The sequence below is a fragment of the Pseudomonas sp. SBB6 genome (assembly GCF_024213215.1).
In the GTDB taxonomy this organism is placed as follows: Bacteria; Pseudomonadota; Gammaproteobacteria; order Pseudomonadales; family Pseudomonadaceae; genus Aquipseudomonas; species Aquipseudomonas donghuensis.
Window position 1 is genome coordinate 53,700 of record NZ_JANAVH010000002.1, and the last position, 53,601, is coordinate 107,300.

The following is a 53,601-nucleotide window of genomic DNA, read 5'->3' on the forward strand; positions in this document are numbered from 1 at the left end:
GGCCGCCGAACTGCTCGCGCTGGACCTTGAACACCGCCGCAACCTGCGCCGCATCGCCAACATCGGCGCGGGTGGCGACGCTGCCCGGGTAGCGATCACGAAACGCCGCCAGGGCCGCTTCGCTGACGTCGCAGACATGCACCCGGGCGCCCGCTTCGAGATAGGCCGCCGCCAGCACTTCACCGATACCGGCAGCGCCACCGGAGACCAACACGCGCAGGCCCGGATACGGCAGCAGACGCTTGAGAACGCTCATGCTTTTTTCACTCCTGAAACAGACCGCGCACGGTCGTTGTTGAGCAGCAAACGCGCCAGGGAATCGGCGGCCTGCATGATGTCGTCGGTCACCGCTGCCCGCGCAGCCGCCGCATCGCGGCCGGCCAGGGCGGCGACGATGCGGTCGTGAGCTTGCATCGAGCGTTGCAGGTGGGCTTTGTCCGGGGCGACCAGGGCAAAGCACGGGCCCATGTGCAGCCAGAAATTCTCCACGGCGGCGACGGTCAGCTCGGCCTGGGCCACGGCATAGATGCGCCGGTGAAAGGCGAAGTTGCCCCACAGGTAAGCCGGCACGTCGACTTTGTCGGCAGCGGCCTGCATCTGCCTGCACAGCTCGGTGATTTCGGCCAGATCAGCATCGGTGAGATGGGCCACAGCCTTCTCGGCCAACAAGCCTTCGAGGGCGACCCGGGCGTCGCGGATTTCGCGCAGGCGTTCGGTGGTCATCACCCGCACCCGCAAGCGCGAGGTTTCGGTGACTTCAAAAGCGTTTTCGGCGCTCAAGCGCTGCAGGGCTTCGCGTACTGGCATGGGGCTGGAGCCCAGCGCTTCGGCCAGGCCACGGATGGTCAGCTTCTGCCCGGGCTGAAAGCGCCCGCTCATCAGCGCTTCGCGGATTTGCCGGTAGACCTGGTCTTGCAGGGTATCGCGGGACACCTGACGCAGGGCCGGCAACAGGACGGGACGATCGGTCATGGGGGAAAGCCTGTGTTGTCGTTCTTGTCATCCGAATATGTGATCACAAATCAAATATGTCAAATTATATTCGATGCGCACGACGAAGCGCCTCTGCCTGGTTACGGACAAGGCAATGTGCAGGGTCATCGGTTCGTTCCGTGCAGCGGCAGGGGTTGGTCATTGTGCAGCGTATCGCCGCCAGCGCACGAGGTTCGGCTCACGTTGCCTTTTGCCTTGTACCGGGCCTATAGTCGCAGCCGGCGTCATCCACGCCACCCGTCCGCGGAAAGGGCTGCGCCCAGGCTGTACACCCCACATTCTTGTCTACGACTCCCGGCCTGACAGCGGACAAGGCTCGCACAAGGAGTTCGTATGTCCGCTCGACTGTCGTCGCCGTCCCATGACGGGCGCATCAACCTCGAACAACAACGCAAACGCGCCAAGGAGCTGCTCCAGCGCCTACGCTCGGGTGCCGCACCCGCACAGCTGGCACTGCTCAGCCCTGCCCCGGCCTCACCCCGCCTGGCCGATGCCCAGTGGCTGATCGCCCGCGACCTGGGCTTTGCCAGCTGGCCCAAGCTCAAGGCGCATATCGACGCCATCGACTTTGCCGCCCGCCACCCACAATTCATCGCCGATGACGAAGCCGCTACCCAGCATTGGCGCTGCGGCAACGACATCAGCCACAGCTTGCGCCTGGCCGGGTTCACCGGCGCCTTTCACATGCTCAGCGACCCCCTGGTCATGGGCCCGGTGCGTGACGTGCCGGCAGCGCCTTACCGCGCCCTGCGCTGCGACTACATCAGCCAGGCCTATGGCCTGGAGCACCCTGAAGTGCAGCGCAAGATGGAGGACGAATACGCCGACCTGGCCCGGCTCGACGACTGCCCCGGCGCAGTGCTCTGGTGCGAGGCGGATGCCTATGACCAGCTGTTCCTGATCCGCGTGCTGGCCGGCGTGCACAACCCGCCGCAGCGCCTGGAACTGATCGAGATCGACCGCATGCCCGGGGTCGAGCGCTTTATCGGCATCGGCCAATTGGCCCCCGATGTGCTGGCCTGGTTGTGGCCGCAGCGCCGGGCAGTGGATGCGCCAATGCTGCAACTGGCGCGCGAGGCCTGGGCCGCGTATTGCGCACCGTCGCCGCAGGCCTGGGCACAGTTGGCCCATCGCCAGGACCTGGCCCTGCCCTTGCTCGCCCCTGCGCTGTTGCGCCAGCTGCAGGAGCTGCCCGGGGTCGACGATGGCTTGTCGCTCAGCGAACGCCTGGCGCTGCAGATCATCAGCGAATTCGGCCAGGTGCCGTTCGGCCGGGTGTTTGCCGAATTGATGGGCAAGCGCGAGCCGCTGCCCTATCTGGGCGACATGATGTTCCACGCCTTGCTGCGCCCGCTGATCGATTCGCCCACGCCTTTGCTCAATGAAGCGCAGGCCGATCTGCAATGGCCGCATCGGCCTTTGAGCCTCACCCCGTTGGGCGAGCAGGTGCTGGCGGGCCAGGCCTACTGGCTTGACCAGCAGGCCCCCGAACGCTGGGTCGGTGGTGTGCGCATGCTGGCCGGGCAAGGTCACTGGGCGCTGGGCCGCGACCTGTGGCCGGTGTGGCGCGCAAAGACGGATTTTGTCGGGCAGAGGTAGCGCCGTGCACATAGAGGCACTTCGATACAGCGCCTGGCTCAACGTTGCACGGCGGTGGTTTTCAGCCAGGTCTGAAAGTGCAGCGAGCCAACGATTGCACCGGCATCCGGGGTCAACGAACAGTCGTTGATCGGTGCGCCAAAATAGGTGGCCGCAGGGTCGGTAATCACTTCCCGGGCATCTTGATTGTACTGCAGGTAGCTGCGCACGAAATCGGCCAACGGCAGGCGATCGGGGCCGGCGACTTCCAGGGTGCGGTTGGCCGGCGCTTGCTCGACGAGGTTGGCCAGGGTCAGGGCTACGTCCGATGAGGCCACCGGCTGCAAGGTGGCGTTGGCCAGGCGCACGCAGTTGCCTTCGGCGCCGGAATAGGCAATGGCGCCCATGAACTCGAAAAACTGCGTAGCGCGCAGGATGGTGTAGGGCCTGCCCGAGGCCTTGATCAGTTGCTCCTGGGCCAGCTTGGCGCGAAAGTAACCGCTGTCCTGCATGCGTTCGGTGCCGACCACCGACAGGGCGATGTGGTGACCAACCTCGGCCTTCTGTTCCGCGGCTAGCAGGTTGCGCCCCGAGGTCTGGAAAAATGCCAGCACGGCGGCGTCTTCGAAAGACGGTGAATTGGCGACATCGACCACCACCTCGGTGCCCTGCAGCGCCTGCTCCAGGCCTTCGCCGGTGAGGGTGTCGACGCCGGTCCTGGGCGAGGCGGCGAGCACCTTGTGGCCGTTGGCGCGCAGGTTGTTGCACAACTGGGTGCCGATCAGGCCGGTACCACCGATCACGACGATTTTCATGGCTGCTTCTCCCGAGGAGTGTCGCAACCCGTTATTTTACGCCGCGCAGCGCTAGCCCGCGCGCCAGCAGACGAGCGTCATCCTGGCTGATCCGGTACAGTACGCGCCGCTCGAGAGATGGATCCCGGGCCAATTGTCATGGAGTTATGCAGTGAAAAACCTGAGCAAAGTTGTCGCCTGCGGCCTGTTCGTCCTGGCCCTGGCAGGTTGCACCGGCACCCCGATGAAAACCCAGCACTACAACGCCGACCAGTACACCGTGATCGGCCACAGCGAAGCGAGCGCCACCGGCTTGCTGGTGCTGGGCATCATCCCGGTGCGTCAGAACAGCCGTTTTGTCCGTGCGCAAAATGCCGCGATCAAGGCCAAGGGCGGCGATGCGATGATCAACACCCAGGTCCAGGAAAACTGGTTCTGGGCCTGGGTTCTGACCGGTTACACCACCAAGGTATCGGGTGATGTGGTCAAGCTGAACAACGTTCAGTAACGCCAGAACTGCGAGCGCTTCGCGCTCGATCGCGGGGCAAGCCCGCTGCCACAATGGATCTGTTGTGGGAGCGGGCTTGCCGGCGTTCCCCGTGCCCTCAGCACCTGCCCTTCCACGAGGCTCCTCATCCCATGCCAATGAGCAAACGCGAACAGGCGCAGCTTGACCGCCGTCTGGTCGCTACCCTGACCGATGCCTGCGAGACCGCCAAGGCCGAAATCGTCGGTTTTGCCTGGCTCACTCACCTGGTCGACTACACCCGCTTCCCGTCCAGTTTGCAGGTGATCTGGGTATTCGAAAGCCGGGCCGCCAAAGACCATGCCCTGGCCAGCGGGCAAGGTGAGCGGATGATCGAGCTGACTGCGTTAGCGTTGCAGGATGCCGACGTCGAGTTGCGCCCGCTTGCACCCCACGTGCAGTTCGACGTCGAAAGACGAGGCTGACACATGGCCAAGGACATCGAAAACCCCTGCATCGCCGTGTGCCAACTAAGCGGCGACCTGTGCCTGAGCTGCGGCCGCAGCAAGGACGACATCCGCAAATGGAAGCGCATGAAACGCCCGGAAAAAATGGCTGCGGTGCAACGCGCCACCCAACGGATGAAAAGCCTGAAAAAAGCCAAAGGCTAACGCTTCAGGCACCTGCACCCTGAGTCAAGAAATCGATGAAGGCCCGAACCCGTAGCGGCACATGGCGGGCATGAGGGTACAGCAAAATGAAAGGCCGTGAGGTGCCGCCATAGGGCGTCAGCACTTCCAGCAGCTGGCCGCTGTCGAGCTCCTGCTGCACAGTAAAGCGATACGCCTGCATCAACCCCGCGCCGTTTTTGACCAGAGTGGCAGTGGCGAGAAAGTCTTCCAGGCAGGTGATGCCACCGGCCACCTCCAGCTCCACGCGCTTGCCGTCGACCATGAACGACCAGGGCACCTTGCGCCCACTGCTGGGCAGTTCGAACTGAATGCACTGGTGAGTGGCCAGGTCGTGCGGCGTCTGCGGCGTGCCCGCTTCACGCAGGTACTGCGGCGTCGCCACGATCACCAGCTCGGCGTCTTCCAGGCGCCGGGCGATCAGGCTCGAGTCGGCCGGCTCGCGGCCGCGAATGGCCAGGTCGTAGCCTTCATCGGCAAAGTCGATGTTGCGGTTGCTGACATGAATGTCGATCTGCACCTGCGGATACAACTGGCGGAACCTGGCCAGCCTGGGCAGCAAGCGAAAGTGGGCATAGGGCGTCGGCACGCTGATGCGCAGCAGCCCGGACGGCACGGCCTGGCCACCGCTGAGCGCACGCTCGGCATCCACCAGTTGGCTCAGGGCCTGGCGGCATTGCTCGTAGTAGCGGCGCCCGCCTTCGGTCAGGCCCATCTGCCGGGTGGTGCGCACGAACAGGCGCACGCCGAGGCGTTCTTCCAGGCGCGCCACCGAACGGCTGACCGCCGCCGGCGTCACCCCGGCCAGGGTCGCCGCGCCGGTAAAGCTGCTGGTTTCGGCAGCCAGGCAGAACAGCTCGATACTGCCCAGTTGAAGGTCATCGAAATGGCGGGTCATGACGGCTCAATTGATTACATGAAGTATCAATTCAAATTCCTTGCACACCATTTTTCAAGACCTGCTTGCAAATTAAAGTCTGCCTCACCTGCCCGGCAACCCCGCCTGGCCCACTGGAGACTGACCATGCACACCGCCAAGACTGTCATCGTAACCGGCGCCTCGAGCGGCCTGGGTTTTGCCATCGCCAAGGCCTACCTTGAGCGCGGCGACAATGTGGTCGGCAACGCCCGCACCCTCGCCCGCCTGCAAGAGGCTGCCGCCAAGCTCGGCAACCCGGCCAACCTGTTGCTGGTCGAAGGTGATATTGCCCTGCCGCAAACGGCGCGCAAGCTGTTCGAGCAAGCCATCGAAGCCTTCGGCAAGGTCGATATCCTGGTCAACAACGCCGGGATCTTCATTGCCAAACCGGTCGCCGACTACACCGAAGCCGAGGTTGAAGCCATCGTCGACACCAACCTCAAGGGCTTCTTCTACCCGGCCCAGGCCGCAGCCCGGCACATGGCCAACAACGGCGCCGGGCATATCGTCAACATCACCGCCTCCATCGCCCTGCAGCCGAACATCAAGGTGCCGGCGCTGCTGCCGGTGCTGATCAAGGGCGGCATCAACCAGGCGGTGCGCGCCCTGGCCCTGGAGCTGGCGCCGTCGCAGGTGCAGGTCAATGCCGTGGCCCCGGGGATCATCGATACCCCACTGCATGGCGATGACCCGCAGACCCGCGCGGCCCTCAAAGCCCTGGCGCCCACCGGGCAGGTCGGCTCGCCAGAGGATGTGGTCGACGCGGTGCTCTACCTGACGGACTCGACTTTTGTCACCGGCACGGTGATTGCCGTGGACGGTGGTTCGGCGACGGGTACCTGGTAAATCACACAGAGGAAACAAGCATGCCGTATGTCCATATTCGCGTGACCGATGAAGGCGTCACCCGTGAGCAGAAGCAGCAGTTGATCGAACAGACCACTGAGATGCTCGAGCGGGTGTTGAACAAACCACCGGCGTCGACCTTTGTGGTGATCGAGGAGGTGAATACCGATAACTGGGGCGTGGGTGGCGAGACGGTGACGACGCTGCGCAAGCGAGAAAAAGGCTAACCCCATCGCTGGCCGGCCAGCTGCCCCCAATCGCACGGCGAAGGGACGGATGGCAGGCCCGCGCGGTAGAATCGCGCCATTGCCGTTTCTGCCTGGAGTCCCCCCTACCGATGCCCGTCCTCCACCACTTCGTCGCCCCGCCTGCGGAGCCGATCAAAAGCCAGATCCTGCAGATGGTGGTCGACTACCTGACCGACATCAGCAGCGTCGCCCTGCCGCCGAGCAACCCGCTGTACAGCCTGTACCAATACGGCATCGGTTTCGAAGTGCATCTGTACCTGGAGGCCATGGACGGCTCGCGTGGCATTCCGGTCGAGCTGATCGTGGCCATGGACCTCGACGATCCCGAGCAGGTGGTGGGTTTCTTGTTGTACCTGCCACTCACGGATGATCCCCTGGCGTGCTCGGTCGCCTACCTTGCCGTGCAGGCCAGCCACCGGCGCCAGGGCATCGCCCGCGCCATGCTGGCGCAGATGACCGCACGCTACCCGCATGCCGAGCTTGGCTGCGTGGCAAGCAAGGTGCCGGTCTTCGAGGCCCTGGGCTTTCAGGTGATTGGCGCACGTGGCCCGCAGGTGTTGATGAACACCCGCGCCCAGGCCAGCGCCGGCATGGCGGCGGTGCTGGACATCGCACCGATCTACCGCACCCTGGAAGTGCAGCAGATTCACAGCTACCTGCTCAAGCAACACGGCAAGCGGGCCATGGTCGATGCCGAGAAACAGCGCGACCGCCACCTCGACCAGCTCAGCCGCAAGGCGCGGGCGCTGGCCCTCGAGCGCCTGGGTGAAGGGCCATGGCTGGACGGTGGGCGCGGGCTGCGGCTGGTCTAGCCGGCCTTCGCCACCTGGCTCATCAGCACCTGCAGCACGTACTGGGTGCCCTGCTCCACCTCGCCCTGGCGGCAGGCGATGCCCAGGTGCCGCCACAGGCCCGGGCGCAGCGGGCGCATGCTGATTCGCCCGTCTGGCTCCGGCGCTGCCGACTCATGGGGCAGCAAAGTCGCGCCATAACCCGCCGCTACCAGGCTTTTCACCGCATCGTTGTAGTTGAGCTGGATGCGCGCTTGCGGTTGCAGGCCGGCGCTGGCGAACCAGTCGTTGGTGACCCGCGACAGTTGGGTCGTGCTGTCGTTGAGGATCAAGGCGCGGCTGGCCAGCCAGACCGGGCTGATGCGCGCCGGCGGCGACCAGCTTGCGGGGACGAAGGCCATGATCGGGTCGCGCCGCCACGGGCGAATCTCCAGGCCCTTGATCGCTGCTTGCGGCAGTGCCACCAGGCCGATGTCGAGGCTGCCGTCCTGCAGGCGGGCCAGCGATTCGCTGGAAGTCAGCACCTGCACCTGGACGTCGATGCCCGGGTGCTGCACGCCGAGGATGTCCAGTGCCTGCGGCAGCAAATGGGCGATGGCGCCGGTCGAGGCGCCCAGGCGCACCCGCCCGGCCAGGCCCTGGACCTGACGCTGGACATCATCCAGCGCCTGTTCGGCATCGGCCAGCAGGCGCCGGGCGCGTTCGAGCAGGGTTTCACCGATGGCCGTGGGGCGGACCTGCCCGCGTTTGCGCGACAGCAACGGCGCGCCGATGCGCGCCTCGAGGTCGGCAATGTGCAGGCTGACCGTGGGCGGCGCCAGGTTGAGCGCCCGCGCCGCCTGGGCGAAGGAGCCGAGGTCGGCGATCACCACCAGGGTACGCAGCCGGTCGAGGCTGATTTCACGCATGGGCTTGGCATTCAGAAAAAGTGAAGCTGAGCATCATGATATTCAAATTTTCTTTCGTCCAGCCGCAGGTGAAGATGGCCGCTCATTTGTAGCCTTTGCACGAGAGCACCCATGCACCAGCCCCTAGTCTTTATCGACGGCGACCAAGGCACCACCGGCCTGCAAATCCACGCTCGCCTGAACGGCCGCAACGACCTGCGCCTGCTGACCCTGCCGGCGGCCGAGCGCAAGAACCCGCAGTGGCGCGCCGAGGCGATCAACAGCGCCGACGTGGCGATCCTCTGCCTGCCGGACGATGCCGCCCGTGAAGCCGTGGCGGCCATCGTCAACCCGCACGTGCGCGTGATCGACGCCAGCTCCGCGCACCGCACCAGCGCGGGTTGGGTCTATGGTTTACCGGAGCTGGATGAACAACAGGCCGAGCGCATCGCCCGGGCCAAGCGGGTCAGCAACCCCGGTTGCTACCCCACTGGCGCCATCGCCTTGTTGCGGCCGTTGGTCAGCGCAGGGCTGGTGCCGGCGGACTATCCGCTGACCGTGAACGCGGTGTCGGGTTACTCCGGTGGTGGCCGTGCGGCGGTCGAGCAGCATGAAGGGCCGGATGCGCAGGCGGCCCAGGGTGTGCGGGTGTATGGCTTGCACCTGGATCACAAGCATGTGCCGGAGATCGCGCAGCATGCCGGGTTGTCGCAACGGCCGGTGTTCGTACCCAGCTATGGCAGCTACCGTCAGGGCATTGCGCTGACCATTGCCCTGCAGACCCGGCTGCTGCCGGCGGGCGTGACTGCCGCGCATGTGCAGGCGTGCCTGGCTGAACATTACCACGGTGCCCGGTACGTGCAGGTGGCGCCGCTGCAGCTAGGTGCGTCGGCGGTGCAACTGGACCCGCAAGCGGTCAACGACAGCAACGACCTGCGCCTGGCCGTGTTTGCCAATGAGCAGCATGGCCAGGTGCTGCTGACGGCGGTGTTCGACAACCTCGGCAAAGGTGCTTCGGGCGCGGCGGTGCAGAACCTGGAGCTGATGCTGGCGGCGATGGGCTGAGTATCGGGGCTGCTGCGCAGCCCATCGCTGGCAAGGCCAGCTCCCACAGGTCTGGTGTACGCAAGACTATTGTGGGAGCCGGCCTTGCCGGCGATGGGGCGCGAAGCGGCCCCTCATATCACCTGCAACACTTGCAACGGCACCCACCCCGACGCGCGCCCCTTGCTACACCACACCCACCCGTTCAACTGCCGGCCACCCACCAGGCAATCGCCGGCCTGCACCTCCAGCTCCCGGGCGCAGTAGTCTTCCAGGGCAATGCCCTGATCATCGCCAAGCCGCTCAATCACCTGCCCCGGCACCCAGCCAGCCGGTTGCCCGGCGGTGCTGCACCAGTACCAATTGTCCCACCCCTCCTCACCCTCATAGCGCTCGCCGATGCTCAGCGGCGCCCCCTTGGCAAAGGTAATGGGCTCGGGGTATTCACTTCGATGCGCGTCGATCACCCGGAACTTCACTGGGTTTCACCTCCATTTGAAAATCGCCGGCACTGCCGCCATCCTCAGCGGTCTGCCTCTTATGCGGATCGCTCAGCAGGGAAGAATATTGTCATGTGTGCAAGCTGCAGGATATCGGCCAGGGCGCTGGCTTGCGATCAGGAAATTACGTAGCATCCCTCGTTTTTTTCCCGGCAGCACCCCGCTGCCGGGCCGCTCTTCAGGTAGGTCATGAGAACAACCCCGCTACGCACCGATGTCCTGGCAGGACTCACCACAGCCTTCGCCCTGGTGCCCGAGTGCATCGCCTTCGCCCTGGTGGCCCACCTCAACCCGTTGATGGGCCTGTATGGCGCCTTCATTATCTGCACCCTGACCGCCTTGCTCGGTGGCCGCCCGGGGATGATTTCCGGCGCGGCCGGCTCCATGGCCGTGGTCATCGTCGCCCTGGTGGTCACCCATGGCGTGCAATACTTGCTGGCCACCGTGCTGCTCGGCGGGCTGATCATGATCGCCTTCGGCCTGCTGCGCCTGGGCAAGCTGGTGCGCATGGTGCCGTATTCGGTGATGCTTGGCTTCGTCAATGGCCTGGCGATCATCATTGCCCTGGCCCAGCTTGAGCACTTCAAGGCCGATGGCGCCTGGCTCAGCGGTGCGCCGCTATACCTGATGCTGGGGCTGGTGGCACTGACCATGGCCATCGTCTACCTGTTGCCACGCCTGACCCGCAGCGTGCCACCGGCGTTGATCGCGATCCTTGGTGTCGGCGCCGGGGTCTACCTGCTCGACCTGCCGACCCGCACCCTCGGCGACCTCGCGCACATCGCCGGCGGCCTGCCGGCCTTGAGCTGGCCGCAGGTGCCGTGGAACCTCGAGACCCTGCAGGTCATCGCCCCCTACGCGCTGCTCATGGCCCTGGTCGGCCTGCTGGAAACCCTGCTGACCCTCAACCTCACCGACGAGATCAGCGAAACCCGCGGCCACCCCAACCGCGAGTGCGTAGCGCTGGGCGTAGCCAACATGACCTCCGGGCTGTTCGGCGGCATGGGCGGTTGCGCGATGATCGGCCAGACCGCGATCAACTTGAGCTCCGGCGGCCGCGGGCGGCTGTCGGGCGTGGTCGCCGGGGTGATGATCCTGATGTTCGTGCTGTTTCTGTCGCCGCTGATCGAGCGTATTCCGCTGGCGGCGCTGGTTGGAGTGATGTTCGTGGTCGCCCAGCAGACCTTCTCGTGGGCGTCATTGCGGGTACTGCACAAGGTGCCGGTCAACGATGTGCTGGCGATCATCGCCGTGACCCTGGTGACGGTGTTCACCGACCTTGCCGCGGCGGTGCTGTGCGGCATCGTCATCGCTGCGCTCAATTTTGCCTGGCAACAGGCCCGCGAACTGTATGCCGACAGCCATGACGAAAGCGACGGCAGCAAGCTGTACAAGGTCCATGGCACGCTGTTCTTCGCCTCGACCACGCCGTTCCTCAACCAGTTCGACCCGGCCAATGACCCGGCCCAGGTGACCCTCGACTGCCGCCACCTGAACGTCGTTGATTACTCGGCGGTTGCCGCGCTCAAGACCCTGCGCGAGCGCTACAGCAACAACGGCAAGCACCTGCGCGTGGTGCACCTGTCCGAGCGCTGCAAGCAACTGCTCAAGCGTGCCGGGCTTGAGCACTGAGGCGCCTTACGGCGCGCCGAACATCGCCGTCCAGTAGATCCCGGCATCGCTTTTGGGGTCGACCGCGTAGGCCGCGCCCAGCTCGCTGAACTGCGGGTTCATCAGGTTGGCGCAGTGGCCGGGGCTGGCCAGCCAGCCATCGACCACCTTGCGCGGGGTGTCTTGCCCGGCGGCGATGTTCTCGCCGACCTGCTGGCCGGCATACCCGGCAAGCTCGGCACGATCGCCCGGGGTACGGCCGTCGCGGTCCTTGTGGTCAAAGACATTGTTGTTGGCCATGCCCCGCGTGTGGCTCTCGGCGGCGCCGGCCAGGGTGGCGTTCCAGGCCAATGGCGTGGTGGCGTTGAATGGCTGGCCGCCGCACTGGCGCGCCTGGCCGCGTGCGCTGTTGATCATCTCCAGGACCTTCTGCCCTTCGGCCTGCCAGTCGCCCAGACGCCCGGCCAGCAACGGCCGCGCCAGGACGATGCGCCAATCGCGGCCCTCGCGGCTGACCCCGACATCGACGAACTGCGGGTCGAGCACTACCTGACAGAAACTCTCCTGCACCGCCTTCATGGCCGACTGCGCATCCCGCGGCCCAGACAGGCTGATGGCCTGGACGTTGACCATCGGGTAGCTCTTTTGCGCCAGGACTGCGCGCAGGTCGCCCATGCTGTTGGCCGGCAGCACCAGGCGCGGATCGCTGGCCAGCGGCGGCAATTCCATCGAAGCCTGGCCGGCGCAGCGCTGGGCCTGGCTGCGGTAGGCGTTGATCGACTCGACCAGCTGCGACTCGTCACTGGCCTGGGCCGTCACGGTAAACGCCAGCCCTAGCGACACAGCCGCCAGGTGCACAACGGATGAGATGACGCGCATGTAAATCTCCCTTGAACGGACTGTGCCCATGATGCGCGATTTGTCCGTCAGCGGGCAGTGCCCGGGCAGCAAAAGCTGCTGGCGATGGGTGGAATGATTGGTCGGCTACGCTGTCGATTCAATAGAGGGCGCTCAACTGCAGGGCGCTGCTGTCGGTAGCTACAGGCCGGCGCTCAATTCGACGGGTTAGCAGTGAAAGGTTCTGACCATGCGCCTTGCCATCCTCATCCTCTGCCTTGCCCTCGCCCTGGTTCTGTCGGACAGTGCCGCAGCGCAAAACCAGGCCCAAGTGGCCGAAGAAAAAGCCCAGGTGCTGGAGCAAAAAGCCGCCAGCAACCCCGATGCCCCGCCCGCGCCCAGGTCCCAAGCCATCACCAAGACCGAAGTCCAGGCCGTCGACCCGGCCGGTGCAGCAGCGCTGGATGACGCCATTACCTGCCTTGCGCGCAGCATCTACTGGGAATCCAAGGGCGGTAAAGCCGCGGATATGGAAGCGGTGGCCAATGTGGTGATGAACCGGGTCGGCCACGCGGGCTTTCCCGATTCGGTCTGTGGTGTGGTCAAGCAAGGCTCGGAGCAAGGCGCCTGCCAGTTCTCCTGGTGGTGCGATGGCCGCTCGGACGATGTCCAGGAAGAGGTGCGCTACACCCTGGCCAAGGAGATCGCCCGCAAGGCCCTGAACAGGCAATTGCCTGATCGTACCGGCGGCGCCCTGTACTTCCACGACCGGCACGTGCGGCCGGATTGGTCGAAGACCTATGCCCGAACGGCCGAGACCCGCGAGTTTCTGTTCTACAAGCCGCGTAAGGGCAAGTCACACTAGCTCAATAGAAGTCGTAATAGAGCGCCCACTCGCCGCTGTCGCGATGCTTCCAGAACATCAGGCTACCGCTGTCGACCACGTTGAGGTTGATCTTGGCATCGGATGAAATCTGGAAGACGAACTCGAAACCTTCGCCAGGGTCGACGCCCGATTGGCAGAACGACGGATAGCCGCCGATCTTGTGCTCGTAGGCGTGCGTGGTCACTTCGTAGTAGCTCTCGATGTCCCCTGCCCGTTCCAACGTAAGGATTTCCTCGACCAGGTCGTCCGGAACGCCCGCGCCATCCCACAGCGGATAGTCCTCGTCGAGCTTTTCAGCCCGCAAGGGGAAGGCCTTGAGGAAGGAATTGGCGACCGGCAGGTCCTTGCGTACCAGCTCATCGTCAGCGCGGTATTCCCGGATCAACCAATTGTTGCCCATGGCTTCGAACTGATCCGGGAAGGGATAGCCGACGAACAGAGTGAGGGTGCGGATGCCCTTGAGCGCCGGGCTGCTGAACGGCAGGCTCGGCAGGTGGAACTGGGCCACGGGCAACAGCGGCTCGCCGTCGGCGTTGGTCGGTACGCCCTCATCCGCGCGGTAGAAGAACACCCGGCCGAGCCAGCTTTCTTCATCGCTGCCAGTGGGACGGAAGCCGCCGGCGAAAAAGCGTATGGCGGGTTTGGCCAGGCGTTGCTTGATTTCTTGAATGTCCATATTTCTCGTCCGCTTAATAAGGCCCTATCGCGGGTCAAGCCCGCTCCTACAGGGGTGGTGAGCAGCCTGTAGGAGCGGGCTTGCCCCGCGATGCAATTTAACTGCGCGCAACCATCGCCTTGATGCTCTCGAACAACTCCCGCTGCGCCTGCTCGGCGGTAATCTCAGCGTTCGCCGCGGCATGCGACAACGCCTGCGCCGCGCCGATCATCGCCCGCAATCCCGCCACGCCAACCTCGCCACTGTCACTGAACGGCGCCAGCAGCGCCCGGCATTTGGCCATGAACACCGCCTCGTACTCGCGCTTGATCTGCTCAAGCTCCGGCGAGCTGGCCAGCGCGGCGATCACCCCGGGGATCTCCCGGCCCTGGGTCAGCACGCAGTCGACGTAGGAGCTGGCAATGACTGCAGCGATGCTCTCGAAGGTTGGCTCACAGGCGGCCAGGGCGGCATCCATCAGCGCCGTCTGGCGCATATCAAACGACTGATACAACGCCGCCAGCAAGCCGGAGCGGGTACCAAAGTGGTCATACACCACTGGCTTGGTGACCCCGGCCAGCTCGGCCAGGCGCCCCAGGGTCAGGGCTTCGCTGCCCTCTTCGTGGACCAGCCGCCAGGCCACGTCCAGGAGCTGCTGCTGACGGTCTTCCCGGGACAGGCGCCGACGCGGTTGCGGATCGCTTGACATGCTTACCTACCAAAAGTAACTTACCAAAGGTAACTTATGCCCAGCATACAAGTTATGCCCCTCCCCCGCAATTCGCAGGAGTCCTTGCCATGCACGCACTTGTGGTTGTCGCTCATCATGATCCGCGCTCGCTGACCCACAGCCTGGCGGCCACGTTCGCTGAAGGCCTGGCGCACAACGGCCATCGCGCCGAGGTCGTCGACCTGTACGGCGAAGGCTTCAACCCGCTGTTCGGCCCTGCCGACCACGCGGTCCACCATCGCGCAACAGCGCCCGCCGATGTGCTCGCCGAGCAGGCGCGCATCGACCGCAGCGATGCCCTGGTGCTGATCTATCCGGTGTATTGGTGGTCGATGCCGGCGCTGCTCAAGGGCTGGATCGATCGGGTCTTCGTCAATGGCTGGGCCTTCGACTTCAGCCCCCAGGCACCCCTGGTGAAAAGGCTGCGGCACCTCAATGTGCACCTGGTCGGCGTCGGCGGCGCCGATGCCGCAACCTATGTCAGACATGGCTATGAGCAGGCCATGAAGACCCAGATCGATCACGGCATCTTCGATTACTGCGGCGCCCGGGTGCTGAGCTCGACCTTGCTGCTGGACTCGGAAAGCGCAGACCCCGGCGCCCACCTTCAAAGCATGTTCGAGCGCGGCCGCACCTTGTTCGCCGAAGTGCCCGAGCCCGCCTGAAGCGGCGGCCTGCTCGACCCCAAGCGATCCATTGATGCCGCTGGTGAGCTGAGCGGCTCAGGCATGTGACAGCAGCGGGAACATCAGCCTGGCATCCTCGATGAACCGGCCGGCCTGGCCCAGCACGAACAGGCTGTCATCGGACTCCAGCGGCTGCGCCTCGAAGCCGCTGACATCCAGCGGCGCAAACCCCAGCACCACCCGCGTGGTCTGGGGCGTGCAGAGCTGTGCAATCAGAACCTGCAGGTCGAGCGCTTGCCTGGCGAACACGTCATAGAGCGTCATCACGCCGTCGGCAACTTCCATCACCACATAGGCCTGCAACGCTACTGAGTAATGGACGCAATCTTTGAAAAACGACGTGCAATAGAACATCGTCTGGTCATGATTGCTGCACATCGCCAAGCGCGCAGCGGGCACGGCGCAGTCAACCGCGCGGATGAAGCGCTGGCGTTCGAGCAGGTCGTCCATGTCCACCTTGTAGAAGCTGCAAGGCTGCGCTGATGGCGTTAGCGCTACGCTGTACTGATGCTCCAGCAGCCGCTCAAAACCGAACTTGGGGTAGTAATCCAGCACTGTGTCGTTGGCAAACAGATAGAGCAGGTCGCACTGGCCCCGCCACCTGTCCAGCACTCGCTCCAGCAGCACACGGCTCAAGCCCTTGCCTTGGTACTCCGGGGCAACCATGACAGTCCCCAGCTGGATGCAGCGTTTGCGCTCGCCAAGCACGTCGAAGTGCATCAGGTTGACCGAGATATTGGCAACGATGCGCCCTTCATGGGCCAATGCACAGGGCTGGTAGCCCTCGCCCCAAAAGCCATCCTGGTACCACTGCTCGAAATCGAACTCGAACGTCTGGTGGGTCAAGGCGTTGAAGCTGGCGCGCAGCCGCGTATCGTCCTTGAAGTTTTCCAGCAGGCTGAACTGCTGGCCCGCGAGTGACAGGTCCATTCTCTTTCCCTTGATTCATCTGGGCGCCACCCTATAACTGCCCCCACGGACAGTCTGTAGGTAAATTGTAAAGCAGCGCCCCTGCAGGTGATTGCACCTTGCCTTACTGCACAGGTAAGATTGAGAACGATTCACACTAACACCTTCGGAAACGCCAACCGGTGCCAACCTCCTCCACCCGCAAGCTGGGCTTTTTTTTCAGCGACCACCACCGTTGGCTCCTGCAGCATATCCACAAGCGCCTGCGCAACCGCGCCGATGCCGAAGACACCGCCGCCGAGACCTTCTGCCAGATGCTCGTGGCCCAGGTCGACCCTGCGAGCATCCAGCAGCCGCGCGCCTACCTGTCGACCATCGCCCGCCGGTTGATTTTCGACCGCCATCGCCGTCGCCAGCTGGAGCTGGCCTACCTGGAACGTCTGTCGGCCCTGCCCGAGCCGCTGGCGCCCTCCCCCGAGGAGCAACTGCTGCTGATCGAGGCACTGGTGAGCATCGACCGGGTGCTCGACGGCCTGCCGATGATCGTCAAGGCCACCTTCCTCTACAGCCAGCTCGACGGCATGAGCTACGTCGATATCGCGCGCAAGCTCGACCTCTCCGAGCGCACCGTCAGCCGCTACATGAAGCAAGCCCTGAGCCAGTGCTACCTCAGTGAGCTGGCGCCATGAACCCGCGCCGCCTCGACCCAAGCGCAGAAGCCGCCATCGACTGGATGGTGCGCTTGAGTTCGGGCAACACCGACGCCCAGTTGCACAGCGACTTCAGCCAGTGGCTGGGCAGTGACCCGGCTCACGCCCAGGCCTGGGCACACTTGCAAGAGCGCCTTGGCGGTGCCTGCCAGACCGTGCGCAACTTCGAGCGCCGCGCCCCCGGCCAGGCCGGTGAGGCTCGCCAGCTGTTGCTGCAAGCCAACGGCTCGCGGCGCGAACTGCTGCGTGCCTTCGTCGGTATCGGCGTGCTCGGCGGTGGCCTGTGGCTGGGTGCGCGCAGTGAGATGGGCGAAGCGCTGCTGGCCGATCTGCGCACGGCCAGGGGCGAGCGCCGGGACTTCACCCTGGCCGATGGCAGCCGGCTGAGCCTGAATGCCGGCAGCGCCGCCGACCTGCAGTTCGATGCCCATCAACGGCTGGTGATCCTGCGCCGTGGCGAACTGATCATCCAGGTCGCCGCCGACCCGCAGCGGCCGTTGCGGGTGCGTAGCGCCCAAGGTGAAATGCGCGCCCTCGGCACGCGCTTTCTGGTCAGCCAGGAGGCCGGGGCCACGCGCCTGGTCGTGCTTGAGCATTCGGTACGGGCGCGGCTGTTCAACGGCAGCGAGCTGGAGGTGCAGGAAGGCCAGGCCGCGTTGCTGCGCGGCGAACGCATCGAGGCCCTGGGCAATGGCGAGCGCCAGCGCGCCGACTGGCTCAGCGGGCGCCTGAATGTGCTGGATGATTCCCTCGCCTCCGTGGTCGAGGCGCTACGCCCCTACTACCGAGGGTTTGTCCGGGTCGAACCCGAGGTTCGCGGGCTGCGCGTGCAGGGCGTATTCCCGTTGGACGAACCGCAGCGGGCCTTCGCCGCACTGGCCGAAACCCTGCCGGTCAAGGTCGATCAATACAGCCCCTGGCTGACGCTGATTCGGGCCAAGAATCCGCTACAAAAATAATTTATGAAAATCACTCGTATTTGTGTCCGGTTTTCATTTCTCATCGCACCTATCTCCTGACACGCCAACATAATCAGGAGAATTCCGTGCTCAACCCTTGGTCCCACGCCCTTCCTGTCGCCGTGGCCCTGGCCACGCTGGCCAGCACCGCCCAGGCCCAGGAACAGGCCCTGAGCTTCAACCTGCCCGCCACCTCACTGGCCAGCACCCTCAATGCCATCGCCAGCCAGAGCGGCCGTATCGTTTCCCTCGACCCGGCGTTGGTCCAGGGCAAGCAGGCACCGGCAATCGTCGGCAGGATGAGCGCCGTGCAGGCCATGCAAAAAGCCCTGGCCGGCAGCGGCCTGCAGTTGCTGGAAACCGAACAGGGCAACTTCAGCGTGCTGCCGAGCATCGATGCCGGCAACGCCCTGGAGCTGGGCGCCACCAGCATCAGCGGTATCGGCAACGACGTCGATGCGGCCACTACCGAGGGCACGGGCTCCTATGCGGCGCGGGCGACCACCATTGGCAAGGGCAGCCATACACTCAAGGAAATCCCCCAGTCGGTCACGGTGATGACCCGCCAGCAGATGGACGATCAGAACATTGTCGACCTCAAGGACGCGGTCAACCAGACCACCGGCCTGGTCGGTTTGCAAGGCGTGGGCCCGGGCCTGATCATTTCATCGCGCGGCTTTCAGATCGACGACTGGCAGTACGACGGCGTGGCGATCCCGCGCAACACCTACTCGCTGGGCAACTGGGCGACCCAGGACCTGATCTTCTTCGACCGCATGGAAGTGCTGCGCGGTGCGTCGGGCCTGTTGCAAGGCACCGGCAGCCCGGGCGGCACCGTCAACCTGGTGCGCAAGCGCGGCCAGAACACCCCCACCGTGACCGTCACCGGCAAGGCCGGCAGCTGGGATCATTACGGCCTGCAACTGGACGCCGGTGGCCCGCTGAACGACGCCGGCACCGTGCGCGGCCGCTTTGTGGCGGACGAGGACCAGAGCGATTCGTTCATCGACTACAAATGGAGCAAGACCCACTCGCTATACGGCGCGCTGGACTTCGACCTGAACGAGGCCACCACCCTGGGCCTGGCGGTCAGCCAATCCAACGGCGAGTCGCGGCCGATGCTGCGCGGCCTGCCGCGATACACCGACGGCAGCGGGCTGGATGTGTCGCGCTCGACCTTTAGCGGCTCGCGCTGGAACCACTCGCAGATCGACGTTACCACCCTGTACGCCGACCTCGAACACCGCTTCAACGACGACTGGACGTTCCACGTTGGTGCGATTCGCATGAGTGAAACCAACAAGTCGACCCACCAGCGGGTACAGACCGTTGACGATGCCATCAACTTCGACGGCAGCGGTGTCAGCTATGCCGACTGGGTAACCGATTTCGACTCTACCAAGGTCGGTGCCGACATGTACGTGGTGGGCAAATTCAACGCCTTCAACCTCGAGCAGGAAATCACCCTGGGTGGCAACTACTCGAAGCTGACCACCGATGACCTGTTCGCGCGCACTTTCAACGACAGCACTGACAACATCTTCGCTATCGACCATCACCGCCCGGACATCAGCTACGACAGCTTGCTCGACAAGCCCAATGGCCGTGGTTTCAGCAGTGGCTATGACGTGCGCCAGAAAGGCCTGTATGGCGCCTGGCGGGTCAAGCTGGCCGAGCCGTTGACCCTGGTGCTGGGTTCGCGGGTCAGCTGGTTCGACTACCGCTATGACTCCACCACGTATGCCGCCATCACCCGCGCCCCTTCGGTCAGCCCGACCAGCACCATGACCGAAAGCGGCGAAGTTACCCCGTACGTCGGCATCATCTACGACCTGAGCCCTGAATGGTCGCTGTACGCCAGTTACGCCGACGTCTTCGTGCCGCAGACCGAACGCGCCGTCGGCGGCGCGGCGCTCAAGCCGATCATTGGCAGCAACTACGAAACGGGCATCAAGGGCGAATTGCTCGATGGCCGCGTCAATACTTCCCTGGCGGTGTTCCGCTACGACCAGGAAAACCGCGCGACCACCGACAAGGCCTCAGGCTTTGCCTGCGATGACTGGTACTGCTCCACCGCTGCCGGCAAGGTACGCAGCCAGGGTATCGAAGCCGAAGTCAGCGGCGAAGTGCTCAGCGGCCTGCAGCTGTTCGCCGGCTACACCTACAACACCACGACCTTCCTCGAAGACCCGGACAACAAGGGCAAGGTGTTCAGCACCTGGACGCCCAAGCACATGCTGCGCATGTGGGGTAATTACCAGCTGCCGGGTGACTGGAGCAAGGTCAGCACCGGCCTGGGCTTCACCGCGCAGTCCCATACCCTGGGTTACGAGCACACCTACGACGTGCCCGGCTACGCCGTGTGGAACGCGCGCCTGGCGTACCAGCTGACCCCGGAAGTGGGCCTGGCGCTCAATGCCAACAACCTGTTCGACAAGCACTACTACATCGCTGCCTACAACCAGCTCAACGGCAACAACAACTTTGGTGACCCGCGCAACTACACCTTTACCGTGAAGTACACGCCGCAGTTCTAGGTTGCTAGTGCCGGCCTCATCGCGGGTCAAGCCCGCTCCTACAGATATAGCGCCAATCCTGTGGGAGCTGGCCTTGCCAGCGATCGAGCGCGTAGCGGTCGCAATCCAGGCAACACCTGTATCGCGGGTCAAGCCCGCGCCGACAGGTTCTGCGCCAAGCTTGTGTGCGGATTTATCCGCGAAGGGTTGCGGAGCGCCCATAAATCACCAGCTCGCCACTGGTGGCAATCACCAGGCTCATGCCGGTATAGGAAAACCCGAACGCGCGCACGTCGGTCTCGATCGCCAGGGCATGAAACTGCCAGGGCCGGTTGTAGCGCGCACCATGCAGCCAGGAACCCGGTTCGACCAGCAGCAGGTGCTGCTCGGGCCAGGCCAGGGTGATGTTCTCCACCACCCAGCCATCGCTGGTGCTGATCGGCAAGCCGCCGCCCTGAATACCGGCCATGCGGATCACCCGGTCGTGCAGCGGGCCGATGCCGCGGGTTTCCAGGTAATGGTCGCTGCCCAGGTTGTCGGTACGGTCGCGAGCGATTTTCTCGCCGGTGCGGCAGTCGAACACACTGCGGCCGGAGCTTGAGGCCACCAGCAGCCGCTCGCTGTCGCGGTCAAAACCGATTTCCAGCAGGCCGGCGACGGTGAACTGGCCCGTCAGCTTCCAGGGTGCTGGAGGTGGCGAGACCGGCCGTTGGCGGATGGCCTGGCGCAACGGGTCGAGGTGTCTGCTGGTCATGGCGCCTTCCAGTCCTGATGCGTCAGCCGGTACACACGTACGGGCCGCCCGTGGAACTGCACGGTATCGAACGTATTGAAACCGGCTTTTTGCGCCACACGCAAGGAGGCGACGTTTGCAGACTCGATGATTGCAATGACGGCTGGCTGCTGTTGCTGGCTGAATACATACTCCAGCACGCCCCGCACCGCTTCGCTAGCGAGCCCCTGCCGCCAAAAGCGCGTGGCCAGACGATAACCCAGGCTGGCCTGCTCCACCCCTGCGACCTGTTCCGGGCTGACCCCGCAGAACCCGACCAGCTCGCCGCTGGCCTTGTCGACCAGGGCCCACTGGCCCATGCCGTGATTGGCATAGCACTGCACACACCAGTCGATGAAGGCGCCGGTCATCTGCGCGTCACAGACGCCGCGCAGCGAAAATTTCATGACCTCGGGGTCACTGAGGATGGCAGTCAGGGCCGGCAGGTCCTGGCGAGAGAGTTCGCGGGCAAGCAAGCGCGGGGTTTCGAACAGCGGCATGGATACATTCCTTGTATCGGTGTAGGAGCGGCGCGAAGACGATAAACACGATCCACAACCTCTTGCGAACCGCCCGGCGCTTGCTGCCGATAAAGCATCAAATGTACCCACCCTGCCGTTCATCCGCCACATCACCCGGCAATGGCAATTTGCCAAGTGCTCGACTGAACTGTGGGTGTGCCCTTCATCACGCTTGCGAGGTGACCTCATGCGCTGGCTGCTGCTCGCCCTGACCCTGATGATCTCGGCCTGCACTTACCTGCCAGGCTCCCGGCATTTGATCGTGAGCAACCAGCAATCGCTACCTGAACCCACGCTGCACTACCTGGGCGTCGGTGGTTGGCTGGTCCACTGGAAAGGCGAAGGCGTGTTGCTCGCGCCGTCGTTTTCCAACCCTGGCGGCCTGGGTATCCGTGGCCTGCCGCCGTTGCGGGTCAAGGCCAACCCGCAACGCATCGACGCGTTGATGCCAAGCGCCAGCGACGTGAAAATGCTCTTGGTCGGGCATGCCCACTACGACCATTTGCTCGATGTCCCCAGGGTCATGCACATCCATACCCCCAAGGCGACGGTCTACGGCTCGCAAACCGTTGGGCATATCCTTCATGCCGGCAACGTTGATGCCCGCCGAATCAAAGTGCTGGTAGCAGGCGAGATTGCCAACCCCTACCAGCCCAGCCGTCGCGGCACCTGGTTCTACTCCAACGGCCAGTCAGCCAAGGATGGCACCCGGCCCCAAGGGCCAACGCCCGGGATGATTCGCGCCATGCCGATCCACAGCGAACATGCCGGGCATGCCTTTGGCATCAACTTCATTCAGGGACAATACGATCACCCTCTCGACACGCTCCCCCAAAGCCTGTTTGGCTGGCGGCTCGGCGAGGTGACCCTGGCCTGGCTGATCGACCTGCTCGACGAAAACGGCAAGCCGGTGTATCGCATCCATTACCAGGACAGCGCCGCCACCCCGCCTCTGGGCTTCCCGCCGCTGATCGCCGACGGCAAACGCATCGATGTCGAGATTCTCTGCGCCGCCAGTTGGGACCAGGTGCACAACTACCCTGCCGCCCTGCTGCGCATCACCCAGCCGCGTACTCTGGTGCTGGGGCATTGGGAAAACTTCTTCGCCAGCGACCCGAAAAAACCAGCACGGACCATCCCCTTGCAAGGCTACAAGGGGTTGCTCAAGCAGATGCCTCACTACACACCGGTCATACCCGAGCCATTCTCCCAGGTACCGCTACCACCGCACGAGTAGCGCCCTGTGCGCACCATATTGTGTTTCGCAACCTGTGAACGCACACTCGGCCACGCCACGCCATGCCCCGCGGAGTCGACCTTGCCCACCCCACGCCAGTTCAGCAAGAAATCCAGCACCAGCAACATGCTCAATCTCAAACACCCCGAGGCGGCCTCTACCCCGGCCTATCAGGTGGGCTTCCTGCTGCTGGAGAACTTCTCCATGGCCAGCTTTACCGTGGCCATGGATGTGCTGGTGACGGCCAACCTGCTCAAGAGCCATCTGTATTTGAGCACGCCGTTTTCCCTGGACAGCGAACGGGTGACCAGTGACCTGGGCCTGGAGATCTATGCCGCGCACCTCGACCGCGCGGCCCTGGACAACCTCGACATGCTGATCGTCTGCGGCGGCTTGCGTACCCCGCTCAAGTACCCGCAGCTGGACAAGCTGCTGACCGATGCCGCCGCTCACCACCTGGCCCTCGGCGGGTTGTGGAACGGTGCCTGGTTTCTTGGCCGCGCCGGCGTGCTCGAAGGCTACAACTGCACCATCCACCCCGAACAACGGGCGAGCCTGGCCGAGCGCAGCCCGCAGTGCACCATCACCCCGGCAAGCTTTGTGCTCGACCGCGAGCGCCTGACCGCCGCCAGCCCCAACGGCGCACTGGAGATGATGCTGGCGTTGCTCAAGTGGCAGCATGGTGAAGCGCTGGCCGAGGGTGTCGAGGAGATCCTGGCGTTTTCCAGTGCGCGCTTTCGCCGGGTCGACAGCAGCCAGAAAAAAACCATGAGCGCACCCCTGCGCACCATCGTCGAGCTGATGGAAAGCAACCTGGAAGAAACCCTCAGCCTCGATCAGCTGGCCGCCTACAGCGGCCGTTCGCGCCGGCAAATAGACCGCCTGTTCCAGGCCCAGCTAGGCACCTCGCCAAGCCGCTACTACATGGAGTTGCGCATCACCAAGAGCCGGCGCCTGCTGCAGTATTCCGACCTGCCGCTGATGGACGTAGCGATTGCCTGCGGCTTTGTTTCAGTCTCGCACTTCAGCAAGTGCTACTGCGCCTATTTTGGCTACCCGCCTTCACGCGAGCAGCGGCTCGGCGAGTAAGTGCGGCGGTTGCCGCCCAGGCTCAAGCCGCCCTCCACCACCAGCACCAGCACCGCCAGCCAGATCGCCAGGTAGGTCGGCCACTGCGCCGGGGCGATGCTGTCGCCCAACAGTACCGCGGCGACCACCAGCAACACCGGCTCGACATAGATCAACAGGCCAAACAGGGTCAGGTTCAGGCGCGGCGCCGACAGCGCCTGCAAGCCCAGCGCCGCCGCACTGATCGCGCCCAGGCCGAGCACCAGCCAGGGCAGGTTCGAGGCCAGCCCGGCAAGGCCGAGCACCACACCGCCCTTGAGCACGAAGTACAGGCTCACCGGCAGGCTCAGGCTCATGTCGAACCACAGCCCGCCCATGTTGTTGCTGTCGGTCACCCGGCGCAGCCAGAAGTACAGCGGGTAGCACAGGCTCACCACCAGCACCGGCCAGGAGATCGCCTTGGCGATGGCGATCTGGTTGATGATGCCCAGCGCCGCCAACGCACACGCCAGCAGTTGCAGGCGGCTGATCGAATCCTTGAAGGCCAGGCGGCCGACAATCACCATGACCAGCGGCATGAGGAAGTAGCCCAGCGACACGTCCAGGCCATAGCCATTGATCGGTGCCCACATGAACAGCCACAGCTGCACGCCGAGCAAGGCCGCCGAAACCAGGCGAATCGCCCAGAACCCGCGCTCCTCGAACAGCCGCTGAAAAATCCGCCGCACTTGCGGCCAGTGCCCGCTGGCGACCACCATCAGGGTCAGGCACGGCACGGTCAGCAGGATCCGCCAGCCATAGATTTCGGCGCCATCCAGGGGCGCGAGCAGGCTGGTGTAGGCGTACATCACCGCGAACAGCACCGAGGCGAGGACATTGAGCGCTACGCCCAATGTGGAGTTATGCGCGGTCATTGCAAATACCTTAATCAGGGCCAGCAGAGGGTGATAATTTATTCCGCAGGCACTGATAAGTGCCCTCGTTTTCACCGCTCAAGATGAGAAATTTTTGCATGGACCTGGACGAATTCGACCTTGCCCTGCTCGCTGCCTTGCAGCGGGACAACAGCCAGCCCCTGCGCGAGCTGGCCGAACAGGTGCATTTATCCACGGCCTCGGTGCAGCGGCGTATTCAGCGTTTGAAAAAGTCCGGGGTAATTCAGGCCAACGCGGCGGTCATCAACCCGGACAAAGTCGGCCAGGTGATTACCCTGATGGTCGAGGTGCATGCCGATCGCACCCAGTCGGCGGACCTGGACGCGATGAAGCGTGCCTTCTCAGGGCCGGAGATTCAGCAGTGCTATTACGTCACTGGCGATGCCGACTTCTTGCTGGTACTGACGGTGGCGAGCATGACCGTGTTCCAGGACATCGCCCAGCGGCTGTTTCACGATAACCCCAACGTGAAGTGGTTTCGGACCATTGTGGTGCTGGACCGGGTCAAGACGACGTTGCAGGTGCCGCTCTAGGCGGTGCGCCTGCCTGCACCGGCCTCATCGCTGGCAAGCCAGCGTCCACAGGGTTCCGGTGCATGCAAATCCACTGTGGGAGCTGGCCTTGCCAGCGATGGGCTGCAAAGCAGCCCCGCCATTATTGCGGCGGTAAAGCCTTTAGTGCCGCCGCCAACGCCTCGGCACTGGCATATTCCTTCTGCGCCACCACCTTGCCCTGCTCCAACTGAAGCCACAACACCTTGTCCTCAGCCCCCGGATACTGCGCGACGACCTTGCCGTCGCGATCCAGCACCACCCGGTAGTTGTAATCGCGCATGGCCGGAATCGCGAACAGCTTGCTGATCAGCGCCGGCATGCGCTGGATATCGGCGACGAACACCGCATCGCGCGCCTCCAGGTAGCCCTTGGGCTGCTCGCCCAGCGCGGCCTTGACCAGTTTGGCCGCGTCCATGTTGCGCGCCACCAGCAGCACGCGGGTCTGCGCGTTGAGGCTGTAGGCCTGGTCGTGCTGGTCAAGCAAGGTAAACGGCGCCAGGCGCTCGCCGACGTCGGCGGCGCTGGCCAATAGCGGCGTCAGGCTCAGTAGCAGGGCAATGGCGTATTTCACAGGTGACCTCGTTGTCAGTGCAGGACTGCTGATCCTAGCGTGGATACCAGGGCTAAAGTACCCTTTGCGGGAGAACATCCCGGCGCGGCAAGCGGCCATTGAGCACGGCATAAGCCCCAAGCCCAATCAGCAATCCCCAGAACGCCCCGCCAATCCCGAGCACATTGATATTGGCGGCCGCCGCCAGAAAAGTGATCAGCGATGCTTCGCGGGTTTGCGCATCGGCCATGGCATTGGCCAGGCTGCCGCCAATGCTGCCCAGCAGCGCCAACCCCGCCAGGGTGCTGATGAAAGTGGCCGGAAAGGCCATGAACAGCGCGGCCAGGGTTACCCCGAAGACACCGACAACAAGGTACAACACGCCTGCCGCCACCCCGGCGATCCAGCGCTTGCCAGGCTCTTCGTGGGCCTCCTTGCCAGTGCAGATCGCCGCGGTGATTGCAGCAATGTTGAAGGCGTGGGCGCCGAACGGCGCCATCAACAGCGAGCCCAGTCCGGTAAGGGTGACGATAGGGTTGGCACTGGCCTTGAAGCCGTCATTGCGCAGCACCAGCATGCCGGGCATGTACTGGCCGGTCAGGGTAATCAGGAACAGCGGCAGGGCCACGCTGAGCACGGCATTGAGCGAAAACGCAGGCATGGTAAAGACCGGCGCCGCCAATTGCAGGCGCAGCCCCGACAAGTCTACTTGCCCGCGCATCAGCAAAAAGCCCAGCCCCAGCAGCAAAATGCCCACCACCGCATAGCGCGCACTGAAGCGCTTGAAGAGCAGATAGGCAACGATCAGCAGCGCGGCCAGCAGCGGGTCGACGCTCAGCCCGGCAAAGGCACCGATGCCGAATTGCAGCAGGATCCCGGCCAGCAGCCCCGCCGCAATGCCCGCGGGGATCAGGCGGATGAGCTTGTCGAAACAGCCCGATAAGCCCAGCAGCACGAACGCGGCTGCCGAGACCAGGTAAGCGCCTACCGCCTCGGCATAAGGCGTACTGGCCAAGGCTACGACCAGAAACGCCGCCGCCGGGGTGGACCAGGCGGTGATGATCGGCTGACGCGTCATCCAGCTGAGCAACAACCCGGTAACGCCAACGCCGATGGATACCGACCACACCCAGGAAGCCGTGAGTGCAGGGCTCAAACCGGCAACCTGGGCCGCCTGGAACACCAGGATGAAAGTCCCGCCATAGTTGACGATCACCGAGATAAGGCCGGCAATGATCGGATGGATGAGGTCGCTGGCGCGTATCGCTGAATCAGGCATAGCAGGTGGTTCCTTGCAGGTAGGCAGTGACGAGCGACCGAGTGTACGAATAGACTGGCCTGCCCATTCAGGCCAGTTTCTTCACTTACAGCAGACCACATGACAACCACGTTCGAGCTTGAAACCCTGAAGATGCGCGTCAACGACGCGCAATTCGCGCCGCTGGACCTGCACCAGCGCATCCAGCGTGCCATGCGTGCACTGATCCTTGAAGGCGCACTGGCCGGCGGCATGAAACTGCCGGCGACGCGGACCCTGGCCACGTCGCTGGGGGTGGCCCGCGACACCGTCGAGAACGCCTATGTGCAATTGCAGCGCGATGGCTACATCCTGCGCCGCGAGGGTTCGGGGAGCTATGTGTCGCACAGCCTCGGCGCGCAACTGCACGGCGGCACGCAACGGCGCATCAAGGCCCAGGCACAAAAAACCAGTAACCGGCTGCCTGGCCAGGGCCTGAGCCAGCGTGGCCAAACCCTCTTCGACAACGGTGGCGTCAGTGATCAACAGGCAATCAAGGCCTTTGCCACCGGCCTGCCGGAAACTCGCTCGTTCCCGATGGATGTCTGGGAGCGCCTGCAACGCCAAGCCGTGAAAGACCATCGCGACAACGTCCTGCTACATGGTGACCCACAGGGCTGCGAGGCCCTGCGCAAGGCCATCGCCACCTACCTGAATCTGGAGCGTGGCGCCAAAGTGGCACCCGAGCAGGTGCTGGTGCTCAGCAGTACCCGCCAGGCGCTGTTCCTTTGCGCACAGATGCTGGTGGATGCCGGCAAGCCGATCCTGCTGGAGAACCCCGGCTACTTTGGCGCGAAAAAAGCCTTTGAAGCGGCGCAAGCGCGGATCGTACCCATCGACGTCGACGCCCAGGGCATCCGCACCGACCTGCTACGTGCCGACCGCAGCGGCGCCCGTTGCGTCTACCTCACCCCTTCGCATCAGTACCCCACGGGCGCGACCCTGAGCCTGGAGCGCCGCCTTGAACTGATCAACTGGGCGGCGGAAAACGGCACGTGGATCATCGAGGACGACTACGACAGCGAATTCCATTACGACGGCCTGCCGACCACCTGCGTGCAGGGCCTGGACAGCCACCAGCGCACCCTGTACATCGGCACCTTCAGCAAGACCCTCTACCCCGGCCTGCGCATCGGCTACATGGTGCTGCCGGCAGAGCTGGTGGCGCCCTTCAGCGCGGCACGCAGCATCATCGACGGGCATACGCCGCAGGTGCTGCAACTGACCCTGGCGCGCTTCATGGACGACGGCCACTACAACGCCCATGTGCGAGCCATGCGCAAGCTCTACGCCGGACGCCGGGCGTGCCTGCTCGAGGCCATTGGCAAGCACCTGGCGGGCATCGTCACCGCCATGCGCCCGCCGGGTGGCCTGCAGATTCCCTGTGTGCTCGAGCCGGGCTGGTCAGAACAACAGACCCAACGCCTGGCCGCCCGTGCCGGTGTGCAGCTGCCCGGGCTCAGCCGCTTGTATGCCGGTGAACACAAGCAGCAGGGCTGGTTGCTGGCCTATTCATCACTGAAAGCCAGTGAAATCGAAACGGCGATCCGGCAGCTGGCCAAGGCCCTGAAACAACCATCGCGTCAGTGAAAAATAGTGGTAGCAACTATCTGTGGGAGCGGGCTTGACCCGCGATGAGGCCAGTACAACCAGCACATCAGGCGGCGCCTGGTTTACGACCGCTTCGCGCTCGATCGCGGGTCTAGTCGGGACGCCGCACCGCCGCTCCCACAGGTCGCTCCTCGAGCAATTGCTGGATCACCTGCTCCTGGGTGTCGTAGGCGCCCTCGCCAAAGTGCACATAGCGCACCTGGCCGTTGCCGTCGACGATGTAGTGCGCCGGCCAGAACTGGTTGCCGAAGGCGTTCCAGATCGCATAGTCGTTGTCGATGGCCACCGGGTAATCGATGTCCAGCTTGGCCACTTGCTCGCGCACATTGTCGACCACCCGTTCTTCGGCGTATTCCGGGGTGTGCACGCCGATCACCACCAGGCCCCGGTCAGCGTAGCGCTTGGCCCAGGTGTTGACGTGCGGCAGGCTGCGTCGGCAGTTGATGCACTCGTAGGTCCAGAAGTCCACCAGCACCACCTTGCCCTTGAGCGCTTCGCGGTCAAGCGGCGGCGAGTTGAGCCACTGCACGGCACCGGCCAGCTCCGGCATCGGCCCCAGTACTTCAAGGCTTGCAGGCGTGCCAGCAAAAAGGCGGTTGCCCAGGCCTGCGGCCGCCAGCAGCACGGCCAGCAAGGCGGCCAGGCCCAAGGCCCGGCGGCGGGTAGCGTTAACGTTGATGTTCATGGATGAACCTCCCTGGTCGATGGCTTAACCGCCTTCATGGCAGTCGCTGGCAAATTTCTGGTACTGCAGGCGGTGCTCCTTGCCCTGGGAATCAAGGTAGTCCATTTGCGCATTGACTACGCCGCAGCCGATGCGGCTGTCTTCGTGCAAGGCCAGGACCTTGTGCACATCCAGTTGCTGGCCATAGCGATACGGCTGCACCGGCACGTTGTCGTTGGCCTGGGCGGCAATGGCGCCGAAGCTCAGCAGGGTCACCAGGCTGGCAGTGGCAAGGGTCTTGATGTTCATGGCGGTACTCCCGAAGCAGGATGCAAGGCGGTGAAGGGTTCCACCGCGTTGCTGGCTATTTCAGGCCTGCCAGGTATCGCCGATGTGTCCGGATCGCGTCGTTTTGCCTCCCCAGGTATCTGTGTCCACAGCAGATACACTGCAATACAAACCCCGGCAGGCAAGCGACAGCGGCCTCGGTACACTTGCCGCCACCACCATAACGGGAGCCGGACGATGGAGCATGTCGATCACATCCTGATCGTCGACGATGATCGCGAGATCAGGGAGCTGGTGGGCAACTACCTGAAAAAGAACGGGCTGCGCACCACCATTGCCGCCGATGGCCGGCAGATGCGCGCCTTCCTCGAGTCCAATGTGGTCGACCTGATCGTGCTCGACATCATGATGCCCGGTGACGACGGCCTGCAGCTGTGCCGCGAACTGCGCGCCGGCAAGCACAAGGCCACGCCAGTGCTGATGCTGACCGCCCGCAACGACGAAACCGACCGCATCATCGGCCTGGAAATGGGCGCCGACGATTACCTGAGCAAACCCTTTTCGGCTCGCGAACTGCTGGCCCGAATCAACGCCGTACTGCGCCGCACGCGCATGCTGCCGCCGAACCTGAGCGTCAGCGAAAGCAGCCGCCTGATCGGCTTCGGCCACTGGCGCCTGGACACCACCGCGCGTCACCTGCTCGACACCGACGGCACCCTGGTGGCCCTGAGCGGCGCCGAGTATCGCCTGCTGCGGGTGTTTCTCGATCATCCGCAACGGGTGCTCAGCCGCGAGCAACTGCTCAACCTCACTCAAGGCCGCGAAGCGGATATCTTCGACCGCTCCATCGACCTGTTGGTCAGCCGCTTGCGCCAGCGCCTGCAGGATGACGCCCGCGAGCCGGCCTACATCAAGACGGTACGCAGCGAGGGCTATGTGTTCTCCTTGCCGGTACAACGGGTCGAGGCCTGAACATGACCACCTTGATGCGCTGGCCGCGCACCCTCGCCTCACGCCTGGCGCTGATCTTCTTCACCGGCCTGGTGCTGGCTTATGGGCTGTCGTTCAGCTTCCAGTTCTACGAGCGCTACCAGAGCTCGCGCTCGATGATGCTCGGTAACCTGGAGCAGGACGTCGCCACCTCCGTGGCCATCCTCGACCGCCTGCCGGCCGCTGAACGCGCCGCCTGGCTGCCGCGCCTGGAGCGGCGCACCTACCGCTACCGCCTGGATAGCGGCGAGCCCGGCCAGCGCCTGAGCATGGACGATGCGCCCATGGCCGCGCTGTCCATCGGCAAGGCCCTGGGCGGCCAGTACGCGCTGGACTACCAGAGCCTCCCCGGGCCCACACCGCACTTCCAGGTGCGCCTGCGCCTGGCCGATGGCAAGCCGCTGAGCGTCGACGTCACCCCGGCGCCGGTGCCGATGTCGAGCTGGCTGCCCGTGGTGCTGCTGATCCAGCTGGCGGTGCTGTTGCTGTGCACCTGGCTGGCGGTGAAAACCGCGATCCGCCCGCTGACCCGCCTGGCCGAAGCGGTCGACCAGCTCGACCCCAACGCCCCGGGGCCACAGCTGGACGAAAGTGGCCCACGGGAAGTGGTGTATGCCGCGGTGGCCTTCAATACCTTGCAGGCGCGCATCGGCGCCTACCTGAAAGAGCGCATGCAACTGCTGGCGGCGATCTCCCATGACCTGCAGACGCCGATCACGCGCATGAAGCTGCGGGTCGAAGCCATGGACAATGGCCTCGACAAAGACAAATTCTGGAGCGACCTGGAGGCCATGGAACACCTGGTGCGCGAAGGCGTGGCCTATGCCCGCAGCATCGATGGCAACAGCGAAGCACCGTGCCGGGTCAACCTCGATGCCTTTCTCGACAGCCTGGTGTTCGACTACCAGGACAGCGGCCAGCCGGTCGAGCTGCACGGCAAGAACGGCGCGCTGATCGAGACCCGCCCGCAAGCCTTGCGCCGGGTGCTGGTGAACCTGATCGACAACGCCCTGAAGTTCGCTGGCGCGGCGCAGCTTGAGGTGCACAGCGGCGCCAACCACAGCACTGTGATTCGCGTGCTCGACCAAGGCCCGGGGATTCCCGCCGAAGAGCTCGACGCGGTATTGCAGCCCTTCTATCGCGTGGAGAATTCGCGCAACCGCAGCACCGGCGGCACCGGCCTGGGCCTGGCTATCGCCGCGCAGCTCACCCAGGCCATCGGCGGCTCCCTGACCTTGAGCAACCGGGCCAGCGGGGGGTTGTGCGCGCAGATCGAACTGCCCTGAACGCTCAGCCTTGATCAGCTACTGCGGTGCGGCAATGGCCGGGTACAAGCACCGCAGTGATGCTGGCGAATGGAATGCAGCGGCATTCATCATCGCAGGCGAAGTACAGCTGCAATTGGTGCGCGCCCCAGTCGATGCGGCGTACTTCGCCTGACTGGCTGTCCATGACCCCGTACTCGGCGGCAAAACAGCCGTACAGCACCACGGTGTCTCCAGGTTGATACAGGCGAAGACGCTCTTTGTTGTCGTCGTCCATGTCGGCATGGCTCCAGCCCTTGAACCGGCATCATCACCCTCTGCAAGCAGGTGCGCTACTGGCAAAAATACCAGGCCCCGTTCATGCCGCTTTCTGCCGCGGCACCAGGGTGATCCAGTAGCGGCTGCGTGCCTGCACCGCCAGCGGCAGGCTGGCAGCCAGCAAGGTCAACACCCGGTCGGTGTCATCCAGGCGGAAGGTCCCCGTAACCTTGAGCGACTCCAGCGCCGGCTCCCAGCGCAACCAACCCGGCCGATAACGCGACAGCTCACGCAAAAACTGCCCCAGCGGCTGGTCGTTGACGCTCAGCACACCGTCGCGCCAGTCCGGTTGATGGGGATCGAAACGGTCCATGGCGCCACTGCCATCGGCGCTGATGGTCAGTTGATCGCCGGCCTGCAAGGCCAGCGCCGCACCGTGGCGCGGCCGCACCTGCACCGAGCCATGCAGCACGCCGATGCAACACTGTTCGGCGTCGCGGCGCAGGCACACCTGGGCCTGGCCAACGCTCACCCGGGCCATGCCCAGCTCGACGTGCAGGGCTTGGGCGCGACTGACGTTCAGGGCGATCTCACCCTCGACCAGGGTCAAGCGCTGGTGAACAAGGTCAAGGTCGACGGCAGTGGCGGTGTTCAATTGCAGCAGGCTGCCATCGGCCAGGCGCACGCCACGGCGTTCACCCACTGCGGTACGCAGGTCGGCGCGCAAGGCCTGCAGCGGCGGTTGCTGGCTGAGCAGCCAGCCAGCAGGCAGCAACACGGCTACCATCAGGCCGCGCTTGAGCAAGGTACGACGGTTCGGTTCGGGGCGATCCAGGCTGGCCATGGCCACGCTTGGCGGCACCTCCTGAAAGCGTTGGCGCAAGCCTTCGGCGCGCTGCCAGATCTGCTCGTGCTGTGGGCTTGCCGCGCGCCAGTACTGCAAGCGCTGCAAGTCGTCGGCGCTGGCGCGCCCGGAATCGAGCAAGGCCAGCCAGCGCGCCGCCGTGCGGGCCAGTTGCCGGGATTCGCGACTGAAGGTGCGGTTCATAGGTCAACCAACAGGCAATGCTCATAGGCCTGAGCCATGTAGCGTTTGACCGTACGCTCACTGACAGCCAGACGCTCGGCAATCTGTGCGTAGTTCAGGCCTTCGAGCTGCGACCAGAGAAACGCCCGACGCACTGCTGGCGGCAAGCCATCGAGCAGTTCGTCCAGGGCCTGCAAGGTTTCCAGCAGCAACCAGCGCTGTTCCGGTGACGGCATCTGCACTTCGGGCAGGTTGGCCAGGGCCTCGAGGTAGGCCTGTTCCAGGCTGCGGCGTTTGTGGAAGTTGACCAGCAAGCGCTTGCCGACGGTCAGCAGGTAGGCCCGCGGCTCACGCAGTTCGCTAAGTACCTGGGGGCTGGCCAGCACCCGCAGGAAGGTGTCCTGGCTGAGGTCGGCGGCATCCCAGCGGTTGCCCAGGCGCTGATACAACCAGCGTTCGAGCCAGCTGCGATGCTCCCGATAGAGGCCATGCAGGGTCTGCTCGGTTGGGCTCGCCGCTTCGCTCATGTCTACGCACCTGGATGGATTAGACTCAAATGAGATTGATTCTAATTAATACCCTGGCGCAATCCAAGCGCTATTACACGGCATTTATCATCTGCCAGCGCTGGCGCACCTCCCGCACCGTGAGGGCCGATACCCCGCGCAGTGGGTGTGTGCTCTTGCCGGTTGCAAGATGCCAGTCCGCGGTTGGGCCTTCACCTGGCGTGGCGCAGCGACGATCCCTCGCCGCTGCCGGGGCGCGTTATCGCGTTGACTGAAAGCGCGGACACTGGCCTTCGAGCCGATACCGCAGGGTAACCAGCTGGCCGCTGGAGTCTTCAAAGGTCATCAGCATTGGCGCCGCTTCGCAGCCGCGGGCCATGGGTGTTTGCTCGATCAGACGGGCGACATCCACGGATTTGCCGTAGGCAAAATCCTGGATCGCGGGGACGGTCTTGCCGGTTCTTGCTGCATAGGCCTGCACTGCCTGCTCATGGGCAACCAGACGCGCATCCTTTACCTCTGGTGCCGAAGCCAGCGCGCTTTGGCCGGCCAGCAGAACCACTGCGGCCATCACCAAACCTTGCATGCGCTTCATTGGCGGATACCTCGAATGAAGTTAAATGACGACAGCAACAACGGCTTTGAGCTTACGCCCCTAATGGCATTTCAGCTACAAAGTGATACCAAGCGCCTGACGCAATTGCTCGCCTCGGCGGTCGGATGCGGCGCTGACCAGGGCGTAGTTGTAGCCCCCTCGCGACCAGTAACGTGCCTGCAGCTGGCCGTCGGTTCGCTCACCACTGGGCATGCGCGCATAGTGCTCACCCGGCGAGCGCAGGAACAGGCTGACCCGCTGGCCCTGGGCGTCTTCAAACAACAACAGCGCCGCCGGCCCCTGCTCGTTGCTCAGCAGCCGCGCACCTAGCGGGGTAAAACCGTAGGCCGAGAGGTCCGGTAAAGTGCCGACATGGGCAAAGTGCTGGCCCAGCCAGGCCTGCAGGCGTGCCGGGTCCTGGGCGCTGAGGTCGAGGGCCTTGGCATCGGCGAACAGCCGATGGGCCTGCACGGCATCGGCCATCGGCGGGTTGCTGGCCAGCAGGCTCGCCTCGCGCACCTGCCAGCCGCCCAGGCCGCCGATGCCCAGGGTCACCAGCAGTACCGCGGCACTGGCCCAGCGCCGTTGCCGCCGGCGGCGCAACTCACGGCGCACGTTGGCTGGGTCCAGGCGCGGGTTGGGTGCTTGCGCGGCAAAGCCGGACAGCGCCGCGCGCAGCTGGCAGGCATCGTTGCGCCAGGCTTCGACCCGCGCCGCCTGCTCGGGGTTGGCCGCCAGGTACAGCTCCACCGCCCGCCGCCGCTCGCTGTCCAGATGCTCGTCGACATAGGCGTGCAGCTCGTGTTCGGACGGGATCAAGCTCATTTCAACCTCCGCAGCGCCGGGGGCGGCGTGTCGCCCTCGGCCAGTTCGCGCATGGCCGCGCGGGCGCGCGACAAGCGTGACATTACCGTGCCGATCGGCACATCCAGGGCCAGGGCGGCCTCCTTGTAGCTCAGGCCTTCAACGCTGACCAGCAACAGCAAGGCGCGCTGCTCGGTGGGCAGTTGCGCGAACGCTGCCAGGCCCGACTGGGCAACGACGATATCTTCGGTGTTGCTGCCCGCCTCCTCGCTGCGGCCGAACCAGGCCAGCCAGCGTGCCTGGCGGCGTTCGCGGCGTTTGCCGTCGATAAACTGCCGGTACAGGATCGAGAACAGCCAGGCGCGCAGGCTGGCGTCTTCGCGTTGTTGACCACGGCGGCTCAAGGCGCGCTCGACCGTGGCCTGGACCAGGTCGTCGGCGCTGCTGGCCTCGCGGGTCAGCCACAGGGCGAAGCGACGCAGGCGCTCAAGCATCTGGCGTAATTGCTCGTCGTCTAGCTCGTTCATTGCCGCAGTCTTGGCCTGTAGGCGATCAGTGTACGAGGCAGACGCTGGCGGTGAAGAATTATTCCCTGGCGCTGGAATAAAATTCTGCGCCACGCGTCGTACCGGCTCATTCACTGACCCGGATCACCGCCATGAGCACTCCGTTACACGGCCGCCCGCGTGCTTTGCGCCTGGCTGCCATCGGCTTCGGGCTGACGGCCCTGGCCGCGGGTTTTGCCTACGCCGCCGGCTGGATCGGCGCCGAGCGCCTGACCCCGAAGCGCATTATCGACACCTTCGAAGCCCAGGCCGGGCACTACCCCGGTTACCGTAAGAATCACGCCAAGGGCCTGTGCGTCAGCGGCTACTTCCAGAGCAGCGGCGCGGCGGCCAACCTGTCCACCGCGCGGGTGTTCAGCCAGGCCAGGGTACCGGTAATCGGCCGCTTCGCCATCGGCGGTGCCAACCCCCACAGCCCTGACGCCAGCGTGCCGACCCGCAGCCTGGCGCTGCAACTGAGCAGCGACGATGGCCAACTGTGGCGTACCGGCATGAACACCCCACCGGTGCTGGCAGTGGGTACGCCAGAAGCCTTCTACCAACAGGTGCTGGCCATGACCCCGGACCCGGCCACCGGCAAGCCGGACCCTGCGCGGATGCAAGCGTTTTTCGCCGCCCACCCGGAGAGCGCCGCCTTTCGCCAATGGGCCAAGGACTACAAAGCCTCGGACAGTTTCGCCAGCTCCAGTTACAACAGCATCAACGCCTTTGCCCTGATCGATGCCAGCGGCAAGGCCCGTTACGTGCGCTGGAGCCTGGTGCCACAAACGCCTTTCGCCGCACTGCCGGCGCAGGTCGACGACAACGACTACCTGCAACACGACCTGCGCCAGCGCCTGAGCCAGGGCCCGCTGCGCTGGACCCTGCAATTGACCCTGGCCGAGGCCGGCGATACCGTCGATGACCCCAGCCAGGCCTGGCCCGCACAGCGGCCCACGGTAAACGCCGGCACGCTGCTGATCGACCAGGTCGATGCCCCGGAACAAGGCGCCTGTCGCGACCTGAACTTCGACCCGCTGATTCTGCCGAGCGGCATCCAGCCTTCGGCCGACCCGATCCTCGCGGCCCGCTCGGCGGCCTACTCGGAATCCTTCAACCGCCGCAGCCGTGAAGCCGCGCAGCTGGGAGCTCGCCCATGAAACCTGTTGCCTTCCACCCCCTGGCCCGTGTGCTGCACTGGCTGATGGCGGTGCTGATCCTGGCCATGCTGTTCGTTGGTGTGAGCATGGTCAGCGACCTGTCGCCGCGCCATACCTGGCTGATCAGCCTGCACAAGGCCATTGGCCTGGCCCTGTTGCTGCTGGTGATCGTGCGCATTGGCGTACGCCTGAGCCTGCCGCACCCGCCGCTACCCGACGACTTGCCGCCACTGCAGCGCTGGGCGGCGAAAGCTTCGCACCTGCTGCTGTACGGGCTGATGCTGGCGATGCCGGTGCTGGGCTGGGGCATGCAGTCTGCCGGCGGCTATCCGCTGGCGCTGCAACTGCCGGCGCTGTTGCCCCACGACCTGCAGCTGTATGCCCTGCTGCGCCAGGCCCACGGCTGGCTGGCCTATGTGCTGTTTGCCAGCGTGCTGGTGCACCTGGGTGCGGCGCTGGTGCACGGGCTGGTACGCCGTGACGCCGTGCTGCGCAGCATGTGGCCGGGGCCACTGCCAAAGGATTAATATCTTAATTAATTTGCGTTCCCGTCCACTTCTACTCGTAATAGGTCTATTCAAAAATAAAGATAATATGTTAACAATATAGGCAGAGACACCTGGCACCCGCCACACACAACAACAAGAAAGGTAGCCCCAAATGCTTCTGCCCCGTTCGCTGACGGTGAGTGCCGGCCTGTGCGCCGCATTCGCCCCCTACATCGCCCAGGCCGAGTTCATCAAGGACAGCAAGGCCAGCCTTGAAACGCGCAACTTCTACTTCAGCCGCGACTTTCGCCAGAGCGGCGCGCCACAGAGCCAGGCGCGGGAATGGGCTCAGGGTTTTATCCTGAAAATGGAGTCGGGCTTTACCGAAGGCACCGTAGGCTTTGGCCTCGATGCCCTGGGTGAGCTGGGGGTCAAGCTCGACGCCAGCCGCGACCGGCGCGGCACCGGCCTGCTGCCCTTCGGCGCCAGCCAGGAGCCGGTGGACAACTACAGTGAGCTGGGCCTGACCGCCAAGCTGCGGGTCAGCAAGACCATCCTCAAGCTCGGCACCCTGCAACCGATGCTGCCGGTGGCGGCGATCAACGACGTGCGCCTGCTGCCTTCGACCTACAGCGGCGGCCTGCTGACCTCCCAAGACATCGACGGCCTGACTCTGAACCTCGGCCGCCTGGAAAAACAGAACCTGCGCGACTCCTCGAGCAACGACGGGATGAGCTACGCCGGGGTCGAGAGCAATCACCTGGACCTGGCCGGCGGCACCTACGCGATCAACCCGCGCCTGGCCGTCAGCTATTACTACGCGCAGATGCAGGATATCTACCGCCAGCACTACGCCGGGCTGGTCCACGACCTGCCCCTGGCTGAAGGCATCAACCTGCGCAGCGACCTGCGTTACTTCGACACCCGCGAACAGGGCAGCCACGACCTGCGCGCGGCTTCGCGGGTCGACGGCGGCAAGATCGACAACCGCTTCTTCAACGGCATGCTGACCCTGGGCGTGGGCGCACACAAGTTCGGCCTCGGTTACCAGAACCTCTCAGGCGACGGCGATTTTGCTTACCCTGGCCTGGACCCCTACTCGGTCAACCTGGTCACCGTGAACGTCTTCACCAAGGCTGAAACCGATGCCTGGCAGGCGCGTTACGACTACAACTTCGCCGCCCTCGGCCTGCCGGGCTTGAGCTTCATGACCCGCTACGTGAATGGCAGCCATATCGAAACCGCCAGTGTCAGCGGCGGTAAGGAATGGGAGCGCGATACCGACATTGCCTACGTGGTGCAAAGCGGGCCGCTGAAAAATGTCAGCGTGCGGCTGCGCAACGCCACCTTCCGTTCCAGTGGCGGCCTGACCACGGACATCGACGAGAACCGGCTGATTGTCGGCTACACCCTGGCGCTCTGGTGAGCGAAGGTGGCGGCCGCGTGAAAACAACGCTTTATTAGTTTTTTGGGAATGCTTATCATCTGCATCATTTTTTCGGGATGCAGCCAGGATGAGCGCACCGCCGTCACCGCCCAATGCCGAGCTCGGCCAGCTTTATCAGCACCATCACCTGTGGCTGCAACACTGGCTGCGCCGGCGTCTGAGCTGTCCGCAACGGGCGGCGGACCTGATGCAGGACACCTTCGTACGCATCCTCGCCTCCTCCGAGGCGCTGGAGCTGGTGCGCCTGCTGCGTGAGCCGCGCAACTACCTGGTGACGGTGGCGCGGCGGGTGATGATCGATCATTTCCGTCGTCAGCAACTGGAGCGCGCTTACCTGGAAGCCTTGGCAGCGCAACCGCAAGCCGAACAGATCTCCAGCGAAGAGCAGGTGCTGATTCTGGAAACCCTGCGTGAAATCGACCAACTGTTGGCGGGCTGCGGCGCCAAGGCGCGCAAGGCGTTTCTGATGGCCAACTGGCTGGGCATGACCTACGTGGAAATTGCCGAGGCCCTGGGTGTGTCACTGACCACGGTGAAAAAGTACCTGATCAAGACCACCGAACGCTGCCTGCTGCTCGCTTACGATGCTCAGCCATGACTGACCGCGAGCGCCAACGCCAAGCCCTGAAGGCCGCCGCCCGCTGGCATGTGCAACTGACCGCCGGCGATGCCCCGGCCGAACTGCACCAGGCCTGGCAGGTATGGCTGGCCAGTGCTGCCGAGCATCGCTGGGCCTGGGCACGGGTCGAGCAGTTGCAGGGGCGCCTGGCCAGTGTGCCAGGCGGCCTCGCCTTCGATACCTTGCAGCGTAGCGAAGCCGAAGGCCTGCCCCGGCGCAGCGTGCTCAAGGGCCTGCTGCTGGCCAGCGGCCTTGGCCTTGGCGGCTGGGCCAGCTATCGCAGCCAGCCTGCGCAGCACTGGCTGGCGGATGTGCACAGTGCCACTGGTGAAATTCGTCACCTGACCCTCGCCGACGGCAGCCAGTTGGTACTCGACACCGCCAGCGCCGTGGACATCCGCTTCGATGCTCAGCAACGACTGATTCGCCTGCGTCACGGGCGGGTTTTTCTGACTAGCGGCAAGGACAGCCGGCAACGCCCCTTGCGCGTGGAAACCGCCCAAGGCCTGGTCGAAGCCCTGGGCACGCGCTTCAGCGTCGATCAGCGCGAAGCCGCCAGCCAGGTCGAGGTGTTCGAGCAGGCGGTGCGCATCAACCCGCATCAGGCGCCGGCACGTCGCCTGGACGCTGGCCAGCGTTGCCAGTTCGACAGCCATGCGGTACACGCCACGCAGGCCGTCGCCAGCAGCGAAGCGGCCTGGACCGGCGGGCACCTGATCGTCGAGGACTGGCGCCTGGGCGATGTACTCGAAGAACTCGGCCGCTACCGCCCTGGGCTGTTGTCCTACGCCAGTGAGCTTAACGGGCTACGCGTCTCCGGGACCTTCTCCCTCACCAACAGCGATGCGGCGCTGTCGGCCCTGGCCACGTCGTTCAAGCTTCAGGTGCGCCGGTACAACCGCTTCTGGGTCAGCGTTGGCCTGAGTTGAAATTCTTTCAGCAAGGGGTGTCTGTTTTTTTTCGTTCGTCCGCCTCTGTAGGAAATAATCTCATTTGCGAACGAAGAGGATTTCCATGCAACCCCGCTTCCCCCGTGCCCTCCTCCCCCAGCTGATTGGCCGACACCTGCTTGCCGCCGCTCTGGTCATGCCCCTATTGCCCCTCGACGTTGCCCAGGCAGCAGAGACCGACAGCGCCAGTAACGGCCAGGTATTTGCCATTGAAGCGGGTTCCTTGAGCCAGGTGCTGGGCAGCTTTGCGGCGGCGGCCGGGGTCAACCTGTCGTACGACGCGCAACTGACCAGCAGCCAGCAGAGCCAGGGCCTGCAGGGGCGTTACGGGGTGCTCGAAGGCCTGAGCCGGATCCTCGCTGGCAGTGGCCTGCAGGCTTACCGCCAGGCCGACGGCAGCTACTCGATCCGCCCGCTGCCGGCCAGTGATGGCGCGCTGGAACTGGGCGCCACCACCATTGGCGCCAGCACCTTGAACCCCCACATGGAAACCACCGACAGCCTCACCGTGCGTCAGGTCAGCTTTGCCAAGGGCGAGCATTCACTGCGCGAAACGCCGCAGTCGGTGACGGTGATCACCCGCAAAATGATGGATGAACAAAACCTCACCACCCTCGAACAGGTGATGGAGAAGACGCCGGGGATCACCGTGCATGACTCGCCCATGGGCGGCAAATACTTCTACTCGCGCGGTTTCATGCTTGCCGGCCAGTACCAGTACGACGGCGTGCCGCTGGACTTGGGTGGCAACTACGTACAGGCCAACAGCTTTGCCAGCGACATGGCCTACTACGATCGTGTCGAAGTGCTGCGCGGCGCCGCCGGCATGCTCAAGGGCTCTGGCAGTTCTGCCGGCGGGGTCAACTTCATCCGCAAGCGCGGCCAGGAAAAGGCCGCCACCAGCGTCAGCCTTTCGGCCGGCTCCTGGGACAACTACCGTGCCCAGCTCGATACCGGTGGCCCGCTGAACGAATCCGGCAGCCTGCGTGGCCGGCTGGTGGTTGCCGGGCAGGACCGCCAGTATTTCTACGACATGGGCAAGCGCGACGACCAGGTGGTCTACGGCGCCCTGGACTACGACTTCAACGACGCCACCACCCTCGGCATCGGCGCCGCCTACGAGAAGCTCAACGCCACCCCTTGCTGGCAGGGCCTGCCGCGCTACAGCAATGGTGCGGACCTGAAGCTGTCGCGCGCCACCTGCCTGGGCGCGACCTGGAACAGCTGGGAAAGCCAGCGGGTCAACCTGTTCGCCGACCTCACCCATCATTTCAACGACCAGTGGCGGTTGAAAGTCGCCGCCATGCACAGCCACAACACCCAGGACATGCAGTACGCGATGACCCTGGGCAGCGTGCCGGTCGGCAGCAGCTCGGCCAACAACCAACTGTACTCCGGCGTGTTCGACTACGACCAGCACGACTACGGCATGGACGCCTACCTGGACGGCAAGTTCAATGCCTGGGGCCTGGAGCATGAGCTGATCATCGGCGCCAACGCCAGCCGGGCCAAGGGCAGCGACAGCTACGCGCTGATCAACATGACCCAGTTGCTCGGCGTGACCATGGACCCCTTCGCCCCCAACCGCGACATTCCCAAGCCGCCGGACAGCCTGTACCAGACCGCCTCCTACCGCGGCGGCCCGCTGCCGGTGGAAAGCGACACGCGGCAGATGGGCACCTATGCCACCTTGCGCCTGAAACTGGCCGAGCCCCTGACCCTGGTGCTTGGCAGCCGGGTCAGCTGGTACCGCAGCCAGCGCGATTCCTACACCCAGGCCTGGGACTACTGGCAGCATGACCGCAGCCAGGAAAACGGCCAGGTCACGCCGTTTGCCGCGCTGATCTACGACCTGGACGACACCTGGTCGGTGTACGGCAGCTACGCCGACATCTTCCAGCCCCAGGGCACCTACACCGATGCCCAGGGCAGCCCGTTGCAACCCAAGACCGGCGCCAACTATGAGCTGGGGATCAAGGGCGAATGGCTCGATGGCGGCCTGAACGCCGCGTTCAACCTGTTCCGCACCATCGAGGCGCACCGCGCCGAAGCCGATTACGATTCGGTGTGCGCCGGTTCCTCCGACGGTTACTGCTACAGCGACAAGGGCAAGGTCCGTGCCCAGGGTTTCGAAGCCGAGCTCAGCGGCGAACTGGCCGAACGCCTGCAGGTGCTGGCCGGCTACACCTACACCGAGCTTGAGTACCTCAAGACCAACAGCACCAGCCAAGACGCGACCTTCACCGCCAGCTACGTACCGCGCCATCTGCTGCGGGTCTGGGCCGACTACCAGCTGGACGGCCCGCTGCAGCGCTGGAGCCTGGGCGGCGGGGTCAACGCGCAAAGCGACAACCACTACCAGGACCGCGCGGCGAAAACCGTACAGCCCGGCTACGCGATCTGGAACGCGCGCCTAGGCTACCAGCTGGACGACAACTGGAGCATTGCCGTCAACGGCAACAACCTGTTCGACAAGCATTACTACTCCAGCGTCGGCGCCCTGGCCTGGGGTAACTTCTACGGTGAGCCGCGCAATTTCATGGTGACCCTCAAAGGCGATTTCTGACGCCGGTGATTTGCGGTCGACGCCAGCCGATGATAATCGTTATCATCTTGTGCCGGTCGTCGACCGCCTTGCCCTCACCTGCCCTGGATAACCCATGACCACTGCAACGGACCCTGCCGTGCTCGCTTCAGCCGAGCGCTCCTCTTTCGACCTGCGCCCGCTACTGGCGGCCAACATGGCCTGCACCATGGCGTTGATGGCCTTCGTTTCCTTGATCGGCCCGATTGCCCGCACCCTGGGCCTGGCCACTTGGCAGGCAGGTACCGCGGTCACGGTTGCCGGAGTGATCTGGATGCTCCTGGCCCGCTCTTGGGGCCGGGCCAGTGACCGCCTGGGGCGGCGCAAGGTGCTGTTGCTCGGCACCGCAGGCTTTACCGCGGCCTACTGGGCGTTGTGCCTGTTCATCGACACCGCCTTGCACCTGCTGCCCAGCGCAGCACTGGCCTTTGCCGGGCTGGTGCTTGGCCGCGGCTTGATCGGCGCCTTCTACGCCGCATTGCCGGTCGGCGGTGCAGCGCTGATTGCCGACAACATCGAACCCCGGCACCGCGCCCAGGCCATGGCTTCACTGGGGGCGGCCAACGCTGTGGGCCTGGTGATCGGCCCGGCGCTGGCAGCGGTCCTGGCCCGCTACAGCCTGAGCCTGCCGTTCTATGTGATGGCGGTGCTACCGATGCTGGCGTTCCTAGTGCTGCTACTCAAGCTCAAACGCCAGGAGTTGCACCTCAAGCAGCCGCCACGCCCGGTACGCCTGGCCGACCCGCGCCTGCGCCGGCCGTTGCTGGTGGCTTTCGTGGCGATGCTCAGCGTGTCGGTGGCGCAGATCACCGTCGGCTTCTTCGCCCTCGACCGCCTGGGCATGGCCCCGGCCGATGCCGCGCAAACCGCCGGTGTCGCCCTGACCATGGTCGGTGTGGCGCTGATCCTGGCACAGATCCTGGTGCGCAAGCTTGAGTGGCCGCCGTTGCGAATGATCCGCGTCGGCGCCAGCATCGCCGCCGTGGGTTTTGCCGCCAGCGCCCTGGCCAGCAGTGCCGTGGGCCTGTGGGCGTGTTTCTTCGTTTCGGCCTGTGGCATGGGTTGGGTGTTCCCGGCGTTTTCGGCGCTGGCGGCCAATGCCATGGACGCCAGCGAGCAAGGCGCCACGGCCGGTTCCATCGGCGCGGTGCAGGGGCTGGGCGTGGTCATCGGGCCGCTGGCCGGGACCCTGATCTATGCCGTTGATCCGCGCCTGCCATACCTGATTGTCGCTGCGTTACTGTTGTTGGTAGGCCTGTGGCCGCAGCCGAAAAAGCCCGCCTAACAGGTGGGCCGCTAAAGCCTGGCCGAATGTGCTTTAATGCCTCGCCCAAAATTTTTGACACATAAGGCGGCTATGGACACGGGGACACGACTCAAACTGGTGCGTGAACGCAACAAACTCTCCCAGCGGGAGCTGGCTCGACGCAGTGGCCTGACCAACTCGACGATCTCGCAGATCGAGCAGAATCGCGTCAGCCCGTCGGTCAGTTCCCTGAAAAAGCTGCTTGAAGGCATTCCGATGTCGTTGGCGGAGTTCTTCAGTTTCGACGAGCCGATCCGCGAAGAGCGCTTTGTGTTCCGCTCCACCGAGCAGCCAGACCTGGGCAACAGCGGCCTGCGCATGTTGCTGGTGGGGGCCAGTGTCGAGGGCCGGCAGATGCGCATGTTGCGCGAGCTGTACGCGCCAGGCGCCGATTCCGGTGAGCCGATCGTGCATGCCGAAGGCGAAGAATGCGGCCTGGTGACCCGAGGCACCATCGAGTTGCGGGTCGATGGCCAGGTCAGCATCCTCAACTCGGGCGACGGCTACTACTTCCCCACCACCCTGCCCCACAGCTTCAAGAACATTGGCCAGGACGAGGCCGAGATCATCAGCGCCAACACGCCGGCGAACTTCTGATAGTGCGATCGCGGGTCAAGCCCGCTCCTACAAGGTCTGTGTAGGAGCGGGCTTGCCCCGCGATGAAGCTTGCAGCTACATCCAGCCCAACCACTGCCACCAGGTAGCGGCAAACACCAGCATCAGCCCATAGCCGATCAAGGTCACCAGGATCCCCACCCGGGCAAACTGCTTGGCGGTGAAGGTTTCGGTGCCCAGGCAGACCATGTTCTGCGGTGCGTTGATCGGCAGGATAAACCCGTAGCTGACCACAAAGCCCAGGGCCATGGTCATGCCCAGGCGGCTGAAGTCCCCCGGCAGAGTCTGCAGCACGGCGATCAGGATCGGCAGCAGCGCCGAGGTCAGCGCGGTGGCGCTGGCAAAGCCCAGGTGGATCAGAATCAGGAAGGCCGCCAGAATCGAGAACACCCCCAGCGTCCCCAGTTGATCCAGCCCGGTATGGGCCACCACCTGCGCGCCCAGCCATTGCCCGGCCTGGGTGGTGAGCAAGGTAGTGCCCAGGCTGATGCCGACACCAAAGACAATCACCGTGCCCCAGGGAATGCGCGCCTGCACGTCTTTCCAGGTCATGACCCCGAGCCGTGGCAGCAGCAGGATCACCAACCCGGCATAGGTGGTCGAGGTGGTATCGAAGTGATGCAGCTTGCCCTCAGTGGCCCAGGCCAGCAGCAACAGCAGTGACACGCCAAGCAGGCGTTTCTGCGCAGCGGTCATCGGCCCGAGCTCGGCCAAGGTCTTGCTCACCGCCGCCTTGCCGCCGGGAATCGCTTCGCTCTCGGGCGGCAGCATTTTCAGTACCAGGACGATCAGCACCACCGACATGATCAGCGCCCACGGCGCACCGGCAATCAGCCAGTCGATCCACGACACCCGCGCCCCGAGCATCTTGTCCATGAAGCCGACGGTCAGCAGGTTCTGCGCCGCAGCGGTCTGGATACCGATGTTCCAGATGCTGGTGCCCTGGGCGACGATGATCATGATCCCGGCCGCGATGTTGGAACGTTTATCCACGCCGAACGCGGCAATCACCCCCATCATGATCGGCACCACGCAGGCACTGCGCGCCGTGGCGCTGGGCACCACCAGGCTGAGCAGCACGGTAACCGCCACCGCTCCGATGAGGATGCGCCGGGTGCTGACGCCGATGCTCGAGAGCGTCACCAGGGCGATGCGCCGGTCAAGGCCGGTGTGGGTCATGGCCGCGGCGATGAACAAGGCCCCGACCACCAGGGCCAGGGCACTGTTGGAGAACCCGGTCAGGGCCAGGGTGATTGCCGCCGAGGAGCCGTAGATCACCGAAGGGTCGGCGACCGTCGGCGCAGTGCCGAGCAAAAACGCCATCAGCGAGGTGATCATGATCGCGCTGGCTTCGTACGACACCGCTTCGCTGATCCACACCACCACGGCAAAGGCCAGGATTGCCAGCACCCGGTGGCCGGCCACCGGCAAGTCGGCGGGCATCGGCAGCAACAGGACCCCGGCAAGGGCCGCGATACCGACCAACAGGCCAATAGGCACGCGGGTTCCGACGGTTGGAGAGACAGGCGCATTGGCCGCTGAATTCATGGGTGACTCCCTGCAAAACATGTCCAGGCATGATCCTGCAAGTCACCTCAACGCGGACTGATGCGTATCAATGCCCTGAATTCGAGGCATTGTCGGACAATATGTAGTGCGCTAAAAAAATCACTACAAAACCTGTTGACGCCGTTCATCGCCCCTTGCATGATGAGGCCGTCTCCCCGATCGGGGGTACTGGCAAGGGTGTTCCAGGCAGTTCGACAGATCCATGAGCTGTGTGCGGATGGGTACTGCCCAAAAGGCAGCGTGTAGAAGCCCCCAGTTGTGACGCTGCTGTAGCAGCTTTCATTTAACGCTACATGTTATGCGCCAAGTGCGAACAAACAACGAATGGTCAAGGGGGCTTTATGATGAATCTGAACAATCAACCGACTGTTGAAGAACTGGCCCGGCTGTTCGCCGCGCGCAAGGACACGCTCGACAGCCACATCCTCTGGGTTTGCGAATCGGGTGAAGTTCGCCTGGACAGCCTGGATACCCTGAGCGACGAAGCGCAGTTCGAGCAATGCAACCCGAACATGCGGGCTCGCCTGAAGATGTACCGTCGCGGCCAGGGCTACGTTGGCAAGAAGGCCGCCGCCGACACCCAGTACGTCGGACGGGTTCTGCAGACCCTGCAAAGCGAGTGGGCTGCGCTGCAGAACAAACCGGGCGTCGCGGTAATCGACCGCCTCTGCTAAGGGTCGCTGGGGTGCGGCACAGCCCCTGCCACGCTTGAGCCCAATCCCTGCGGATTGGGCTTTTTTTATGGTTCTTCACGGAGTCTCGGGGGCTATGGTCCTTGGCTTGGGATGTTGAGGCTGCGAGCTTATCCGTTCGCTGTGGCGCCGCTGCCGGCCCCTTCCGCCTTTACGGCGTCCTACTTTTCTCTTGGGAAAAGTAGGCAAAACCGCTCGCTCCCGCATACGGCCCTACGCTGCGCTTCGGGTCCCTTCGCTTCGGTGTCTTCCAGGGGCTCCGCGGCCTACGACTTGCTACGCCAAGTCTACGTCTCGCGACTTCGGCTGACGCCGAAGGGTGCTGCGCACCAGCCCCCTCCAGACACCTACACTCAGCCTCCTGAAGTCGCGAAGTTACGGGCGGCGCCTGCACTGGCGTATCTGCGAAAGCAGATTATGGCGCAGCCAGACTGACGCCGAAGCGCAACAAGCTCGCTTGCAAAGCGAGCACCGACTTGCTTGATCTTGATGCGCGTAGTTCAAGGCGCCGCAGAACGCGACTTCAGGAGGCCGAGCGAAGGTGCCTGTAGGGGCAGTGCGCAGCACCTTCGGCGTCAGCCGAAGACGCGAGACGTAGACTTGGCGCAGCAAGTCGTAGGCCGCGATGCCCCGGAGGGCGCCGTAGCGAGGGGACCCGAAGCGCAGCGTAGGGCCGTATGCAGGAGCAAGCGGTTTTGCCTACCTTTTCCCAAGAGAAAAGTAGGCCGCCGTAAAGGCGGAAGGGGCCGGCAGCGACGCCACAGCAAATGGATAAGCTCGCAGCCTTAACATCCCAAGCCAAGGACCATAGCCCCCAAGACTCCATGAACAGCATTTTTTATTCGCCCCAGGACTTGGCTAGAATGGCGCTTTTACCTGAAGAGCCCACTTATGACCCACCCCGCTTTCGGCACCGGTGATGCGTCCTACCAGGCCGCCGGTGGCATCGACGGCCTGCGCCGCCTGGTCGATGAGTTCTACCGGTTGATGGATGAGAACCCCGAGGCACTGGCCGTGCGCCAGATGCACCCGCAAAGCCTCGATGCCTCACGCGACAAGCTGGCCTGTTTTCTCAGCGGCTGGCTCGGTGGCCCGCGGCTGTTCAGCGAACGCTATGGCCCGATCGCCATCCCGGCCTTCCATGCCCAATGGCCGATCGATGAACACCACAGCGCTATCTGGTTGAGCTGCATGGAGCAGGCAATTGCACTGCAGGATTACCCCGACGAATTTGCCGACTACCTGCTGCGCCAACTGCGCGTGCCGGCCCAGCGCATCGTCCAGGCCAGCCGCGCCCGCCATCCTCAGGCCTGAAGGCGCAGCGCCACCTTCTCCAGCGGCAACGCCCCGGTAGCCAGTGCCCGGGCCCGGTCGACACCCCAGACCATGGCGCGGGTCATGGTTTCGCCGGGACGGCTGTCGTAATACTCCTCGACCAGGGCATTGCCCTGGCACATATAGATGCCGAGGAATAATTGCGTGGCGCCGGTACGCGACAACCGCACCTGCACGTCGATACTGGTCCCGTCACTGAGCTGTTCGTCGTGGCTGCGGCTATGCAGTTGCGCGTCGGCCCAGCTCCAGTAAGTTTCTTCCCTGATACGCATCGAATGACTCCTGTATTGATGGCGGCAGTAGTAAGGCACACAACCCGAAATCAGGCGAGTACGAGCCGCACAACCTTTGCGCGAGGTCAAACAATGCAAAAAAAACCCCGCCGTTGGGCGGGGTGGTGGACGATTCGATCACTTCTTCGCGGGCAAGCGCGGGGTGAATTTGCCCTTCTTGCTACGCGGCAGCGTGTTCAGGCGCACCTGTGCGTCTTCCAGCGTCATGTTGGCAAAGCCCAGCCGATAGCCGCTCTGGCCGCAACGGATTAGATTGTTGATTGGAAAAGCGTCGCTGTTGTCCTCATTGAATAAGTCAACCATGCCCCAGTCTCCCTCCGACAGCGGATCAGTACCGGCAAACAGATGATTGCCCAGAAAAGCACTGACCCTGGTGATTCTGAGACTAGCCGGTCATTTACGGACCACGCGGGCAAAGACAAAAAAGCCCGACCAATGGCCGGGCTATTTTGTCGCACCCCAGGGTGACTTGAGAGGCTTACTTGAGCTTTACGGCGGTGCCGGTGACAAACACCACAACCATGCCACCGCGCGCCGACGGCATGCTGATTTCGTAATCCAGGCCCACCACCGCATCGGCCTGCAGGCTGCGCGCGCGGCTGCGGATTTCGTCGGTGGCCTGGATGCGTGCTTCTTTCAGGGCGCTTTCCAGGGTTTGCGAACGGCCACCGAAAAAGTCGCGAAAGCTGGCAAAAATATCGCGAACCACGTTGATGCCCTGGACCGACTCGGCGCTAACCACATCCAGATAGGCGGCGATTTCCCGGCCTTCGATGGTACCTGTGGTGGTGATGATCATGCTGCTCTCCTTCGGCCTTGCCTGTCAGCCGCCCGGCGCGTCAGTGCGCGGGCGGTAAAAAAACGCGATGGTAGCAAAACCGGCGCCTGGCGCGCGGGCTATTTATACAAGTTATAAATTGTGTAATAGAACGACTGCACCTAGACTTTCAGCCACTGAACGCCCCGCCTGCGAAGGAGCCGCACATGAATACCGCCCACACCCCTGCCTCCGCCTCATGGGCCGAACTGCTGCACGGGCGCAATGCCCTGCGCTCGATCGCCCTGGCCGGGGGTGTGGCCTTGCACGCGATCAACGTCTACATCGTCACCACCATCCTGCCGACCGTGATTGCCGACATCGGCGGCCTGGCGTTTTATGCCTGGAGCACCACCCTGTTCGTCGCCACCTCGATCATCGGCTCGACCCTGTCGGCGCAATTGATCGAACGCCTGGGTGCGCGCGCCGCCTTTCTCCTGGCGTTGGCGGTGTTCGCCCTGGGCTCGGTGATCTGCGCCGCAGCGCCAAGCATGCCGGTGCTGCTGATCGGCCGCAGTGTCCAGGGCCTGGGCGGCGGCATCCTGTTTGCCCTGAGCTATGCCTTGATCCGCCTGGTGTTCGATGAACGCCTGTGGCCGCGGGCCATGGCCCTGGTGTCTGGCATGTGGGGCGTGGCCACCCTGTGCGGCCCGGCGGTCGGTGGCATCTTCGCCCAGCACGGCCATTGGCGCTGGGCGTTCTGGTCGCTGTTGCCGGTGGCGGCGCTGCTGGCGCTGATCGTCATCAGCCAGTTGCGCAACCAGGTCGCCGCCCGTTCGCAATCCCGTCCACCCTATGGCCTGATCGCCTGCCTGGTGGCGTCGGTGCTGGCGATCTCCGCCGCCAGCCTGTCGACGCAACTGCTCTGGAACCTGATCGGTATCGGCGCGGGGCTGGCCATCGCCGTGCTGATCGCACGCCTGGACCACCAGCCCGGCCGACGCCTGCTGCCCACCGGCGCCTACGCCCTGGGCACGCCGCTGGGTGGGTTGTACGCGGTCATGTGCCTGCTGATCGCGGCGATCACCACGGAGATTTTCGTTCCCTATTTCCTTCAGCAGATTCACGGCCTGAGCCCGCTGGCAGCTGGCTACATGACCGCCGCCATGGCCGGTGGCTGGACCGTTGCCGCGTTGTTCAGCGCCAGCCGAACAGGCGCTGGCGCCGAGCGCATGATCCGCTTCGGCCCGGCGGTTATTCTCGTTGCCCTGCTGGCGCTGGCGCTGATGACCCCGCAACAGCGGTGGCTGGCGCAGACGCAAGGCCTGGTTGTGTATTGCCTGGCCCTGGCCGGGGTTGGCCTGGGGATCGGCCTGGGCTGGCCACACCTGTTGACCCGGATACTCAGCGCCGCCCGCCCGGGCGAAGAGAACCTCGCCTCGGCCTCGATCACCACCGTACAGCTGTACGCCACTGCCCTGGCCGCCGCACTGGCCGGGCTGGTCAGCAACAGCGCCGGGCTGGTCGAGCCCGGTGGCGTCGCCGGTGCGCAGCAGGCCTCGGCCTGGCTGTTCGGCGTGTTTGCCCTGGCGCCGGTGCTGGCCCTGCTGCTGACCTGGCGCCTTACCCGTAGCCCGGCCCGGGCCCTGGCCTGAAGAGTTGAGTCCCCCTGCCATGCAAGGAGCAGCGATGAAAGAAGCCAAACAGGTGTACGAGCGCATCAGTGAACAGTTCGAGGACTTCACCAGCCATGCCAGCCAGCGCGGTGTCGAAGTCGATACCTTCCGCTACATGGTCGGCAACGTGCAGCGCCTGGAGATTCTCGACCTGGCCTGCGGCCACGGTTTTTTCAGCCGCCAGCTCAAGGACTGGGGCGCGGCTCAGGTGCGCGGCGTGGATATTTCGCCGAGCATGATCTACCAGGCCCGCCAGGCCAACGACGGTATCGCCTATGAAGTACGGGACGTGGCGCAAATGGGGCGCATCGGCAGCTACGACAAGGTCACCGCGGCCTGGTTGTTCAACTACGCCAGCAGCGTCGAGGAACTGGGGCGGATGTTCAGCACCGCGGCGCAGAACCTCAAGCCCGGCGGCCAGTTGGTGGCCTACACCGCCAACCCGGCCTTTGACCTGGCCAAAGGCAATTTCACCCGCTACGGCATCAGCGTACTGAATGAAAGCGCCGTCAACGGCGGCTACCGCTGCAAAGCGCAGTTCATGTCCACGCCGCCGGCCGACTTCACCTACTACCGTTGGCGTAAAGAGGTGTATGAAGACGCGGCAAAAGCCGCAGGCTTGCGCGACTGCCTGTGGATTGCGCCGTTGATCAGCAAGCAACGCCGGGCGGCCCGGGAGCCGGGCTACTGGGACGTGTTCGAAAGCAACAGCCTGCAGATCGGTCTGATCTGCAGGAAGTAAGTAAAACGGCCGGGACCTGAAACACTCAGGCCCCGGCCGTGCTCCCACTCAGTTGCGTACCAGCGCCAGCAGGTACATGGCGTCGCCATGCTGGCGTTCGATCACCACCAGCTCCTGCCAGGTCAAGCCATAGCCTTCAAGGGTGTCGCGAATGCCCTGCTCGGTGAAGAAGTAACCCTGGCGCTGGTTGTCCATCTCGCGCCAGCCCGGCACCGGGTTGCTGCTGTCCACGCCAAAGACATTGAGCGCAATCAGGCCGCCCCGGCGCACGTGGCTGCGCATGTGCGCCAGGTACGCATCCCACTCATCGGGGTGCTGATGGTGGAAGCAACCGTTGTCGAGCACCGCGTCGAACTGCCGGCCGTCCACCGGCTGCCAGTCCTGCAGGGCGCTGTTGAGCAACTCCAGGCGTTCGCCCCAACGCTTGCGCAACAGCGGCCAGCTGGAGTTCTCGACGATGTCCAGGCCGGTAACCCGGTGCCCGGCCTGAATCAACTCCGACGCATCGCGGCCCCGCCCGACGCCGACATCGAGGATGCGCTGGTCGGGCCTGTCACCCAGCGCCGCGAGGAATATCCGCGCCGCCCGGGCCATGCCGATGTCCCACGACCACTCGTCTTCACCATGGCTATAGCGGTGCACAAACGAGGTATCGAGGGCCTTGCGGTACGCCGAAAGCTCCATGAAATCCACTGCCTGCTTGCTCATTGACCGATCTCCTCGCACTCAGGAAGCACGCCGGGCGGCGATGCCATAGATGTTGCCGTCATAGGAGCTGGCCAGAAAATCATGCTGCTGACCGCTGTGGGTGATGCAGGAAATGCCGCTGGCGGTGGGCCGTTGCAGCGGCTGCCAGCTGCGTGTGGCCAGGTCGAACAGGGCCACCGTGCCGTTGTAGGCGGCGGTGGCGATGATCGCGCCGTCGGCCGAAGCGCCGATGCACTTGATCGAATGCTGGTGCGGCGAGTCGTACACCTCGTCACCGCTCTCCAGCCACAGGCGCAACTTGAGGTCGCGGCCGATACTGGCAAAGCCGCCCGCGATCTGGCAGCAACCATTGGAGATGCGCGAATGGGCGTTGTCGATATGGCGAGCGCAGCTGAAATCGTCGATACGGTGCAGCGCGGCATCGGCCGAGGCGCAAACACTGAACAGGTAGCGGTCGTTGGCGGCAACGCCTTTGATGGCGTTTTCGTGCATGGCGATCGAAGCCACTAGTTTAAGGCCGTCACGACCGTCGAGGATGAACACCAGGCCTTCGCCGGTGTAGGTGCCGATCAGGGCATGAAGCACGCCGTCCTTGGTAAAGGTGGTGCCGCAGTTCAACGGTGAGCGGTGCTGGTACAGCAGGTGCCCGGTAAGCGCATCGAACACCTGGCCCATCTGCCCGCCGGTCAGCAGCAACGGCCCGAACGGCTGGAGGAAGTTGCACAGGCTACCGACCCCGGTCACCGGTGTGTTGTCGCGAAACAGCAAGCCGGCATCGCCGATACTGTACTGCTGGCCCTGGGCACTGACCACGGCGTTGATGCTGACCGCGGGTTGGATACCCTCGACACTCCACTGGTCACGCTCGTAGTTCCAGGTGGCATAGCGCGAACCGAAGGTGGCGAACACCAGTTCTTCT

General features: G+C 64.3%; 60 protein-coding genes and 1 pseudogene (2 of these 61 running past the window's edge). 32 read left to right on the forward strand and 29 right to left on the reverse strand.

The annotated features are described in order from the left end of the window. Together NLX68_RS03505 and NLX68_RS03510 are read right to left on the reverse strand one after the other, a co-directional pair. Positions 1-256: the beginning of an SDR family oxidoreductase gene (locus tag NLX68_RS03505; protein ID WP_254282698.1), read on the reverse strand. 533 nt of this gene lie to the left of the window's left edge; the window shows 256 of its 789 coding nt (coding positions 1-256); the start codon lies at positions 254-256; the stop codon falls past the left edge of the window. Beyond that, positions 253-972: a GntR family transcriptional regulator gene (locus tag NLX68_RS03510; RefSeq protein ID WP_010225552.1), complete on the reverse strand. Its 720-nt coding sequence runs from the start codon at positions 970-972 to the stop codon at positions 253-255. Before NLX68_RS03510 ends, NLX68_RS03505 begins: the two co-directional genes overlap by 4 nt. Before the next feature lie 354 nt (positions 973-1,326). Between NLX68_RS03510 and NLX68_RS03515 the strand changes: the two genes are divergently transcribed. Beyond that, positions 1,327-2,592: a DUF1835 domain-containing protein gene (locus tag NLX68_RS03515; protein WP_254282699.1), complete on the forward strand. Its 1,266-nt coding sequence runs from the start codon at positions 1,327-1,329 to the stop codon at positions 2,590-2,592. Between the two features lie 38 nt (positions 2,593-2,630). Here NLX68_RS03515 and NLX68_RS03520 read toward each other — a convergent pair whose 3' ends face one another. Beyond that, positions 2,631-3,386 carry an SDR family oxidoreductase gene (locus tag NLX68_RS03520; protein ID WP_254282700.1) on the reverse strand — a complete coding sequence of 252 codons (756 nt, stop codon included), beginning with the start codon at positions 3,384-3,386 and terminating at the stop codon, positions 2,631-2,633. 151 nt (positions 3,387-3,537) lie between these two features. On the opposite strand from NLX68_RS03520, the gene NLX68_RS03525 reads away from it, so the two are divergent. The 3 genes from NLX68_RS03525 (at position 3,538) to NLX68_RS03535 (ending at position 4,502) form a co-directional block, all read left to right on the forward strand. After that, positions 3,538-3,873, forward strand: coding sequence for a hypothetical protein (locus NLX68_RS03525; RefSeq protein WP_254282701.1), 336 nt, complete (start codon positions 3,538-3,540; stop codon positions 3,871-3,873). 131 nt (positions 3,874-4,004) lie between these two features. Next, positions 4,005-4,316, forward strand: coding sequence for a hypothetical protein (locus tag NLX68_RS03530; protein ID WP_254282702.1), 312 nt, complete (start codon positions 4,005-4,007; stop codon positions 4,314-4,316). Positions 4,317-4,319: 3 nt separating this feature from the next. Then, the gene (locus tag NLX68_RS03535; protein WP_010225542.1) at positions 4,320-4,502 is read left to right on the forward strand and encodes a DUF1289 domain-containing protein; all 183 of its coding nucleotides are present in this window, start codon (positions 4,320-4,322) and stop codon (positions 4,500-4,502) included. 4 nt (positions 4,503-4,506) lie between these two features. On the opposite strand, the gene NLX68_RS03540 is transcribed toward NLX68_RS03535, so the two are convergent. Beyond that, a complete protein-coding gene (locus NLX68_RS03540; protein ID WP_254282703.1) occupies positions 4,507-5,418 on the reverse strand; it encodes a LysR family transcriptional regulator in 912 nt (303 codons plus the stop codon). Between the two features lie 126 nt (positions 5,419-5,544). Here NLX68_RS03540 and NLX68_RS03545 point away from each other — a divergent pair, with 126 nt between their 5' ends. The 3 genes from NLX68_RS03545 to NLX68_RS03555 all read left to right on the forward strand — a co-directional run bounded on the left by NLX68_RS03545 (position 5,545) and on the right by NLX68_RS03555 (position 7,345). Continuing rightward, entirely contained in the window at positions 5,545-6,285 is a 741-nt protein-coding gene (locus tag NLX68_RS03545; protein WP_254282704.1) for an SDR family NAD(P)-dependent oxidoreductase, read from the forward strand. A 20-nt stretch (positions 6,286-6,305) separates the two neighbouring features. After that, positions 6,306-6,512 carry a 4-oxalocrotonate tautomerase family protein gene (locus tag NLX68_RS03550; RefSeq protein ID WP_010225536.1) on the forward strand — a complete coding sequence of 69 codons (207 nt, stop codon included), beginning with the start codon at positions 6,306-6,308 and terminating at the stop codon, positions 6,510-6,512. A gap of 110 nt (positions 6,513-6,622) precedes the next feature. Continuing rightward, positions 6,623-7,345 (forward strand): GNAT family N-acetyltransferase, encoded by a 723-nt coding sequence (locus tag NLX68_RS03555; RefSeq protein ID WP_254282705.1) that lies wholly within the window; start codon positions 6,623-6,625, stop codon positions 7,343-7,345. Here NLX68_RS03555 and NLX68_RS03560 read toward each other — a convergent pair. Beyond that, a complete protein-coding gene (locus NLX68_RS03560) occupies positions 7,342-8,232 on the reverse strand; it encodes a LysR family transcriptional regulator (RefSeq protein ID WP_254282706.1) in 891 nt (296 codons plus the stop codon). The genes NLX68_RS03555 and NLX68_RS03560 overlap by 4 nt on opposite strands. Before the next feature lie 111 nt (positions 8,233-8,343). On the opposite strand from NLX68_RS03560, the gene argC reads away from it, so the two are divergent. Beyond that, the gene (gene argC, locus NLX68_RS03565) at positions 8,344-9,276 is read left to right on the forward strand and encodes an N-acetyl-gamma-glutamyl-phosphate reductase (RefSeq protein WP_254282707.1); all 933 of its coding nucleotides are present in this window, start codon (positions 8,344-8,346) and stop codon (positions 9,274-9,276) included. Positions 9,277-9,389: 113 nt separating this feature from the next. On the opposite strand, the gene NLX68_RS26490 is transcribed toward argC, so the two are convergent. Continuing rightward, complete coding sequence (locus NLX68_RS26490; RefSeq protein WP_254282708.1) at positions 9,390-9,734, reverse strand: SH3 domain-containing protein; 345 nt, start codon at positions 9,732-9,734, stop codon at positions 9,390-9,392. Positions 9,735-9,944: 210 nt separating this feature from the next. Between NLX68_RS26490 and NLX68_RS03575 the strand changes: the two genes are divergently transcribed. Further along, on the forward strand, positions 9,945-11,387 hold the full coding sequence (locus NLX68_RS03575) for a SulP family inorganic anion transporter (RefSeq protein WP_254282709.1): 1,443 nt from the start codon (positions 9,945-9,947) through the stop codon (positions 11,385-11,387). Positions 11,388-11,393: 6 nt separating this feature from the next. Here the strand turns inward: NLX68_RS03575 and NLX68_RS03580 are convergent, their stop codons facing one another. After that, positions 11,394-12,245: a CAP domain-containing protein gene (locus tag NLX68_RS03580; RefSeq protein ID WP_254282710.1), complete on the reverse strand. Its 852-nt coding sequence runs from the start codon at positions 12,243-12,245 to the stop codon at positions 11,394-11,396. A 208-nt stretch (positions 12,246-12,453) separates the two neighbouring features. Here NLX68_RS03580 and NLX68_RS03585 point away from each other — a divergent pair, with 208 nt between their 5' ends. Further along, a complete protein-coding gene (locus NLX68_RS03585; RefSeq protein WP_254282711.1) occupies positions 12,454-13,068 on the forward strand; it encodes a cell wall hydrolase in 615 nt (204 codons plus the stop codon). A gap of 1 nt (position 13,069) precedes the next feature. Here the strand turns inward: NLX68_RS03585 and NLX68_RS03590 are convergent, their stop codons facing one another. Together NLX68_RS03590 and NLX68_RS03595 are read right to left on the reverse strand one after the other, a co-directional pair. Further along, complete coding sequence (locus NLX68_RS03590) at positions 13,070-13,765, reverse strand: DUF1963 domain-containing protein (protein WP_254282712.1); 696 nt, start codon at positions 13,763-13,765, stop codon at positions 13,070-13,072. A gap of 97 nt (positions 13,766-13,862) precedes the next feature. After that, positions 13,863-14,453, reverse strand: a complete 591-nt coding sequence (locus NLX68_RS03595; RefSeq protein ID WP_254282713.1) for a TetR/AcrR family transcriptional regulator — start codon at positions 14,451-14,453, stop codon at positions 13,863-13,865. Between the two features lie 89 nt (positions 14,454-14,542). Between NLX68_RS03595 and NLX68_RS03600 the strand changes: the two genes are divergently transcribed. Further along, complete coding sequence (locus tag NLX68_RS03600) at positions 14,543-15,139, forward strand: NAD(P)H-dependent oxidoreductase (RefSeq protein WP_254282714.1); 597 nt, start codon at positions 14,543-14,545, stop codon at positions 15,137-15,139. A gap of 57 nt (positions 15,140-15,196) precedes the next feature. On the opposite strand, the gene NLX68_RS03605 is transcribed toward NLX68_RS03600, so the two are convergent. After that, positions 15,197-16,090, reverse strand: a complete 894-nt coding sequence (locus tag NLX68_RS03605; protein ID WP_254282715.1) for a GNAT family N-acetyltransferase — start codon at positions 16,088-16,090, stop codon at positions 15,197-15,199. A 161-nt stretch (positions 16,091-16,251) separates the two neighbouring features. Between NLX68_RS03605 and NLX68_RS03610 the strand changes: the two genes are divergently transcribed. From NLX68_RS03610 to NLX68_RS03620, 3 genes are all read left to right on the forward strand, one after another. After that, positions 16,252-16,758 carry a sigma-70 family RNA polymerase sigma factor gene (locus NLX68_RS03610; RefSeq protein WP_254282716.1) on the forward strand — a complete coding sequence of 169 codons (507 nt, stop codon included), beginning with the start codon at positions 16,252-16,254 and terminating at the stop codon, positions 16,756-16,758. Next, a complete protein-coding gene (locus NLX68_RS03615; RefSeq protein WP_254282717.1) occupies positions 16,755-17,738 on the forward strand; it encodes a FecR domain-containing protein in 984 nt (327 codons plus the stop codon). Before NLX68_RS03610 ends, NLX68_RS03615 begins: the two co-directional genes overlap by 4 nt. Before the next feature lie 86 nt (positions 17,739-17,824). After that, positions 17,825-20,275 carry a TonB-dependent receptor gene (locus NLX68_RS03620; protein ID WP_254282718.1) on the forward strand — a complete coding sequence of 817 codons (2,451 nt, stop codon included), beginning with the start codon at positions 17,825-17,827 and terminating at the stop codon, positions 20,273-20,275. A 172-nt stretch (positions 20,276-20,447) separates the two neighbouring features. On the opposite strand, the gene NLX68_RS03625 is transcribed toward NLX68_RS03620, so the two are convergent. Together NLX68_RS03625 and NLX68_RS03630 are read right to left on the reverse strand one after the other, a co-directional pair. Next, positions 20,448-21,008, reverse strand: coding sequence for a hypothetical protein (locus tag NLX68_RS03625; RefSeq protein ID WP_254282719.1), 561 nt, complete (start codon positions 21,006-21,008; stop codon positions 20,448-20,450). Further along, on the reverse strand, positions 21,005-21,526 hold the full coding sequence (locus NLX68_RS03630; RefSeq protein ID WP_254282720.1) for a GNAT family N-acetyltransferase: 522 nt from the start codon (positions 21,524-21,526) through the stop codon (positions 21,005-21,007). The genes NLX68_RS03625 and NLX68_RS03630 overlap by 4 nt, the downstream gene beginning before the upstream one ends. 208 nt (positions 21,527-21,734) lie before the next feature. Here NLX68_RS03630 and NLX68_RS03635 point away from each other — a divergent pair, with 208 nt between their 5' ends. Next, positions 21,735-22,784 (forward strand): MBL fold metallo-hydrolase, encoded by a 1,050-nt coding sequence (locus NLX68_RS03635; protein ID WP_254282721.1) that lies wholly within the window; start codon positions 21,735-21,737, stop codon positions 22,782-22,784. A gap of 81 nt (positions 22,785-22,865) precedes the next feature. Next, positions 22,866-23,873, forward strand: a complete 1,008-nt coding sequence (locus NLX68_RS03640; protein ID WP_036996171.1) for a GlxA family transcriptional regulator — start codon at positions 22,866-22,868, stop codon at positions 23,871-23,873. Here the strand turns inward: NLX68_RS03640 and rarD are convergent. Then, positions 23,837-24,766: an EamA family transporter RarD gene (gene rarD / locus NLX68_RS03645; RefSeq protein WP_254282722.1), complete on the reverse strand. Its 930-nt coding sequence runs from the start codon at positions 24,764-24,766 to the stop codon at positions 23,837-23,839. The two genes, NLX68_RS03640 and rarD, sit on opposite strands and share 37 nt — an antisense overlap. Before the next feature lie 98 nt (positions 24,767-24,864). Here rarD and NLX68_RS03650 point away from each other — a divergent pair, with 98 nt between their 5' ends. Further along, positions 24,865-25,320 (forward strand): Lrp/AsnC family transcriptional regulator, encoded by a 456-nt coding sequence (locus NLX68_RS03650; RefSeq protein ID WP_254282723.1) that lies wholly within the window; start codon positions 24,865-24,867, stop codon positions 25,318-25,320. 121 nt (positions 25,321-25,441) lie between these two features. Here the strand turns inward: NLX68_RS03650 and NLX68_RS03655 are convergent, their stop codons facing one another. Continuing rightward, the gene (locus tag NLX68_RS03655) at positions 25,442-25,912 is read right to left on the reverse strand and encodes a hypothetical protein (protein WP_036996175.1); all 471 of its coding nucleotides are present in this window, start codon (positions 25,910-25,912) and stop codon (positions 25,442-25,444) included. Positions 25,913-25,964: 52 nt separating this feature from the next. Beyond that, the gene (locus NLX68_RS03660; protein ID WP_254282724.1) at positions 25,965-27,170 is read right to left on the reverse strand and encodes a benzoate/H(+) symporter BenE family transporter; all 1,206 of its coding nucleotides are present in this window, start codon (positions 27,168-27,170) and stop codon (positions 25,965-25,967) included. 99 nt (positions 27,171-27,269) lie between these two features. Here NLX68_RS03660 and NLX68_RS03665 point away from each other — a divergent pair, with 99 nt between their 5' ends. Further along, complete coding sequence (locus tag NLX68_RS03665) at positions 27,270-28,778, forward strand: PLP-dependent aminotransferase family protein (RefSeq protein WP_254282725.1); 1,509 nt, start codon at positions 27,270-27,272, stop codon at positions 28,776-28,778. A gap of 112 nt (positions 28,779-28,890) precedes the next feature. On the opposite strand, the pseudogene NLX68_RS03670 reads toward NLX68_RS03665, so the two are convergent. Both NLX68_RS03670 and NLX68_RS03675 read right to left on the reverse strand, forming a co-directional pair. Further along, a pseudogene (locus NLX68_RS03670) lies at positions 28,891-29,445 on the reverse strand (thioredoxin family protein); the annotation flags it as partial. 63 nt (positions 29,446-29,508) lie between these two features. After that, on the reverse strand, positions 29,509-29,772 hold the full coding sequence (locus tag NLX68_RS03675; RefSeq protein ID WP_254282727.1) for a DUF2790 domain-containing protein: 264 nt from the start codon (positions 29,770-29,772) through the stop codon (positions 29,509-29,511). A gap of 216 nt (positions 29,773-29,988) precedes the next feature. Here NLX68_RS03675 and NLX68_RS03680 point away from each other — a divergent pair, with 216 nt between their 5' ends. Beyond that, positions 29,989-30,723: a response regulator gene (locus NLX68_RS03680; protein WP_254282728.1), complete on the forward strand. Its 735-nt coding sequence runs from the start codon at positions 29,989-29,991 to the stop codon at positions 30,721-30,723. A gap of 14 nt (positions 30,724-30,737) precedes the next feature. Continuing rightward, positions 30,738-32,027 (forward strand): ATP-binding protein, encoded by a 1,290-nt coding sequence (locus tag NLX68_RS03685; RefSeq protein WP_254283309.1) that lies wholly within the window; start codon positions 30,738-30,740, stop codon positions 32,025-32,027. 4 nt (positions 32,028-32,031) lie between these two features. Here the strand turns inward: NLX68_RS03685 and NLX68_RS03690 are convergent, their stop codons facing one another. The 6 genes from NLX68_RS03690 to NLX68_RS03715 all read right to left on the reverse strand — a co-directional run bounded on the left by NLX68_RS03690 (position 32,032) and on the right by NLX68_RS03715 (position 35,723). Next, the gene (locus NLX68_RS03690; RefSeq protein ID WP_254282729.1) at positions 32,032-32,283 is read right to left on the reverse strand and encodes a hypothetical protein; all 252 of its coding nucleotides are present in this window, start codon (positions 32,281-32,283) and stop codon (positions 32,032-32,034) included. Between the two features lie 81 nt (positions 32,284-32,364). Then, positions 32,365-33,312 carry a FecR domain-containing protein gene (locus tag NLX68_RS03695; protein WP_254282730.1) on the reverse strand — a complete coding sequence of 316 codons (948 nt, stop codon included), beginning with the start codon at positions 33,310-33,312 and terminating at the stop codon, positions 32,365-32,367. Continuing rightward, positions 33,309-33,818: a sigma-70 family RNA polymerase sigma factor gene (locus NLX68_RS03700; RefSeq protein ID WP_254282731.1), complete on the reverse strand. Its 510-nt coding sequence runs from the start codon at positions 33,816-33,818 to the stop codon at positions 33,309-33,311. The genes NLX68_RS03695 and NLX68_RS03700 overlap by 4 nt, the downstream gene beginning before the upstream one ends. 238 nt (positions 33,819-34,056) lie before the next feature. Further along, on the reverse strand, positions 34,057-34,392 hold the full coding sequence (locus NLX68_RS03705; RefSeq protein ID WP_254282732.1) for a DUF2790 domain-containing protein: 336 nt from the start codon (positions 34,390-34,392) through the stop codon (positions 34,057-34,059). A 75-nt stretch (positions 34,393-34,467) separates the two neighbouring features. After that, positions 34,468-35,217, reverse strand: coding sequence for an anti-sigma factor (locus NLX68_RS03710; RefSeq protein ID WP_254282733.1), 750 nt, complete (start codon positions 35,215-35,217; stop codon positions 34,468-34,470). Then, on the reverse strand, positions 35,214-35,723 hold the full coding sequence (locus NLX68_RS03715; RefSeq protein WP_254282734.1) for a sigma-70 family RNA polymerase sigma factor: 510 nt from the start codon (positions 35,721-35,723) through the stop codon (positions 35,214-35,216). The genes NLX68_RS03710 and NLX68_RS03715 overlap by 4 nt, the downstream gene beginning before the upstream one ends. Positions 35,724-35,854: 131 nt before the next feature. Here NLX68_RS03715 and NLX68_RS03720 point away from each other — a divergent pair, with 131 nt between their 5' ends. From NLX68_RS03720 to NLX68_RS03755, 8 genes are all read left to right on the forward strand, one after another. Beyond that, positions 35,855-36,901, forward strand: a complete 1,047-nt coding sequence (locus NLX68_RS03720) for a catalase family peroxidase (protein WP_254282735.1) — start codon at positions 35,855-35,857, stop codon at positions 36,899-36,901. Beyond that, positions 36,898-37,428: a cytochrome b gene (locus NLX68_RS03725; protein ID WP_254282736.1), complete on the forward strand. Its 531-nt coding sequence runs from the start codon at positions 36,898-36,900 to the stop codon at positions 37,426-37,428. The genes NLX68_RS03720 and NLX68_RS03725 overlap by 4 nt, the downstream gene beginning before the upstream one ends. Positions 37,429-37,561: 133 nt before the next feature. Next, a complete protein-coding gene (locus NLX68_RS03730; protein WP_254282737.1) occupies positions 37,562-38,815 on the forward strand; it encodes an OprD family porin in 1,254 nt (417 codons plus the stop codon). Positions 38,816-38,903: 88 nt separating this feature from the next. Further along, complete coding sequence (locus tag NLX68_RS03735) at positions 38,904-39,434, forward strand: sigma-70 family RNA polymerase sigma factor (RefSeq protein WP_254282738.1); 531 nt, start codon at positions 38,904-38,906, stop codon at positions 39,432-39,434. Continuing rightward, positions 39,431-40,384: a FecR domain-containing protein gene (locus NLX68_RS03740; protein WP_254282739.1), complete on the forward strand. Its 954-nt coding sequence runs from the start codon at positions 39,431-39,433 to the stop codon at positions 40,382-40,384. Before NLX68_RS03735 ends, NLX68_RS03740 begins: the two co-directional genes overlap by 4 nt. An 85-nt stretch (positions 40,385-40,469) precedes the next feature. Next, a complete protein-coding gene (locus NLX68_RS03745) occupies positions 40,470-42,971 on the forward strand; it encodes a TonB-dependent siderophore receptor (RefSeq protein WP_254282740.1) in 2,502 nt (833 codons plus the stop codon). A 94-nt stretch (positions 42,972-43,065) separates the two neighbouring features. Then, complete coding sequence (locus tag NLX68_RS03750; protein ID WP_254282741.1) at positions 43,066-44,274, forward strand: MFS transporter; 1,209 nt, start codon at positions 43,066-43,068, stop codon at positions 44,272-44,274. Between the two features lie 72 nt (positions 44,275-44,346). Further along, positions 44,347-44,892: a cupin domain-containing protein gene (locus tag NLX68_RS03755; RefSeq protein ID WP_010226800.1), complete on the forward strand. Its 546-nt coding sequence runs from the start codon at positions 44,347-44,349 to the stop codon at positions 44,890-44,892. Positions 44,893-44,967: 75 nt separating this feature from the next. Here the strand turns inward: NLX68_RS03755 and NLX68_RS03760 are convergent, their stop codons facing one another. Then, the gene (locus NLX68_RS03760; protein ID WP_254282742.1) at positions 44,968-46,458 is read right to left on the reverse strand and encodes a DASS family sodium-coupled anion symporter; all 1,491 of its coding nucleotides are present in this window, start codon (positions 46,456-46,458) and stop codon (positions 44,968-44,970) included. Positions 46,459-46,820: 362 nt separating this feature from the next. On the opposite strand from NLX68_RS03760, the gene NLX68_RS03765 reads away from it, so the two are divergent. Both NLX68_RS03765 and NLX68_RS03770 read left to right on the forward strand, forming a co-directional pair. Beyond that, on the forward strand, positions 46,821-47,153 hold the full coding sequence (locus NLX68_RS03765; RefSeq protein WP_010226796.1) for a hypothetical protein: 333 nt from the start codon (positions 46,821-46,823) through the stop codon (positions 47,151-47,153). Positions 47,154-48,062: 909 nt separating this feature from the next. After that, complete coding sequence (locus NLX68_RS03770; RefSeq protein WP_254282743.1) at positions 48,063-48,485, forward strand: group II truncated hemoglobin; 423 nt, start codon at positions 48,063-48,065, stop codon at positions 48,483-48,485. Here NLX68_RS03770 and NLX68_RS03775 read toward each other — a convergent pair. The 3 genes from NLX68_RS03775 to NLX68_RS03785 form a co-directional block, all read right to left on the reverse strand. Continuing rightward, positions 48,476-48,778: a hypothetical protein gene (locus tag NLX68_RS03775; protein WP_254282744.1), complete on the reverse strand. Its 303-nt coding sequence runs from the start codon at positions 48,776-48,778 to the stop codon at positions 48,476-48,478. The two genes, NLX68_RS03770 and NLX68_RS03775, sit on opposite strands and share 10 nt — an antisense overlap. Positions 48,779-48,916: 138 nt before the next feature. Further along, complete coding sequence (locus tag NLX68_RS03780) at positions 48,917-49,102, reverse strand: hypothetical protein (RefSeq protein ID WP_254282745.1); 186 nt, start codon at positions 49,100-49,102, stop codon at positions 48,917-48,919. Between the two features lie 175 nt (positions 49,103-49,277). Continuing rightward, entirely contained in the window at positions 49,278-49,598 is a 321-nt protein-coding gene (locus tag NLX68_RS03785) for a YbjQ family protein (protein WP_010226788.1), read from the reverse strand. Between the two features lie 185 nt (positions 49,599-49,783). Between NLX68_RS03785 and NLX68_RS03790 the strand changes: the two genes are divergently transcribed. Together NLX68_RS03790 and NLX68_RS03795 are read left to right on the forward strand one after the other, a co-directional pair. Further along, the gene (locus tag NLX68_RS03790) at positions 49,784-51,211 is read left to right on the forward strand and encodes an MFS transporter (RefSeq protein WP_254282746.1); all 1,428 of its coding nucleotides are present in this window, start codon (positions 49,784-49,786) and stop codon (positions 51,209-51,211) included. Between the two features lie 34 nt (positions 51,212-51,245). Then, entirely contained in the window at positions 51,246-51,974 is a 729-nt protein-coding gene (locus tag NLX68_RS03795; RefSeq protein ID WP_254282747.1) for a trans-aconitate 2-methyltransferase, read from the forward strand. Positions 51,975-52,022: 48 nt separating this feature from the next. Here the strand turns inward: NLX68_RS03795 and NLX68_RS03800 are convergent, their stop codons facing one another. Beyond that, entirely contained in the window at positions 52,023-52,682 is a 660-nt protein-coding gene (locus NLX68_RS03800) for a cyclopropane-fatty-acyl-phospholipid synthase family protein (RefSeq protein ID WP_254282748.1), read from the reverse strand. An 18-nt stretch (positions 52,683-52,700) separates the two neighbouring features. Continuing rightward, positions 52,701-53,601 carry the 3' portion of a WD40 repeat domain-containing protein gene (locus NLX68_RS03805; RefSeq protein WP_254282749.1) on the reverse strand. 791 nt of this gene lie beyond the right edge of the window, so 901 of the gene's 1,692 nt are visible here — the last part of the coding sequence; its start codon lies beyond the right edge, outside the window; its stop codon occupies positions 52,701-52,703.

Excerpts from the sequence above, each read along its gene's own strand:
- NLX68_RS03725 (WP_254282736.1), top strand. The coding sequence starts at position 36,898 with ATGAAACCTGTTGCCTTCCACCCCCTGGCCCGTGTGCTGCACTGGCTG.
- NLX68_RS03520 (WP_254282700.1), bottom strand. The coding sequence starts at position 3,386 with ATGAAAATCGTCGTGATCGGTGGTACCGGCCTGATCGGCACCCAGTTG.
- NLX68_RS03590 (WP_254282712.1), bottom strand. The coding sequence starts at position 13,765 with ATGGACATTCAAGAAATCAAGCAACGCCTGGCCAAACCCGCCATACGC.
- NLX68_RS03600 (WP_254282714.1), top strand. The coding sequence starts at position 14,543 with ATGCACGCACTTGTGGTTGTCGCTCATCATGATCCGCGCTCGCTGACC.
- NLX68_RS03785 (WP_010226788.1), bottom strand. The coding sequence starts at position 49,598 with ATGATCATCACCACCACAGGTACCATCGAAGGCCGGGAAATCGCCGCC.
- NLX68_RS03535 (WP_010225542.1), top strand. The coding sequence starts at position 4,320 with ATGGCCAAGGACATCGAAAACCCCTGCATCGCCGTGTGCCAACTAAGC.
- NLX68_RS03635 (WP_254282721.1), top strand. The coding sequence starts at position 21,735 with ATGCGCTGGCTGCTGCTCGCCCTGACCCTGATGATCTCGGCCTGCACT.
- NLX68_RS03510 (WP_010225552.1), bottom strand. The coding sequence starts at position 972 with ATGACCGATCGTCCCGTCCTGTTGCCGGCCCTGCGTCAGGTGTCCCGC.
- NLX68_RS03680 (WP_254282728.1), top strand. The coding sequence starts at position 29,989 with ATGGAGCATGTCGATCACATCCTGATCGTCGACGATGATCGCGAGATC.
- NLX68_RS03720 (WP_254282735.1), top strand. The coding sequence starts at position 35,855 with ATGAGCACTCCGTTACACGGCCGCCCGCGTGCTTTGCGCCTGGCTGCC.
- NLX68_RS03560 (WP_254282706.1), bottom strand. The coding sequence starts at position 8,232 with ATGCGTGAAATCAGCCTCGACCGGCTGCGTACCCTGGTGGTGATCGCC.
- NLX68_RS03595 (WP_254282713.1), bottom strand. The coding sequence starts at position 14,453 with ATGTCAAGCGATCCGCAACCGCGTCGGCGCCTGTCCCGGGAAGACCGT.
- NLX68_RS03650 (WP_254282723.1), top strand. The coding sequence starts at position 24,865 with ATGGACCTGGACGAATTCGACCTTGCCCTGCTCGCTGCCTTGCAGCGG.
- NLX68_RS03545 (WP_254282704.1), top strand. The coding sequence starts at position 5,545 with ATGCACACCGCCAAGACTGTCATCGTAACCGGCGCCTCGAGCGGCCTG.
- argC (WP_254282707.1), top strand. The coding sequence starts at position 8,344 with ATGCACCAGCCCCTAGTCTTTATCGACGGCGACCAAGGCACCACCGGC.
- NLX68_RS03540 (WP_254282703.1), bottom strand. The coding sequence starts at position 5,418 with ATGACCCGCCATTTCGATGACCTTCAACTGGGCAGTATCGAGCTGTTC.
- NLX68_RS03695 (WP_254282730.1), bottom strand. The coding sequence starts at position 33,312 with ATGAACCGCACCTTCAGTCGCGAATCCCGGCAACTGGCCCGCACGGCG.
- NLX68_RS03745 (WP_254282740.1), top strand. The coding sequence starts at position 40,470 with ATGCAACCCCGCTTCCCCCGTGCCCTCCTCCCCCAGCTGATTGGCCGA.
- NLX68_RS03730 (WP_254282737.1), top strand. The coding sequence starts at position 37,562 with ATGCTTCTGCCCCGTTCGCTGACGGTGAGTGCCGGCCTGTGCGCCGCA.
- NLX68_RS03735 (WP_254282738.1), top strand. The coding sequence starts at position 38,904 with ATGAGCGCACCGCCGTCACCGCCCAATGCCGAGCTCGGCCAGCTTTAT.
- NLX68_RS03665 (WP_254282725.1), top strand. The coding sequence starts at position 27,270 with ATGACAACCACGTTCGAGCTTGAAACCCTGAAGATGCGCGTCAACGAC.
- NLX68_RS03685 (WP_254283309.1), top strand. The coding sequence starts at position 30,738 with ATGCGCTGGCCGCGCACCCTCGCCTCACGCCTGGCGCTGATCTTCTTC.
- NLX68_RS03755 (WP_010226800.1), top strand. The coding sequence starts at position 44,347 with ATGGACACGGGGACACGACTCAAACTGGTGCGTGAACGCAACAAACTC.
- NLX68_RS03800 (WP_254282748.1), bottom strand. The coding sequence starts at position 52,682 with ATGAGCAAGCAGGCAGTGGATTTCATGGAGCTTTCGGCGTACCGCAAG.
- NLX68_RS03660 (WP_254282724.1), bottom strand. The coding sequence starts at position 27,170 with ATGCCTGATTCAGCGATACGCGCCAGCGACCTCATCCATCCGATCATT.
- NLX68_RS03750 (WP_254282741.1), top strand. The coding sequence starts at position 43,066 with ATGACCACTGCAACGGACCCTGCCGTGCTCGCTTCAGCCGAGCGCTCC.
- NLX68_RS03555 (WP_254282705.1), top strand. The coding sequence starts at position 6,623 with ATGCCCGTCCTCCACCACTTCGTCGCCCCGCCTGCGGAGCCGATCAAA.
- rarD (WP_254282722.1), bottom strand. The coding sequence starts at position 24,766 with ATGACCGCGCATAACTCCACATTGGGCGTAGCGCTCAATGTCCTCGCC.
- NLX68_RS03605 (WP_254282715.1), bottom strand. The coding sequence starts at position 16,090 with ATGGACCTGTCACTCGCGGGCCAGCAGTTCAGCCTGCTGGAAAACTTC.
- NLX68_RS03580 (WP_254282710.1), bottom strand. The coding sequence starts at position 12,245 with ATGCGCGTCATCTCATCCGTTGTGCACCTGGCGGCTGTGTCGCTAGGG.
- NLX68_RS03795 (WP_254282747.1), top strand. The coding sequence starts at position 51,246 with ATGAAAGAAGCCAAACAGGTGTACGAGCGCATCAGTGAACAGTTCGAG.
- NLX68_RS03740 (WP_254282739.1), top strand. The coding sequence starts at position 39,431 with ATGACTGACCGCGAGCGCCAACGCCAAGCCCTGAAGGCCGCCGCCCGC.
- NLX68_RS03765 (WP_010226796.1), top strand. The coding sequence starts at position 46,821 with ATGATGAATCTGAACAATCAACCGACTGTTGAAGAACTGGCCCGGCTG.
- NLX68_RS03710 (WP_254282733.1), bottom strand. The coding sequence starts at position 35,217 with ATGAGCTTGATCCCGTCCGAACACGAGCTGCACGCCTATGTCGACGAG.
- NLX68_RS03770 (WP_254282743.1), top strand. The coding sequence starts at position 48,063 with ATGACCCACCCCGCTTTCGGCACCGGTGATGCGTCCTACCAGGCCGCC.
- NLX68_RS03690 (WP_254282729.1), bottom strand. The coding sequence starts at position 32,283 with ATGGACGACGACAACAAAGAGCGTCTTCGCCTGTATCAACCTGGAGAC.
- NLX68_RS03775 (WP_254282744.1), bottom strand. The coding sequence starts at position 48,778 with ATGCGTATCAGGGAAGAAACTTACTGGAGCTGGGCCGACGCGCAACTG.
- NLX68_RS03630 (WP_254282720.1), bottom strand. The coding sequence starts at position 21,526 with ATGCCGCTGTTCGAAACCCCGCGCTTGCTTGCCCGCGAACTCTCTCGC.
- NLX68_RS03715 (WP_254282734.1), bottom strand. The coding sequence starts at position 35,723 with ATGAACGAGCTAGACGACGAGCAATTACGCCAGATGCTTGAGCGCCTG.
- NLX68_RS03780 (WP_254282745.1), bottom strand. The coding sequence starts at position 49,102 with ATGGTTGACTTATTCAATGAGGACAACAGCGACGCTTTTCCAATCAAC.
- NLX68_RS03760 (WP_254282742.1), bottom strand. The coding sequence starts at position 46,458 with ATGAATTCAGCGGCCAATGCGCCTGTCTCTCCAACCGTCGGAACCCGC.
- NLX68_RS03675 (WP_254282727.1), bottom strand. The coding sequence starts at position 29,772 with ATGAACATCAAGACCCTTGCCACTGCCAGCCTGGTGACCCTGCTGAGC.
- NLX68_RS03550 (WP_010225536.1), top strand. The coding sequence starts at position 6,306 with ATGCCGTATGTCCATATTCGCGTGACCGATGAAGGCGTCACCCGTGAG.
- NLX68_RS03705 (WP_254282732.1), bottom strand. The coding sequence starts at position 34,392 with ATGAAGCGCATGCAAGGTTTGGTGATGGCCGCAGTGGTTCTGCTGGCC.
- NLX68_RS03530 (WP_254282702.1), top strand. The coding sequence starts at position 4,005 with ATGCCAATGAGCAAACGCGAACAGGCGCAGCTTGACCGCCGTCTGGTC.
- NLX68_RS03575 (WP_254282709.1), top strand. The coding sequence starts at position 9,945 with ATGAGAACAACCCCGCTACGCACCGATGTCCTGGCAGGACTCACCACA.
- NLX68_RS03615 (WP_254282717.1), top strand. The coding sequence starts at position 16,755 with ATGAACCCGCGCCGCCTCGACCCAAGCGCAGAAGCCGCCATCGACTGG.
- NLX68_RS03790 (WP_254282746.1), top strand. The coding sequence starts at position 49,784 with ATGAATACCGCCCACACCCCTGCCTCCGCCTCATGGGCCGAACTGCTG.
- NLX68_RS03625 (WP_254282719.1), bottom strand. The coding sequence starts at position 21,008 with ATGACCAGCAGACACCTCGACCCGTTGCGCCAGGCCATCCGCCAACGG.
- NLX68_RS03585 (WP_254282711.1), top strand. The coding sequence starts at position 12,454 with ATGCGCCTTGCCATCCTCATCCTCTGCCTTGCCCTCGCCCTGGTTCTG.
- NLX68_RS03515 (WP_254282699.1), top strand. The coding sequence starts at position 1,327 with ATGTCCGCTCGACTGTCGTCGCCGTCCCATGACGGGCGCATCAACCTC.
- NLX68_RS03700 (WP_254282731.1), bottom strand. The coding sequence starts at position 33,818 with ATGAGCGAAGCGGCGAGCCCAACCGAGCAGACCCTGCATGGCCTCTAT.